Annotated in this window: 57 protein-coding genes (2 of these 57 cut by a window edge); 8 read left to right on the forward strand and 49 right to left on the reverse strand. The window is 34.2% G+C overall.

What is annotated here, in order from left to right; translation table 11 throughout:
- The 6 genes from EKL95_RS11705 to EKL95_RS11730 form a co-directional block, all read right to left on the reverse strand.
- Positions 1–686, reverse strand: the 5' portion of a protein-coding gene (locus tag EKL95_RS11705; protein WP_126564281.1) for an ABC transporter permease. It extends 631 nt beyond the left edge of the window; the window shows 686 of its 1,317 coding nt (coding positions 1–686); the start codon lies at positions 684–686; its stop codon lies off the left edge, out of view.
- Between the two features lie 97 nt (positions 687–783).
- Positions 784–1,704: an ABC transporter ATP-binding protein gene (locus tag EKL95_RS11710; RefSeq protein WP_126564282.1), complete on the reverse strand. Its 921-nt coding sequence runs from the start codon at positions 1,702–1,704 to the stop codon at positions 784–786.
- 231 nt (positions 1,705–1,935) lie between these two features.
- A complete protein-coding gene (gene dnaJ / locus EKL95_RS11715; protein ID WP_126453722.1) occupies positions 1,936–3,051 on the reverse strand; it encodes a molecular chaperone DnaJ in 1,116 nt (371 codons plus the stop codon).
- Between the two features lie 76 nt (positions 3,052–3,127).
- Complete coding sequence (locus EKL95_RS11720) at positions 3,128–3,700, reverse strand: nucleotide exchange factor GrpE (RefSeq protein WP_126461203.1); 573 nt, start codon at positions 3,698–3,700, stop codon at positions 3,128–3,130.
- 294 nt (positions 3,701–3,994) lie between these two features.
- Entirely contained in the window at positions 3,995–5,371 is a 1,377-nt protein-coding gene (hisS, locus tag EKL95_RS11725; RefSeq protein ID WP_126461206.1) for a histidine--tRNA ligase, read from the reverse strand.
- Positions 5,372–5,496: 125 nt separating this feature from the next.
- Complete coding sequence (locus EKL95_RS11730) at positions 5,497–6,585, reverse strand: hypothetical protein (protein WP_126555248.1); 1,089 nt, start codon at positions 6,583–6,585, stop codon at positions 5,497–5,499.
- A gap of 235 nt (positions 6,586–6,820) precedes the next feature.
- On the opposite strand from EKL95_RS11730, the gene EKL95_RS11735 reads away from it, so the two are divergent.
- Positions 6,821–8,065 (forward strand): ABC transporter permease, encoded by a 1,245-nt coding sequence (locus tag EKL95_RS11735; protein ID WP_199736833.1) that lies wholly within the window; start codon positions 6,821–6,823, stop codon positions 8,063–8,065.
- A 59-nt stretch (positions 8,066–8,124) separates the two neighbouring features.
- On the opposite strand, the gene prmC is transcribed toward EKL95_RS11735, so the two are convergent.
- Complete coding sequence (prmC, locus tag EKL95_RS11740) at positions 8,125–9,000, reverse strand: peptide chain release factor N(5)-glutamine methyltransferase (RefSeq protein WP_126564283.1); 876 nt, start codon at positions 8,998–9,000, stop codon at positions 8,125–8,127.
- A gap of 14 nt (positions 9,001–9,014) precedes the next feature.
- Positions 9,015–9,500, reverse strand: coding sequence for a GNAT family N-acetyltransferase (locus EKL95_RS11745; RefSeq protein ID WP_126461216.1), 486 nt, complete (start codon positions 9,498–9,500; stop codon positions 9,015–9,017).
- A gap of 140 nt (positions 9,501–9,640) precedes the next feature.
- Here EKL95_RS11745 and ribD point away from each other — a divergent pair, with 140 nt between their 5' ends.
- Genes ribD through EKL95_RS11760 form a run of 3 tightly spaced genes read left to right on the forward strand, consistent with a single transcriptional unit; the run spans position 9,641 to position 11,959 of the window.
- On the forward strand, positions 9,641–10,684 hold the full coding sequence (gene ribD / locus EKL95_RS11750) for a bifunctional diaminohydroxyphosphoribosylaminopyrimidine deaminase/5-amino-6-(5-phosphoribosylamino)uracil reductase RibD (RefSeq protein ID WP_126564284.1): 1,044 nt from the start codon (positions 9,641–9,643) through the stop codon (positions 10,682–10,684).
- Positions 10,677–11,279, forward strand: a complete 603-nt coding sequence (locus EKL95_RS11755) for an HAD family hydrolase (RefSeq protein ID WP_126461222.1) — start codon at positions 10,677–10,679, stop codon at positions 11,277–11,279. Before ribD ends, EKL95_RS11755 begins: the two co-directional genes overlap by 8 nt.
- A gap of 56 nt (positions 11,280–11,335) precedes the next feature.
- The gene (locus EKL95_RS11760; protein ID WP_126461225.1) at positions 11,336–11,959 is read left to right on the forward strand and encodes an IMPACT family protein; all 624 of its coding nucleotides are present in this window, start codon (positions 11,336–11,338) and stop codon (positions 11,957–11,959) included.
- Positions 11,960–11,988: 29 nt separating this feature from the next.
- Here the strand turns inward: EKL95_RS11760 and EKL95_RS11765 are convergent, their stop codons facing one another.
- Positions 11,989–12,393 (reverse strand): acyl-CoA thioesterase, encoded by a 405-nt coding sequence (locus EKL95_RS11765; RefSeq protein ID WP_126461228.1) that lies wholly within the window; start codon positions 12,391–12,393, stop codon positions 11,989–11,991.
- A 186-nt stretch (positions 12,394–12,579) separates the two neighbouring features.
- Between EKL95_RS11765 and dnaA the strand changes: the two genes are divergently transcribed.
- The 4 genes from dnaA (at position 12,580) to EKL95_RS11785 (ending at position 16,609) form a co-directional block, all read left to right on the forward strand.
- Positions 12,580–14,007 (forward strand): chromosomal replication initiator protein DnaA, encoded by a 1,428-nt coding sequence (gene dnaA, locus EKL95_RS11770; protein WP_126461231.1) that lies wholly within the window; start codon positions 12,580–12,582, stop codon positions 14,005–14,007.
- Positions 14,008–14,014: 7 nt separating this feature from the next.
- Positions 14,015–14,482 (forward strand): low molecular weight protein-tyrosine-phosphatase, encoded by a 468-nt coding sequence (locus tag EKL95_RS11775; protein ID WP_126555257.1) that lies wholly within the window; start codon positions 14,015–14,017, stop codon positions 14,480–14,482.
- An 87-nt stretch (positions 14,483–14,569) separates the two neighbouring features.
- Positions 14,570–15,292 carry an SAM-dependent methyltransferase gene (locus EKL95_RS11780; protein WP_126564285.1) on the forward strand — a complete coding sequence of 241 codons (723 nt, stop codon included), beginning with the start codon at positions 14,570–14,572 and terminating at the stop codon, positions 15,290–15,292.
- A 435-nt stretch (positions 15,293–15,727) separates the two neighbouring features.
- Positions 15,728–16,609, forward strand: a complete 882-nt coding sequence (locus tag EKL95_RS11785; RefSeq protein ID WP_126461240.1) for an SDR family oxidoreductase — start codon at positions 15,728–15,730, stop codon at positions 16,607–16,609.
- Between the two features lie 215 nt (positions 16,610–16,824).
- On the opposite strand, the gene EKL95_RS11790 is transcribed toward EKL95_RS11785, so the two are convergent.
- The 40 genes from EKL95_RS11790 to rhuM form a co-directional block, all read right to left on the reverse strand.
- Complete coding sequence (locus EKL95_RS11790) at positions 16,825–18,756, reverse strand: polysaccharide biosynthesis protein (RefSeq protein WP_126564286.1); 1,932 nt, start codon at positions 18,754–18,756, stop codon at positions 16,825–16,827.
- Between the two features lie 937 nt (positions 18,757–19,693).
- The gene (gene rfbA / locus EKL95_RS11795; protein WP_126461242.1) at positions 19,694–20,563 is read right to left on the reverse strand and encodes a glucose-1-phosphate thymidylyltransferase RfbA; all 870 of its coding nucleotides are present in this window, start codon (positions 20,561–20,563) and stop codon (positions 19,694–19,696) included.
- Positions 20,564–20,711: 148 nt separating this feature from the next.
- Complete coding sequence (rfbB, locus tag EKL95_RS11800) at positions 20,712–21,758, reverse strand: dTDP-glucose 4,6-dehydratase (protein ID WP_126461250.1); 1,047 nt, start codon at positions 21,756–21,758, stop codon at positions 20,712–20,714.
- Between the two features lie 300 nt (positions 21,759–22,058).
- Positions 22,059–22,913: a dTDP-4-dehydrorhamnose reductase gene (rfbD, locus tag EKL95_RS11805; protein ID WP_126561822.1), complete on the reverse strand. Its 855-nt coding sequence runs from the start codon at positions 22,911–22,913 to the stop codon at positions 22,059–22,061.
- 249 nt (positions 22,914–23,162) lie between these two features.
- Positions 23,163–23,483 carry a nucleotidyltransferase domain-containing protein gene (locus EKL95_RS11810; RefSeq protein ID WP_126561821.1) on the reverse strand — a complete coding sequence of 107 codons (321 nt, stop codon included), beginning with the start codon at positions 23,481–23,483 and terminating at the stop codon, positions 23,163–23,165.
- Between the two features lies 1 nt (position 23,484).
- Positions 23,485–23,880 (reverse strand): nucleotidyltransferase substrate binding protein, encoded by a 396-nt coding sequence (locus EKL95_RS11815; protein WP_126561820.1) that lies wholly within the window; start codon positions 23,878–23,880, stop codon positions 23,485–23,487.
- 207 nt (positions 23,881–24,087) lie between these two features.
- Positions 24,088–24,636, reverse strand: a complete 549-nt coding sequence (gene rfbC / locus EKL95_RS11820; protein ID WP_126561819.1) for a dTDP-4-dehydrorhamnose 3,5-epimerase — start codon at positions 24,634–24,636, stop codon at positions 24,088–24,090.
- Between the two features lie 164 nt (positions 24,637–24,800).
- Positions 24,801–25,331 (reverse strand): ATP-binding protein, encoded by a 531-nt coding sequence (locus EKL95_RS11825; protein ID WP_126555276.1) that lies wholly within the window; start codon positions 25,329–25,331, stop codon positions 24,801–24,803.
- A gap of 51 nt (positions 25,332–25,382) precedes the next feature.
- Positions 25,383–26,543: an ATP-binding protein gene (locus EKL95_RS11830; protein WP_126555279.1), complete on the reverse strand. Its 1,161-nt coding sequence runs from the start codon at positions 26,541–26,543 to the stop codon at positions 25,383–25,385.
- 551 nt (positions 26,544–27,094) lie between these two features.
- The gene (locus EKL95_RS11840) at positions 27,095–27,373 is read right to left on the reverse strand and encodes a Txe/YoeB family addiction module toxin (protein ID WP_126561818.1); all 279 of its coding nucleotides are present in this window, start codon (positions 27,371–27,373) and stop codon (positions 27,095–27,097) included.
- A gap of 112 nt (positions 27,374–27,485) precedes the next feature.
- Positions 27,486–27,737 carry a type II toxin-antitoxin system Phd/YefM family antitoxin gene (locus EKL95_RS11845; RefSeq protein ID WP_126461271.1) on the reverse strand — a complete coding sequence of 84 codons (252 nt, stop codon included), beginning with the start codon at positions 27,735–27,737 and terminating at the stop codon, positions 27,486–27,488.
- 192 nt (positions 27,738–27,929) lie between these two features.
- On the reverse strand, positions 27,930–28,421 hold the full coding sequence (locus EKL95_RS11850; protein WP_317125166.1) for a DegT/DnrJ/EryC1/StrS family aminotransferase: 492 nt from the start codon (positions 28,419–28,421) through the stop codon (positions 27,930–27,932).
- A gap of 21 nt (positions 28,422–28,442) precedes the next feature.
- On the reverse strand, positions 28,443–29,309 hold the full coding sequence (locus EKL95_RS11855; protein ID WP_126561817.1) for a Bro-N domain-containing protein: 867 nt from the start codon (positions 29,307–29,309) through the stop codon (positions 28,443–28,445).
- Positions 29,310–29,408: 99 nt separating this feature from the next.
- Complete coding sequence (locus tag EKL95_RS11860) at positions 29,409–30,551, reverse strand: DegT/DnrJ/EryC1/StrS family aminotransferase (protein WP_126561816.1); 1,143 nt, start codon at positions 30,549–30,551, stop codon at positions 29,409–29,411.
- A gap of 49 nt (positions 30,552–30,600) precedes the next feature.
- Positions 30,601–31,248 (reverse strand): HAD family hydrolase, encoded by a 648-nt coding sequence (locus EKL95_RS11865; RefSeq protein WP_126561815.1) that lies wholly within the window; start codon positions 31,246–31,248, stop codon positions 30,601–30,603.
- Complete coding sequence (locus EKL95_RS11870; RefSeq protein WP_126561814.1) at positions 31,238–32,203, reverse strand: ATP-grasp domain-containing protein; 966 nt, start codon at positions 32,201–32,203, stop codon at positions 31,238–31,240. The genes EKL95_RS11865 and EKL95_RS11870 overlap by 11 nt, the downstream gene beginning before the upstream one ends.
- 4 nt (positions 32,204–32,207) lie before the next feature.
- A complete protein-coding gene (locus EKL95_RS11875) occupies positions 32,208–32,810 on the reverse strand; it encodes a sugar transferase (RefSeq protein ID WP_126561813.1) in 603 nt (200 codons plus the stop codon).
- On the reverse strand, positions 32,803–34,011 hold the full coding sequence (locus EKL95_RS11880; RefSeq protein ID WP_126561812.1) for a glycosyltransferase family 4 protein: 1,209 nt from the start codon (positions 34,009–34,011) through the stop codon (positions 32,803–32,805). Before EKL95_RS11880 ends, EKL95_RS11875 begins: the two co-directional genes overlap by 8 nt.
- 9 nt (positions 34,012–34,020) lie before the next feature.
- A complete protein-coding gene (gene wecB, locus EKL95_RS11885) occupies positions 34,021–35,163 on the reverse strand; it encodes a non-hydrolyzing UDP-N-acetylglucosamine 2-epimerase (RefSeq protein ID WP_126561811.1) in 1,143 nt (380 codons plus the stop codon).
- A gap of 56 nt (positions 35,164–35,219) precedes the next feature.
- Positions 35,220–35,597: a GxxExxY protein gene (locus EKL95_RS11890; protein WP_126561885.1), complete on the reverse strand. Its 378-nt coding sequence runs from the start codon at positions 35,595–35,597 to the stop codon at positions 35,220–35,222.
- A gap of 53 nt (positions 35,598–35,650) precedes the next feature.
- A complete protein-coding gene (locus EKL95_RS11895; RefSeq protein WP_126561810.1) occupies positions 35,651–36,769 on the reverse strand; it encodes an NAD-dependent epimerase/dehydratase family protein in 1,119 nt (372 codons plus the stop codon).
- Positions 36,770–36,870: 101 nt separating this feature from the next.
- Positions 36,871–37,284, reverse strand: coding sequence for a WxcM-like domain-containing protein (locus tag EKL95_RS11900; protein ID WP_126561809.1), 414 nt, complete (start codon positions 37,282–37,284; stop codon positions 36,871–36,873).
- Positions 37,285–37,381: 97 nt separating this feature from the next.
- Positions 37,382–38,413 (reverse strand): polysaccharide biosynthesis protein, encoded by a 1,032-nt coding sequence (locus EKL95_RS11905; RefSeq protein ID WP_126561808.1) that lies wholly within the window; start codon positions 38,411–38,413, stop codon positions 37,382–37,384.
- Position 38,414: 1 nt separating this feature from the next.
- Positions 38,415–39,440 (reverse strand): glycosyltransferase, encoded by a 1,026-nt coding sequence (locus tag EKL95_RS11910; RefSeq protein ID WP_126561807.1) that lies wholly within the window; start codon positions 39,438–39,440, stop codon positions 38,415–38,417.
- A gap of 4 nt (positions 39,441–39,444) precedes the next feature.
- On the reverse strand, positions 39,445–40,599 hold the full coding sequence (locus EKL95_RS11915; RefSeq protein WP_126561806.1) for a glycosyltransferase family 4 protein: 1,155 nt from the start codon (positions 40,597–40,599) through the stop codon (positions 39,445–39,447).
- A 10-nt stretch (positions 40,600–40,609) separates the two neighbouring features.
- Complete coding sequence (locus EKL95_RS11920) at positions 40,610–41,806, reverse strand: hypothetical protein (RefSeq protein ID WP_126561805.1); 1,197 nt, start codon at positions 41,804–41,806, stop codon at positions 40,610–40,612.
- A gap of 27 nt (positions 41,807–41,833) precedes the next feature.
- Positions 41,834–42,772, reverse strand: a complete 939-nt coding sequence (locus EKL95_RS11925; RefSeq protein WP_126561804.1) for a glycosyltransferase — start codon at positions 42,770–42,772, stop codon at positions 41,834–41,836.
- Positions 42,765–44,132 (reverse strand): oligosaccharide flippase family protein, encoded by a 1,368-nt coding sequence (locus EKL95_RS11930; protein ID WP_126561803.1) that lies wholly within the window; start codon positions 44,130–44,132, stop codon positions 42,765–42,767. Before EKL95_RS11930 ends, EKL95_RS11925 begins: the two co-directional genes overlap by 8 nt.
- A 1-nt stretch (position 44,133) precedes the next feature.
- Positions 44,134–45,438 (reverse strand): lipopolysaccharide biosynthesis protein RfbH, encoded by a 1,305-nt coding sequence (gene rfbH, locus EKL95_RS11935; protein WP_126561802.1) that lies wholly within the window; start codon positions 45,436–45,438, stop codon positions 44,134–44,136.
- A 215-nt stretch (positions 45,439–45,653) separates the two neighbouring features.
- Positions 45,654–46,574: an NAD-dependent epimerase/dehydratase family protein gene (locus EKL95_RS11940; RefSeq protein WP_126561801.1), complete on the reverse strand. Its 921-nt coding sequence runs from the start codon at positions 46,572–46,574 to the stop codon at positions 45,654–45,656.
- Positions 46,567–47,649 (reverse strand): CDP-glucose 4,6-dehydratase, encoded by a 1,083-nt coding sequence (gene rfbG, locus EKL95_RS11945; RefSeq protein ID WP_199736835.1) that lies wholly within the window; start codon positions 47,647–47,649, stop codon positions 46,567–46,569. The genes EKL95_RS11940 and rfbG overlap by 8 nt, the downstream gene beginning before the upstream one ends.
- A 1-nt stretch (position 47,650) precedes the next feature.
- Positions 47,651–48,421 carry a glucose-1-phosphate cytidylyltransferase gene (gene rfbF / locus EKL95_RS11950; RefSeq protein ID WP_126561800.1) on the reverse strand — a complete coding sequence of 257 codons (771 nt, stop codon included), beginning with the start codon at positions 48,419–48,421 and terminating at the stop codon, positions 47,651–47,653.
- A gap of 19 nt (positions 48,422–48,440) precedes the next feature.
- Positions 48,441–49,478 carry a flavin reductase family protein gene (locus tag EKL95_RS11955; RefSeq protein WP_126561799.1) on the reverse strand — a complete coding sequence of 346 codons (1,038 nt, stop codon included), beginning with the start codon at positions 49,476–49,478 and terminating at the stop codon, positions 48,441–48,443.
- A 17-nt stretch (positions 49,479–49,495) separates the two neighbouring features.
- Positions 49,496–50,557: a Wzz/FepE/Etk N-terminal domain-containing protein gene (locus EKL95_RS11960; protein ID WP_126561798.1), complete on the reverse strand. Its 1,062-nt coding sequence runs from the start codon at positions 50,555–50,557 to the stop codon at positions 49,496–49,498.
- 216 nt (positions 50,558–50,773) lie between these two features.
- Positions 50,774–53,185: an SLBB domain-containing protein gene (locus EKL95_RS11965; RefSeq protein ID WP_126564287.1), complete on the reverse strand. Its 2,412-nt coding sequence runs from the start codon at positions 53,183–53,185 to the stop codon at positions 50,774–50,776.
- Between the two features lie 1,556 nt (positions 53,186–54,741).
- Complete coding sequence (locus tag EKL95_RS11970; protein WP_126564288.1) at positions 54,742–55,275, reverse strand: ORF6N domain-containing protein; 534 nt, start codon at positions 55,273–55,275, stop codon at positions 54,742–54,744.
- Positions 55,276–55,454: 179 nt separating this feature from the next.
- Positions 55,455–56,285, reverse strand: a complete 831-nt coding sequence (locus EKL95_RS11975; RefSeq protein ID WP_126564289.1) for a virulence RhuM family protein — start codon at positions 56,283–56,285, stop codon at positions 55,455–55,457.
- 236 nt (positions 56,286–56,521) lie between these two features.
- Entirely contained in the window at positions 56,522–56,821 is a 300-nt protein-coding gene (locus tag EKL95_RS11980) for a helix-turn-helix domain-containing protein (protein WP_126461339.1), read from the reverse strand.
- A gap of 2 nt (positions 56,822–56,823) precedes the next feature.
- A complete protein-coding gene (locus EKL95_RS11985) occupies positions 56,824–57,162 on the reverse strand; it encodes a type II toxin-antitoxin system RelE/ParE family toxin (RefSeq protein ID WP_126564290.1) in 339 nt (112 codons plus the stop codon).
- Between the two features lie 290 nt (positions 57,163–57,452).
- Positions 57,453–57,671, reverse strand: the end of a protein-coding gene (gene rhuM, locus EKL95_RS11990) for a RhuM family protein (protein ID WP_126564291.1). Its footprint extends 621 nt past the window's final position; the window shows 219 of its 840 coding nt (coding positions 622–840); its start codon lies off the right edge, out of view; its stop codon occupies positions 57,453–57,455.

Consider the following 57,671-nt stretch of genomic DNA (forward strand, 5'->3'; position numbering starts at 1 on the left):
AGTTGAAACGGTTTGACCGAGGATATAATAATCTCTACAATTCGGCTGGTTTTCTCTTCGATCACACTTCGCATCACCATGTTTCCGTAGATGATTATGAACATCATTATGAGGTATCCAAATGCGCCACCAATCCCAATTTTGATTTCGTTAAGTCCTTTGACACTCTCTTCACCCGATGCTTTCGTCAAACTAATATTGACTTGGGCCTGGGCTTTTTTTATGGCAAGCGTATCTAAATGTGCTTTTTCTAAATTGTTTTTAGTCAATTTATTAGCAATCACATCCTGAACTTTTTCTATAAAGGAAATACTGGGACTGTTGTTTGAAATAAACTGTATTTTATTTTCGAAATCCTTTGTGTTTTCTGACTTTGGAATATATAATAGTCCTTCATAGCGCTCGTCAGCGATGCTGTCTTTCAAAAATTTTAAATCTACAAGAGATAAATCGAGGTATTTGTACTGGCTGTTTTTGTTGTTTTTAAGTATAAATTCTTTAACGAACAAACCTGATTCATCATGAATGGCGATGCGTTTGGTATCCGCTTTCATGGAACTTAAATAGCCTATAAATGCTGCTATCCCAACAAATAACAACGGACTTAAAAAAGTCATTACAACAAAAGATTTATTACGCACTTTAGTAATAAATTCTCTTTTTATGATTAATGAAATGATACTCATTTTTTAGACTGCTTAAATTTTTAAATTACTTAGATTTTTTTAGAACAATTAGATTAGGAAACTGTAAAAAGTCTGACAATCTAAGAAGTCTAACCATCTATTGTGTTACTGTTTGAATGAAAATATCATTTACACTTGGAATTTTTTCTACAAAATGTGTTACTTGTCCACATTGCGTGAGGATATTCAATAATTCATTTGGCGTAGCATTTCCGAGTTGGATTTCCAGTTTTAACTCGTTGTTCAGTGATTTAAAATGTGCCGGAGCAACGCTAAATTTCTGTGTAATAGCAGACATCAATCCCGTTGCATTATCCGATAAAATACCCACTTCAAAACTATTGGTTTTAAATTGTCTTTTAACATCGTCCAGTTTTCCTTCAATCAGTTTATCTGATTTGTGAATCAAAGCGATGTGATCACATAATTCTTCTACGCTTTCCATGCGGTGTGTCGAAAAAATTATGGTGGCTCCTTCTTCTCGCAACGCCAGAATTTCTTCTTTGATAATAGTGGCATTCACGGGATCAAAACCAGAAAAAGGTTCATCAAATATCAATAGTTTTGGTTTGTGCAACACACACACGACGAACTGAATTTTCTGAGCCATTCCCTTAGAAAGTTCTTGGATTTTCTTGTTCCACCAGCCTTGTATTTCAAACTTTTCAAACCAATACTCCAGTTGTTTTTTGGCTTCAGCTTTAGAAAGCCCTTTCATCTGGGCTAAATACAAGCATTGTTCTCCTACTTTCATCGTGTTGTACAAGCCTCTTTCTTCCGGCAAATAGCCTATATATTGAACGTGTTTGGGTTGCAGTTTTTCACCATCTAAAATAATTTCACCACGGTCCGGCAATGTAATTTGGTTTATTATTCGGATAAGTGATGTTTTTCCGGCTCCGTTTGGACCTAAAAGTCCGTAGATACTTCCTTTGGGAACCGTTAATGAAACCTGGTTAAGCGCAACATAATCACCGTATTGCTTGACAACTTTATTCACTTCAAGAATATTACTCATGCTTATTTTTTAATTGGTGTAAAAGTAAATAATTAGTACCAAAATACTAAGAATTGTTTCCTATATGTAGCATTTAATTTTTAGCGATCCTCTGTTATTGCCTTAAGTGTATTGGTGTTTGTTTGCAAACAAATTGTTAATGGTGATTTCATAAAAAACCCATCCTTATTATAACAAGGATGGGTAATGTATTTTTATAATCGAATCGATAACTCGAGTCTAACTTTTTTTTTATGAAAACATGTCTTTTACTTTCTCAAAAAAGGATTTGTCTGATTTTTCCGGATTTGGAATAAAATTCTCATCCGTAAGATTTTTTTCGAAAAACTGTTTTTGATCTTTATCCAGCGTTTTTGGCGTCCAAACATTGACATGAACCAGTAAATCGCCGTTTCCATATCCATTGATACTCGGAATTCCTTTTCCTTTTAATCTCAAAATTTTACCGGATTGGATTCCTTCTTCTAGTTTGATTCTCACTTTTCCGTTTATAGCTTCAATGTCTTTGGAAATTCCTAGAACCGCTTCTGCAAAACTAATGTATAAATCGTAGTGTAAATTCTCTCCTTCGCGTTTCAAGAATTCATGCTCTAACTCTTCAATTGCCACAATTAAATCTCCCGGAATACTGTTTCCCGGAGCATCGTTCCCTTTATTAGACACTTTCAATTGCATGCCGTCTACCACACCCGCAGGTATTTTTATAGAAACCGTTTCATCTTCAAGAATCATTCCTTGCGCGTCTGCTTCGGCTGGTTTTTTATCTAGAATTTGTCCGGAACCACCACAGGTAGGACAGGTAGAAGCCGATTGCATTCTGCCCAAAATGGTATTCGTAACCCGCATTACTTGTCCTTGACCGTTACAGGTTGAACACGTTTTATAACTAACTCCAGGGGCCTGAACTTTACGTTTTACTTTTACTTTTTTCTCCACGCCGTTGGCAATTTCTTCCAACGTCAATTTTACTTTGATGCGCAGGTTGCTTCCTTTAGCGCGACGAACACCGCCTCCACCGCTGTTGAAACCACCAAAACCGCCACCAAAAATATCCCCAAACTGACTGAAAATATCATCCATATTCATACCTCCGTGACCACCTCCGCCACTGAAACCACCCGATCCATCAAAAGCTTGATGGCCGTATTGGTCGTATTTGGCTTTTTTCTGAGGGTCGCTCAATACTTCGTAAGCTTCAGCAGCTAGTTTGAATTTATCTTCTGCCGATTTGTCTCCGGGATTTTTGTCAGGATGGTACTGTAAAGCGTTTTTTCTGTATGCTTTTTTAATTTCAGCAGCATCAGCACTTTTGGAAATGCCTAATATTTCGTAAAAATCTTTTTTCATTTTTATTTTTTTATACAGTACAGACGCAATGTATCTCGTCTTTGTCTATTTAATTAAGACGCAATAAATCGCATCTCTACTGACCGATAACCACTTTTGGAAAACGAATGATCTTGTCTCCTAATTTATATCCTTTTTCAAGAACATCAACAATTTTCCCCTTCATCTTTGGAGCTGGAATCTGAGTAATTGCCTCTGCAAAATCCGCATCAAAAACATCTCCAGCTTTAACCTCAACTTGCTCTAATCCTTTAGAAATCAAAGTGCTTTTTAATTTCTCATGAATAAGCTCCACTCCCTTTGTCAACAATTCGTCATCCGATTTGTTTATTTCAACCAAAGCCCTGTCAAAATCATCCAATACAGGCAGCATCGCTAATAACACTTCTTGATTAGCCGTTTTGAATAATTCAATACGCTCTTTGGTTGTTCTGCGTTTGTAATTTTCAAATTCAGCAAATAAGCGTAAATATTTATCTTTCTCTTTAGCTAAGTCTTGCGTTAATTGCTCTTCTACACTTAATTCCTCAACAATGATTTGCTCTTCATTGGCATTATTTTCTAATGTCACCTCCTCTAATTCTTGATCGATTTCTGTATTTTCGGTAGTCATAGTACTCGTATTTTTAAAAATATTCTTAAACTTCATTTTTATTCTTTTTGGGATTGCAAAAGTACTGCCAATTCTTTTAAAATGTCAAATTGTCATCTTTTTATTGATTTCGCTTTTCTTTTCAATATAACACCTGAGTACTCAAAATTTTAAGATTATTTTAAGATTATCTTGCTATTGTTTCTTTAGCTTTGTTAAAATTTTTTATTTAGAACACTTTTAGAAAGTAAAAACTCACGATTTTATTCTAAACAATTATTAATTCACCATTACCTAATAGTAAAAAAAAGCTTCGTGTACTAAAAACGGAGCTTTTTTTATGTGTTTAAATTAAGACCGTAACAAATCTTGTTTTAGACTCTCAAAATCCACTGTACGCTGTTCCCCCGATATTAAATTTTTGAGCACAAACGTATCCGACGCTATTTCCTGTTCTCCTGCAATTACGGCAAAAGGAATTCCTCGTTTGTCGGCATGCTGAAACTGCTTGGCCACTTTAGCATTATCCGGATACAATTCCACTTTAATTCCTGCAGCTCTAAGCTTCTGAATGGCTTGCAATCCATAAAAAGCTTCAGCATCACCATAATTAATAAACAATGCTTTTGAAGTTGCTGTTACGGTTTCCGGAAACAAATTCAATTCTTCAATCACCAGGTAAATGCGGTCCAGTCCAAAAGAAATCCCCACACCACTCATGTTTTTCAATCCAAAAATTCCGGTCAAATCATCGTATCGTCCGCCGCCGCCAATGGAGCCCATTGCAACAGCTTTTGGCGGCGCCACTTCAAAAATGGCACCGGTATAATAATTCAATCCCCTAGCCAGAGTTACATCCAGGTCTAAAGTCGAATTGCTCAAACCTAATTTCATCACATTATCACAAATGAAACGCAATTCTTCCACGCCTTTCATTCCTTCCTCTGACTCAGCAAGCAAGACTGAAAGTTGGCTTATTTTTTCAGAAATGGTTCCTGTAAAATGGAATAACGGCTGGACTTTCAGAATTGCTGCTGCTGAAATTCCTTTCTCCATCATTTCTTTTTTGACCCCGTCTTCGCCAATTTTGTCCAGTTTATCGAGTGCCACTGTGAAATCGATCAGTTTATCCGATGCTCCAATCACGTCTGCAATACCGGATAATATTTTTCGGTTATTGATTTTGATGGTTACCCCTTCTAATCCCAAAGCTGAAAAAACAGTGTCATATAATTGCACTAATTCTACTTCTTGCCACAATGATTTAGACCCTACCACATCCGCATCACATTGAAAAAACTCTCTGAAACGGCCTTTTTGGGGGCGATCCGCTCTCCAAACGGGTTGGATTTGGTATCTTTTGAACGGGAATTCAATCTCGTTTTGGTGCTGTACCACATACCGGGCAAATGGAACGGTTAAGTCATACCGCAACGCTTTCTCCGAAATGCTCGCTGTCAGTTTTGTACTGTCTTTATTTTCGAGATGCGTGGCATTGGCTTTCGCCAAATAGTCTCCGGAATTCAAAATCTTAAAAATCAAACGGTCGCCTTCTTCTCCGTATTTTCCCATTAGGGTTTCGGAATTTTCAAATGAAGGGGTTTCTATGGGTTGAAAACCAAATTTCTCGAAATTGTTTTTTATGATTTGGATGATATAGTGCCGTTTTGCCACCTCGGTTGGTGAGAAATCTCTGGTTCCTTTTGGAATACTAGGTTTTGATGCCATTTTAATTAATTACAAATTACGAAATACGAATTACAAAAAACAAAATCGATTTCTTCAAAATCGTAATGGCTACATTGAAAATCCTAATTCTCTCTGCAAATATCCTGATTTTTAAATAAAAAAAATTAGAAATTTCCAATTATCTCAAATTCCTTCTTTTGGTCTTTGTTATCAGAAACTCGTTTCAAAAAATCTTTAAGCTCATTCGTTAAAGGCAGTTGATTTTGAGTGTTCCAAAAGGTTGCCGAATAAGGAAATTTAGCTTTAAAAACATCTTTGTCAACAGCAAAATTGGATTCTACTTTTTCATTAGTAACAGAATTGGTTGTAAAATAATCCATTGTTAAGTTGTATTTAAATGACCCATCGCTATTTTTATCAGCTAATACTTCTACCTGTGCATTCAGTTTTGCTAAATTGAGATAGTATTTATTTACTGTACTGTTTTTATTGTAGGTGACGAGTTTTTCGTATCGTGTGGTCCTATATTGCGTACTTGAAAGCTTAAATTTCTTAAAAGGTATTACTTCAGGATTATCATAGATTGACACAAAAAATTCGACAATTGCGTAATCATTTCTATTAATAATAAAATACCCTTTACTAATTTGCCCCCAAACATTTTTTTGCTTGGCTTCAAATAAAAATTTTCTAAAATCAAAATCATTATAATCCACCTCGGTAAAAATATTTTGATCCAACGCTGGATAGAATCCACCAAAAAACTCTGTAAAATCTGGAAAGGCAAAATCAATCTGCTTCTTTTTTTCAAAAAAACTAGTTTTCCTCATATTTAAAACTTCGATCTCACTAAAATTTTTGGGAAATGAATTTTTACCTCTTTTGGCGTGAATATCCTGCAACACGACGATGCTGTTGCCTTTTTTGAGTACATTTCTTAAAAAGAAGTTTGAAGTATACTTTGCACTATAATTGTCGACCATTTTATCATATACTTTTTTGATAAACGATTCATTATTAGCCACAACAACCTCCTTTAGTTCAAAGGCTTTGGCTTCCATAAAAATGGTGTCGTGCCTTTCTATTCTTTCAAAAGTAGTTTTCAGAGAATTATAGCCCAGCAAATTAAAATTAATTTCATTACGGCCAGAAATAAATACAAATAATCCTTCTTGATTTGTTGTAGAATTATCTTTATCATTATAAATACTAACGTTTTCTAAAGGTACTTTTGTTGTTTTATCAGCAATCATTTTAGTGATTTTAAAATTCTGGGAGTGACCAATATTGCTACAAAAAAGAATACAGAAAAAGGCGAAAAAAATATTATTCATTTCAAATAATTATAAATTAAAAATTTCAAAAAAATATATTTCCTAAAAATGGAAATTTAAATTTTTCTCACACCAAATATATTGATTCAAAATAAATATTCTGTCTTCGAAAGCTTAATTTGTAACAAAAATTGTAATTTCGTGTCAAACGTATATGATGTTAAAATTATTCAAAGAAAATATTCGGATTGCATTTGGTTCCATCCGAACGCAATTGTTGCGAACGGTGCTTACGGTGATGATTATCGCTATTGGGATCACGGCTTTAGTCAGTATTCTTACGGTTGTTTCGGCACTTGAAAACACTATTTCCTCAGATTTTGCCTCCATGGGAGCCAATACCTTCAACATTAAACAGTACGAAAACACCACTCGAAATCGTGGCGGGGACGAGCGAGAAATCATTAATCCCATCATTTCTTATCCGGAGGCTGTGGCTTTCAAGAAAAAATACAACTACCCATTTACAGAAACGTCGCTTTCCTTTACCGCGACATCTGCCGCCGAAGTAAAATATGAGGCAACAAAAACGGATCCCGAAAATGCGATCCTCGGAGTTGACGAATTTTTCATAACGAATTCCGGATTAGCAACCAGTTCCGGTCGCAATTTTACAGGATTTGACATTGACAACAATGCGTATGTATGTGTTGTAGGGTCTGATTTTGAAAAAGGATTGCTGAAAGACGTAAATCCCATTGATAAAATAATATCCATCCGAGGAGCTAAATTTAAGGTCATCGGAGTTTTGAAAGAGAAAGGATCCACGTTTGGGAACAGTCAGGATTTACGGGTTTTGATTCCAATTCAACTAGCGCGCTCCTTGTTTACGGCACCCAACATCAATTATACAGTGAGTGTCATGGTGGGCAAAAAAGAATTACTGGAACAAGCTCTGGACAACGCCACAAGTACGATGCGCCGGATTCGTAAATTGAGTCCCGTAGAAGACAGTAATTTTGGCGTCGTGCGCAGCGATGACTTGATCAACCGAATTTTAGGAATCACAAAATACCTGGGACTGGCATCCTGGCTTATAGGCATCATCACCGTGCTGGGATCTTCGATAGCCCTGATGAATATCATGATCGTCTCCGTTACGGAACGCACCCGGGAAATTGGAGTCCGTAAAGCCTTGGGAGCCAAGAAAACGACAATCGCCATTCAGTTTTTTATAGAAACATTACTGATAGGCCAAATGGGCGGATTAGTAGGCATTATTTTTGGAATCCTAATCGGATTTGGTATTGCCACAGCCATGGACTTTGCCTTTGTAATTCCGTGGGGCGCTATCTTGGCGGCTTTTATTACCAGTTTCATTGTAGCGATTGCTTCCGGTTTATATCCCGCAATCAAAGCGGCGGTCCTGGATCCCATTGAAGCCTTGCGTTATGAGTAGATTACAGTGGTCAGTCTCTAAAACTTTTGAAAAACTGATCCGTTTTCAACTTATAAATACTAATTACTTATTTCTCCTTTAATCATCCGGTCATTCCCGTAAATATCTTTTCGTAATTCGATGTTTTTGAAATTCATTTTTTCGAGTAAATCGACCATTTCTTTGCCTAAATACTGATTAATTTCAAAATACAACTTTCCGTTTGGCAGCAGATTTTTTTGAGCCAGTTTGGCTATTTTTTTATAAAAAATCAATGCGTCATTATCTTCTACAAAAAGTGCCAGATGCGGTTCATAGTCCAATACATTTTTCTTAATTTCCTCTTTTTCTAAATTGCGAACATACGGCGGGTTAGAAACAATAACATCAAATTCCTGAAGTAAATCTTCAGTTTCAAGAATGTTCTGCTTGATAAAAGTAATATTTACAGCATTATTGTGGGCGTTATTGTGGGCTGTAGCCAACGCTTTTTCAGACACATCAATTGCAAAAACCTGCGCATTCGGAATGTGTTTTGCCAATGAAACAGCAATACAACCACTTCCCGTGCCTATGTCAAGAATCTTTAAATCTTTGAATTTTTCAATCTTTAAATTATTTCTAATAATCCATGCGACTAGTTCTTCGGTTTCGGGTCTTGGAATCAATACATTTTCATTGACTTCAAAATCCAATCCGTAAAAACTCGTTTTGCCTAAAAGATATTGTATCGGGATTTCCTGTTTTAATTGTGCCAAAATCGAATTCCAAACTACCCTTTCCGTTTCCGAAAAAACCAAATCAGGATGCAAGGCCAGATCTATTCTTTTCAGTTGATGCTTTTCTTCTGCTATTAAATAGAAAAAACTCTCTGCTTCTCCGGCATCATAAATTGGAGTCAGTTCTTGAATAAATTGGGTTCTGTAATCTCTAATTTTAACGGAACTGTTTTTCATTTAAAATTCATGATTTATAATTTTTTGAGCATCCATATCGGACAACTGGTATGACCAGTGCTTCCCATGGGCGACTCAAGGTATTCAAAACCTACTTTCTTATACAGTTTCTGGGCATCAAGCATAAATGGCATGGTTTCAAGATAACAATTTTCAAAACCAAAATCCTTGGCACTTTCTAAACACTGAGCCATCATCTGACTTCCAAGTCCAAGACCTCTGGTTTCCGGCAGGAAATACATTTTTTGAAGTTCACAAATGGTTTCTGCTTCATTTTCAAGTGGGGCAACCCCGGCAGAACCTATAATTTTCCCATCCTTTTCCACCACATAATAAACTGATTTTGGCTTATTATACTCCTCATACATTAAATCCAAATACGGATCTTCATACGCCGTTCCTACTTTTGGAATCTTTAATTCGTCAAAAACTGCTCGTATCAATGCTGCAACTGCGAGATTGTCTTCTTTTTTTATTTTTCTAATGCGGTACTTTTCCATTTTTTTTCAGAAACTAATTTTAGCCACAAAAGTATCAATTGTTTGTTGTTATTCTCTAAAGTTTTTAAAACTAATCCTGCCTCAATCCCAAGTTTGGGTACCTGATTGGGGCTACACGCAAAAATCACTACTTTTGTAGAGTGAAAATACATGAAAAATACATCAAACGGTGCGTCGAGCTGGCCAAAAATGGTCTGGGAACCACCTATCCAAATCCGTTAGTAGGCAGTGTAATTGTTTGTGACGGCAACATCATTGGCGAAGGCTGGCATCAAAAAGCAGGAGAACCGCACGCAGAAGTCCTTGCAATAAATTCCGTAAAAGACAAATCGCTGCTGAATAAAGCAACTATTTACGTGAGTTTAGAGCCCTGCAGTCATTTTGGCAAAACACCGCCCTGTTGTGATTTGATTATCAAAAATAAAATTCCAAATGTAGTTATAGGCACTGTTGACCCCAATATAAAAGTGGCAGGAAACGGAATCAAAAAGCTCATGGAAGCCGGAGTACACGTAACCCTAGGCGTTCTGGAAGACGAATGCCAGGAGCTCAACAAAAGGTTTTTTACCTTTCACAAAAAGAAAAGACCGTATATTATCTTGAAATGGGCACAAAGTCAAGATAGTTTTATTGCGCCAAAAGAAAAATCAGAAAAAAAACCGGTCTGGATCACCACTATTTATTCCAGACAACTGGTTCATAAATGGCGCACCGAGGAGCAAGCCATACTGGTGGGAACACAAACTGTTATTGATGATAACCCAAAACTCAATGCGCGCGATTGGTATGGAAACAATCCCATTCGGGTGGTTTTAGATCAAAAGAACCGCATCCCAAAAGACAGTCACATCTTTGACAATCACGTTAAAACTATCCTTTTTTCCGGATTTAAAACGGGTGTTGAAAAAGAAAATACTATCTTTGAGTGCATCGATTTTGAAAAAAACACAGCTGAACACTTGGTTCAATCCCTGTACAAACATCAAATTCAATCCGTTATCATTGAAGGCGGAAGGCAAACGCTGCAAACTTTTATCGATGCTAATCTTTGGGACGAAGCTCGAATATTTGTTGGAAATATCCAATTTAAAACTGGAATCAAGGCGCCTATTCTTGTTCAAAAACAGTTCACAAAACAATGCATAGGTTCAGACGAACTTCTAATTCACAGAAACCATGATTAACACTATCATTTTTGATTTTGGAGATGTTTTTATCAACTTAGACAAACAAGCCACCGTTACTGCGTTCCAGAAATTAGGCCTGAAGGAATGGAATGCTGATTTAGACCATTTGAACATCCAGTTTGAAACCGGAAAAATTTCCCGTGAAAATTTCCTTTTGGGCATTCAAAAACATCTTCCAAATGCCACCACCAAAGAAATTCTAGCCGCTTGGAATGCCATACTCCTCGATTTCCCGTTGTATCGATTGGAATTCCTGCAAATGCTTTCGCAAAAATACCGCTTGTTTTTATTATCCAATACGGATGCTATTCATATAGAAACGTTCGAACGCAAAAACGGGATTTCTTTTTACAGGGATTTTTACCAATGCTTTGAGAAAGTCTATTTTTCATTTGAGCTAGGCTTAAGAAAACCAAATCCTGACGCTTTTCATCATTTGATAAGCAACCATGAATTAGCGCCCAAGCGAACGTTATTTGTCGATGATAAAAAAGAAAATACAGATGTCGCACTCGCATTGGGATTTGAAGTTTGGAATTTACAAGTAGGCACAGAAGATGTCATCCATTTACTGGACAAAAAAATAATTTGAAAGAACCGCTTCAAGTCATATCAAATTTCAAATTTCACTCCTTTTTTTAATTTCAATTGAAAGACACATACAACACCATTGCATTTTCTTCAGAGGAACTGCTATTCAAAGAAAAAAACAGCAAATTTTTTGGCTATGCCTATCCCATTCAATCGGAGGACGAAGTAAAGCCGCTCATCGATATTTTGCGGAAGCAACATCCTCATGCAGGACATTTTTGCTATGCCTATCAAATTGGCACCAGCACAATGGCCTATAGAGCAAACGATGACGGAGAACCAAGCCATAGTGCCGGTATGCCTATTTACGGACAAATTCAGTCGTTTTCAGTCACTAATATCCTGCTAGTCGTAGTTCGGGTTTTTGGCGGCGTGAAGTTAGGCGTTGGCGGCTTGATTACTGCCTATAAAACCACGGCACAACTGATTCTGGAAAGCTGTGCCATTATAGAGAAAACAATCGATTGTCATTTTAGCCTCGCCTTTGAGTACCAAAATATGAATAAAGTAATGCGGGTCATCAAGGAACAAAAATTGGAAATTGTATCTCAGGAAATGGAAATAAGTGCGATCACTACCCTTCCGATAGGTAAAATCGAGCTAAAAACCCGAAAAAAAAATGCCGAAAAACTATTCGACACTTTCAATTCGATGTTTGAAATCGGTATAAAACGACTCTAATTCCCATTCAATATTGCTTCTTTTGTACTTTATTCGATTGTTTTTAACAATTCTAAAATATACGCTGGAGGAGCCATTGGACGACCTGTTTTTAAGGAGACAAAAACCAAAATAAATTGAGCCGTTGTTAATAACTCATCAGATTCATTATAAATAGCACAATCAAATTCTATCTTCACCGAAGTCTGGCTTTTGAAAATCGTATGAACCGTTAACAACTCATCATAGCGCGCTGATTTTTTATAATTAATATTCATAGAAACAATAGGCAGCGCAATTCCGCTTTGCTCCATATTTTTATAGGAGATCCCTTTGTTTCTAAGCCATTCCACCCTTCCTATCTCAAAATAAGGAATGTAATTCCCATGGTATACAACTCCCATTTGATCCGTTTCCGAGTATCGCACCCGAACTTCTATTTGATGATCTTTCATTACTTATGTATTAAAAAAATTTAAATTTAAAAAAGCGCCTTACAACAATAATTCGGGAAATTAGTGCCCTATATATTTTTTTTTACAGAAATTTGTTCACATATTTGTTACCCCAATAAATAATCACACAACCTCTTTTTTTTAGTAAGATAAAAATTACCAATTAAAAATAATTTAATAGAATATATGAACAAAACTGCTCAATCAGTATGGGAAAACTGTTTGTCTTTCATAAAAGACAACATCCAAGACCAAGCGTACAAAACTTGGTTCGAACCAATCAAATCAGTTGAACTTACCGATAACGCATTATATATTCAGGTACCTAGTAAATTTTTCTACGAATGGCTCGAGGAGCACTATGTAAAATTGTTAAAAGTGGCCCTTACTAAAGAACTTGGAAAAAATGCTAAGTTACTTTATAAAATCAGAATGGAAAACACTTACGGCAATAAACAACCGTTTACGGAACAGTTGCCAAGCGCCAATAGAGTTCCTATGAAGCCGCAAGAAGTAGATGCACCTTTTAAAAACTTAAACCCCGAATTAAGAAATCCATTTGTAATTCCAGGCATCCGAAATTTAAAAATCGAATCACAGCTGAATGCAAATTATAGTTTTGACAACTTTTTAGAAGGGGATTCAAATCGATTGGCTCGTTCTGCAGGTATGGCTGTTGCCAATAAACCGGGTGGAACTTCGTTCAATCCGTTATTAATTTTTGGTGGTGTTGGTCTTGGAAAAACGCATTTGGCGCATGCCATTGGGGTAGAAATAAAAGACAAATACCCTGAAAAAACCGTTTTATACATTTCGGCTGAAATTTTTACCCAACAATACATCGACTCGGTTAAGAAAAATAACCGAAATGATTTCATCCATTTCTATCAATTAATTGATGTTTTAATTATTGATGACGTGCAATTTCTTTCCGGAAAGTCAGGAACTCAGGATGTGTTTTTTCACATATTCAACTATTTACATCAAAACGGCAAACAGGTCATCCTAACTTCGGACAAGGCGCCTGTTGACATGCAAGATATTGAACAACGGTTACTTTCGCGTTTCAAATGGGGATTGAGTGCTGAATTGCACCAACCGGATTATGAAACCAGAATTTCCATCCTAAAAAACATATTGTACAGAGACGGCGTTGAAATTCCGGACGAAATCATCGAATACGTAGCGCGTAATATCAAATCGAATGTAAGGGAATTAGAAGGAGCCATTATATCATTGATTGCACAATCGTCTTTTAATAAAAAAGAAGTAACGCTGGAACTGGCTAAAAGTGTCGTTGAAAAATTTGTAAAAAATGTAAAACGAGAAATTTCTATTGATTACATTCAAAAAATTGTTTCGGAGTATTTCCAGCTGGATTTAGAAACACTGCAATCCAAAACCAGAAAAAGACACGTGGTGCAAGCCCGACAACTGGCGATGTTTTTTGCAAAAAAATTCACAAAAGCCTCTTTGGCAAATATTGGTTCCCAAATTGGAGATCGCGATCATGCTACAGTATTACACGCTTGCAAAACCGTTGATAATTTAGTGGCTACGGACAAACAATTCAAAAAATTTGTGGAAGACATCAATAAAAAATTAACGCTATAGACACCTTATGTCCATAAAAATTTTAATGGTTTGTTTGGGAAACATTTGTCGTTCCCCATTGGCTGAAGGCCTATTAGCTTCTAAGCTTCCAAAGAACAAATTCTCAGTGGATTCGGCAGGAACTGGATCCTGGCACATTGGCCATTCGCCAGACGAACGCTCTATTGCTGTTGCAAAAATAAACAAAATCAACATTTCAAATCAAAAAGGAAGGCAATTCAGCAGTGCTGATTTCGACACATTTGATTATATCTATGTCATGGATAATTCCAATTATGAGGATGTAGTGCAGCTTGCGGAGCACCCGAAACAAATAGAAAAAGTACAACTAATTTTGAATGAATTATTTCCAAACGAAAAAGTAGATGTTCCTGATCCATATTTTGGTTTGCCTAATGGATTTGAAATTGTGTACAACATGCTGGATGAAGCGTGTACGGTTCTTGCACAAAAGCTAATCGCCAAACACACCTAGTTTTTTCGGATAAAATTATTTTGGAGATCCTAACAATATACTGATCATACTATAAACACACTATTTTAAGGAACATAAATCACACCTATGAAACCAAACGCTGTTTTAGGAAAACTCTATCTAATCCCTACCACAATGGGCGATTGCGATCCTATGGATGTTTTGCCGCAAACCATAAAAAGAAGTATTGACCTCCTTGATTATTATATTGTAGAAAACGACAAAACAGCCCGCAAATCGATCAAAGGTGTTAGTCCTGAGAAGAAACAATCTGAGTTAAAACTTTTTGTTTTAAACAAACACACTGAAACCAAAGAACATTTAGACTTTATACAACCATTGCTGGAAGGACAAAATATGGGCTTAATGAGCGAAGCAGGCTGTCCCGGAGTGGCTGATCCTGGCGCTGTGATTGTCAAATTAGCCCATGAAAAAGGCATTCAGGTTGTTCCTTTGGTTGGCCCTTCTTCCATCCTTTTGGCCATGATGGCTTCCGGAATGAACGGACAAAGCTTTACGTTTCATGGCTATTTGCCTATTGAAAAAGACGAAAAAAAAGCCAGTTTCAAAACCTTGGAAAGAGTTTCTTTTGAAAAAAATCAATCTCAGATTTTCATAGAAACGCCGTATCGCAACAACAAATTATTGGAAGATTTAGTACAAACACTGCATCCCGAAACACACTTGTGCATTGCTGCGGATATCACTTTACCGACCGAATATATCAAGACTAAGAAAATTGCGGCCTGGAAAAAAGAAGCCATCGACTTGCACAAACGACCGACTATTTTTATCATCCACAAAATGTAAATTCAAACTTCTTTTTCTTTTACTAAAAAGGTAAACCAGATCCGTTAACAAAGTTACAATTCAATAAAACAACAGAATACGCTGAATTGTTGGACTTAATAAAACAACACCTCTAATCATTAATTCTAATTATAAAACCCTATTTTTATGATTAGAATTAATGATTTTTTTTAGGAGTAAACTTCCAAATAGCAGCACGAGTATATTTATTGTTATGAAGTTCCCATAGTACGCGATCATTACACCCCAAATTGGGCGATTATAGAAAAAGCATGCACTCCAAAAACAAAAATGATTACAACACACACGCGGGAGAAACTGTTGAATCGTCGTGTAATGGAGTCATCCTTTAGCAAATCGTTTCAATATATTATTATTTTATTATGCATGCATACTATTTAATTTTGCTATATTTACCATTAAAACATAAAAAACATGAGTTATACAGATAAAATGTTACGGGACGATGCTCTTAAAGGCAAAGTGATTGTAGTCACCGGAGGCGGAAGTGGTTTAGGAAAAGCGATGACTCACTATTTCTTGGAATTAGGTGCGCAAGTCGCCATCACCTCCAGGGATTTAGAAAAACTAAAAAAAACCGCTGCGGAGCTGGAAACGCTAACTGGCGGAACCTGCCTTCCTATTCAATGTGACGTACGTCATTATAGTGAAGTCGAAAACATGCTGCAAGAGGTTTTGAACACTTTTGGCAAAGTGGATGTCCTGCTTAATAACGCCGCCGGAAATTTCATTTCCCCCACAGAAAGACTCTCTGCCAATGCTTTTGACACCGTGATTGATATTGTTTTGAAAGGGACAAAAAACTGCACCCTTGCTTTTGGGAAACATTGGATTGACACCAAACAAAAATCAGCAACCATTTTAAACATCGTAACAACGTATGCCTGGACCGGTTCTGCTTATGTGGTGCCTAGTGCGACAGCAAAAGCAGGTGTCCTGGCAATGACGCGCAGTCTTGCTGTAGAATGGGCAAAATACGGAATCCGTTCTAATGCAATTGCACCGGGACCTTTTCCGACTAAAGGCGCATGGGACCGTTTACTACCCGGTGACTTAGCCGAGAAATTTGATATGGCAAAAAAAGTGCCATTGAAACGCGTGGGAGACCATCAGGAACTGGCTAATTTAGCGGCTTATCTGGTCTCTGATTTTTCAGCGTATGTCAATGGTGAAGTGGTGGTGATTGATGGTGGTGAGTGGCTGAAAGGCGCCGGACAATTCAATCTGTTAGAAGCGATACCGGAAGCACTTTGGGATCAACTGGAGCTGTTGATTAAAGCAAAGAAAAATAAATAATCCATACCCTACTCGGAACCAATTAAGTCCAAAGTTTAAACATCATAAAGTCAAATATGAAACTCGCTGGATGAAGATTGTTTTAATTGCAATTTTCATCCGTACGAGTGATCTTGATTTTGGGCGATCGTATGGGAAGTAATAAATTTGGAATTAAAAACGGCTCTCGAAACACGTCGCTCCGAGTGCGAAGCGTATTGAGAAGTTCACAATAATTATTGTTCTGTTAAATAAGGAACCGCAGCAACTTCCTCGTGTTTATCTAATATTTCATACGCTGAATTCATACTTTTAAATTCAGGCACAATCTTTTTCATTTGCGTCACAATAGCCTTATTTCCGAACCTGCTGGCAATACAAATTAATTCATCAATATCTGCATGTAATCCTTCAAACTCCTCTTGAATTTCCTGCGCAATCATAATTTTAGCATGGTGTGTGGGTATCGACTTAGACGTGTCATTGAGCAATTCCTCGTATAATTTTTCCCCGGGACGCAACCCTACAATTTGTATTTTAATGTCTTTATCCGGAATAAATCCCGCTAACTTAATCATCTTTCGAGCCAAATCAATAATTTTAACCGGTTTCCCCATGTCAAAAATATAAATCTCCCCTCCGTTCCCCATCGCACCCGCTTCCAGCACTAGTTGACACGCCTCTGGTATGGTCATAAAATAACGGATGATGTCCTTGTGGGTGATGGTCAGCGGCCCTCCTTCGGCAATTTGTTTTGTAAACAAAGGCACTACAGATCCATTGGATCCCAAAACATTACCAAAACGCGTCGTAATGAACTTTGTAGCTTCCTCCCCGTTCTCAATCTGATCCCTGAGTTGCAAGGACTGCACGTATTTTTCGGCGATCCGTTTGCTGGCTCCCATGACATTACTGGGGTTTACCGCTTTATCGGTAGAGACCATCACAAACTTTTTGACTTTGTACAAACAAGACAAATCAGCCAGAATTTTAGTTCCTTCAATATTGGTGAATATAGCCTGACAGGGATTTTCTTCCATCAGCGGCACATGTTTATAAGCTGCAGCATGATAAACAACCTGCGGACGGTAGGCTTTAAAGATTTCATCCATAGCCTGTCTGTTTCTGACATCTCCAATTACCGTGCATATTTTTACTGTGGTACTGATGTTTTCGGTTTCCAGTTTTAAATGATGCAATGGGGTCTCCGCCTGATCCAGAATAATAATTTTCTTAGGATTAAACACCAATATTTGTCGGACGATTTCGCTTCCTATAGAACCTGCTGCACCAGTAATCAAAACTACCTTATCCTTTAATTGTTTCGATATGGCTTTATTGTCCAGCACTATTGGTTTTCGCTCCAACAAATCTTCAATTTGTATGGTTTTTACTTTTTGGGAAATTTCCTTTTGATTTTCCCAATCGGAGATCAGCGGAACGGTAAATACCTTATAATTATACTCCAGACACTGGTCTACGATCACAATCTGTTCTTCTTTAGACAAACTTTTATCCGCTATAATGACACTTTCGGCACCTATAGAACGCATTAGTGTAGGCAACTTTTTCTTTTGGATTAAAATAGGCAAATCCAGCATGCGCTTAGATGCGTTTTGATTGTTCTTATCTACAAACCCGACTATTTTAAAGCGGGATGGTGTTTCAAATTTCAGCGCATTCGCTACCGAAATCGCATTGGCATCGGTTCCATAAATTATGGTTCGTATCAATTTACTGTCGTTCTTTTCTGAAAAATATAACTCAAACGTTTGCTTCACGACCACTCGGTATAAAAACAGGCCACAAAAAGAAAGTACAATATTGATAAAAAGGGCTGTATTTAAGAATGCTTTTTGTTTAAAAAAAATTTGGAAAAGAAAATTAAAAATAAAAAAAACAATCAGTACGGACATTTGTGAAAATAACAACTTGACCGCATCAATATTAGAAGAGTGCCTAATGATCCCGGAATAGGTTCTGAAAAGCCAAAAGAAAAACAAATTAGTCGCAAAAAAACCAGCAATTAAAATTGTGCTGTGGTCGGTAATAATATAATCCATTCCTGTTCCTTTAAAGATCAGAAAAGTAAACACAAAGGAGGTGGTAAGCACCATAAGATCAATTAATACGATGATCCATCGGGGCAAATAACCTAAATTATGCATGTTCAGCCTTCGGTTTATTCTTGAAAAAAATTTAGAATTAAATCGGGTTGCATTTCTGTTGGTTTCCGGGTTCAAAATTGATTGGTTTTAGGTTATGCGCTTTAAACGATATTCACGTCAAATATATGAAATAAAACATTTTCTTACACGCACTATTTTTTTTAAGCCGAACAAAAAGACTATTCCTTGTGTGTCATCAATAAAAATAGAGGTGTTTTGTCTGGATAGATGTTAGAGGAAGGAGACCAAAGAACTGTGTTCAAACGGCTTAAGTAAATCACATAACAAATCTTTTTTAACACTGATTACACTGATTGCCACAGATTATTTTTTGAATGGGAAGAGGAAACTCAGTAACAACTATTATATACTGTCGTGTATTAAAAATATAGGTGTTTTGTCTGGATAAATGTTAGAGGAAGGAGACCAAAGAACTGTGTTCAAACGGCTTAAGTAAATCACATAACAAATCTTTTTTAACACAGATTACACTGATTGCCACAGATTATTTTTTGAATGGGAAGAGGAAACTCAGTAACAACTATTATATACTGTCGTATATTAAAAATAGAGGTGTTTTGTCTGAATAGATGTTAGAGGAAGGAGACCAAAGAGCTGTGTTCAAATAGACGAAGCAAATCAAATAACGAGTCTTTTTTAACACAAATTACACCAATTTTCACAGATTATTTTTTGAATGGGAAGAGGAAACTCAGTAACAACTATTATATACTGTCGTGTATTAAAAATAAACAAAATGACGCAACAGATTGATATTAAATTACTTTTTACAATAATGTTCCTTTTGACTTTATGACCTTAAAACTTTCGACTTCCTTATTTCATCTATTTTCGCTGTGCCAAAATTATTCGGAAATTTTGTTTTTGGACAACTACCCGTACTGCATCATTTATCTAAATACTGCGTCCGAAATGCTTACAACTTATGCTTCAGCAATCCCAAAAGGTATTCTCCGTAACCTGATTTTCTCAAAGGCTCGGCTAGATCTTTCAATTGTTGCTCACTAATGAAACCCTGTCTCCACGCAATTTCTTCAATACAGCCCACTTTCAATCCTTGACGCTCTTCAATAACCTGAACAAATTGTCCCGCCTGCATTAAGCTATTAAAAGTACCGGTATCTAGCCAGGCCGTACCTCTGCTTAAAATTCCTACTTTCAAAGCCCCTTTTTCCAAGTACACTTTATTTACATCAGTAATTTCATATTCCCCTCTAGCACTTGGCTTAATATTCTTGGCAATTTCCACTACTGAATTATCATAAAAATACAAACCGGGTACCGCATAATTTGATTTGGGTTCTAACGGTTTCTCTTCAATAGAAAGCGCTTTAAAATCAGCATCAAATTCGACTACACCGTATCGTTCCGGGTCTGAAACATGATACGCAAATACGACCCCACCTTTAGGATTGGTATTGGATTGCAACAATTCATCCATATTGGATCCAAAGAAAATATTATCCCCTAAAACCAAAGCTACGCTGTCTTTCCCTATAAATTCTTCTCCAATAACAAAAGCTTGCGCTAATCCATTAGGAATGGCCTGCTCCGCATAACTAAATTGACAACCAATTGAAGACCCATCGCCTAATAATTTTTTGAAATTAGGCAAATCATGAGGAGTTGAAATAATTAATATTTCATTGATTCCCGCCATCATCAAAGTAGACAATGGATAATAAATCATGGGTTTGTCATAAACCGGCATCATTTGTTTGCTCATGGCCAGTGTTAACGGATGTAAACGGGTCCCGGAACCTCCGGCTAATATAATTCCTTTCATATATTTTTTATTTTTTTGCCACAAAGGCACTAAATTTCACAGGTATAATTTTTAATCTAAAATAATTTATTTTTTTAACTAATACCTTACAAAGGAAGTTTTTTCTATAGTTAAATCTACATCAGTTAAAAAAACGGACAACTGATCACTAATTATACTGCTTCTCGTAATAATTTGCATACTCCCCCGAAGTAATATTATTCAGCCAGGTTGGATTTTCCAAATACCAATTTACGGTCCTTTCCAATCCTTGTTCAAAAGTAACCGATGGTTTCCATCCCAATTCTCTGTTTATCTTACTGGCATCAATAGCATAACGCAAATCATGTCCGGGACGGTCTTTTACGTACGAAATTAATTGTTCCGAAGTTCCGGACGCCCTTCCTAATTTCTCATCCATTATTTTGCAAAGCAATTTAACCAAATCAATATTTTGCCATTCGTTAAATCCACCAATATTATACGTATCATGGTTAACTCCTTCATGAAAAACCAAATCAATGGCTACCGCATGATCTTCTACAAAAAGCCAATCGCGGGTATATTTCCCGTCACCATAAACGGGTAAGGGTTTGTTTTGAATGATATTATTGATGAATAATGGAATCAATTTTTCAGGAAAATGAAACGGCCCGTAATTATTGGAACAATTGGTCAACACATAAGGCAAGCCATACGTTTCTCCATACGCTCTGACAAAATGATCCGAACTGGCTTTTGAAGCCGAGTACGGAGAATTAGGATCATACGCAGTAGTCTCCGTAAACAATCCTTCGGCACCTAAACTGCCATAAACCTCATCGGTACTGATGTGGTAAAAACGTTTTCCTTCGTAATTGCCTTGCCAAGTAGCCTTAGCCGCATTCAATAAATTCATCGTTCCGATAACATTTGTTTTCACAAAAGACAACGGATCGGTTATAGAACGATCCACGTGAGATTCGGCAGCTAAATGCAAAACACCATCAAATTGATGCTCCGCAAACAATTGATCAATGAATGGCGCATCAACGATATCTCCTTTTATAAAAGTATAGTTAGGCGCTTTTTCAATATCAACAATATTTTCGAGATTCCCAGCATACGTGAGTGCATCCAAATTAACAATTTGATATTGCGGATACTTCTTTACAAAAAGCCGTACGACATGGGACCCAATAAAACCGGCCCCACCGGTGATTAGTATTTTTTTCATTTTTAGATTTTATTTTTAATTCGTTTTAACAAAACTTCCCTAAATTTATTTTTTGTTTCCCCCTGGCCCAGAGCGTGCGAAAAATAAAATTTAGTCAGTTTCTTTTTTGTTTCCCCTGGCCTAGAGCGTGCGAAAAATAAAATTTAGTTAGTTTCTTTTTTGTTTCCCCCTGTCCCTAAAGGGAGCAAAAAAGAAACACAAAATCCGATTTAAAATTAACAGGCTTTATTTAAATTACGTTTTGGATTTTCGGCTTCCTTTAAGGGTGGGACAAAACGGAAATTTTACACAACCCCTAACTCATAACCCACCTTTCATACAAACAGCTAAACTCTCTTTGTAATCCGGAACAACAATACCATAAACTCGTTTAATCTTGCTTTTATCCAATAAAGAAAAAGCTGGACGTTTGGCAGGTGTAGGATAAGCCGCTGAGGGAATTCCTTTCACTTCACAAGTATACCCACCAATTTCCTGGATTGCCAGGACAAAGTCATACCAGCTGATTTCTCCTTCATTCGAATAATTATAGATTCCGGCAATCCAGTCTGGTGCTGTTACAATAGTCATCATAGCCTGAGCTAAATCGGCAGCATAAGTAGGCGAACCAATCTGATCGTTAACCACACTGATCGTATCTCGTTCTTGTAATAATCGTTGCATGGTTTTTACAAAATTGTTCCCAAATCTGCTATACACCCATGAAGTTCTAATGATAATTGCATCGGGATTTGCTTTCAAACAAGCTAACTCTCCCGCTCTTTTGGTCGCTCCATACACATTAACAGGTTGCGTTAGGGCCTCCTCGCTCAATGCGACAGCTGATGTCCCATCAAAAACATAATCAGTAGAAATATGAATTAGTTTTACAGAATGATCTTTCGTATATTGAGCAATAATGGCGACCGCTAAATGATTAACAATATCCGCTAATTCGTGTTCTGTTTCCGCTTTATCAACGGCTGTATAGGCACCACAATTTAATATAAAATCTGGAGTAATTTCTTCTAATTGATTTTGTAAAATCGACAAATTATCCAAGGAAACTTGCGTTCTGTCTGCAAAAATCCATTCGAATTGGGAGTAATTATTAGACAATACCTTTAATTCCGAACCCAATTGCCCTTTGGCACCAGTAACTAGTATTTTTTTCATTTTTATTTTTTCAACGCCAAAAACATTTGGCATAAAAGATTCCGGTTACCCTTTTATATTTAATAAACCGACTGATCTACAAACTAACTTTATTTTTTAGCTAAAGCATCAGAAATTTACCTTGCTAATCTGGCTTTCAAACGTAATGATTAAAATTAACTCCTAATCTAATTGACAACTTTTAACGGTAAATTTTTAAACAATGAAACATTTTTTAAGACTTTAGGCAGTCTTAAATGGAATCGATCGTCACTCTGGGCTATTTCCTCTTTTGTAAAACAATTTCCCAATTTTGTTAATATGCGAAAGCAAATCAACATTTGATATTTTTCGTTTTAGAGACAAATCTATTTTATAAGGGAGTAATAAATCATCTAATGCATTCTCTATTTCTAAAAACTCTGGAAAAGTTAATGAATTCTCGATGATCGTCAAATCAATATCAGAACCTACTTTAAAATTCCCTTTAGCTCTAGAACCATAAATAACAACGCTATCAATTCCTTCATAGCTTGCAAAAACCTGATTTATTTTGTCTATATCTTTCTGTTTTAAGCCAAATTGTATCATTCTAAAATTCTTTCATTTTTTCTTTAAAAGAGACAAACAAATCGTAATACTGATTTAATATTCTGTCTCTAATATCGTTTGCTGTACTTACGTTATAAGTAAGCGTAGATTGGTTTCTACTTTTTATCATTTCCATCCATTGTGCCCCATCCTGAATCAATCCTTTTTGAAAGGCTTCTCTTGTAGCATCTCTAGACCCCGTGATAGTCGTATTTCCCTGGTATTCAAAATAATCTTTCATTACATTCCAAGCCAACTCATGTGTAAATTCAAAAGCTTGAATAAGCCCTAGTTCTTCCAATTCATTCAAATTACCTTTCGCTATGAATTTCTGCAACTGTCCCAGTGCTTTCAGATAATTTCCAAAACGTTGTTTACATCGAATATCTTCTTCCATATTTTAGTTCCATTTAAATTTTTTTTACTTTAATCGCCAAAAATATTTTAACTCTGTAACAAAAACTTTTCCGGAGCACTGCCACTGGTTAAACCAACAATCGTAATGCCCTTAACGTCTCCTTTGCAAACTTTACATGTAAAACCAAATTTTGATATAACCACAACTTTAAACCTAAAACCTAGCGCCCAAAACCTAACACCAATTTCAAAACTCCCAATCAATATCCTCAAAACTCGGCAAAACCAAATCCTTTTGAGAAACAATAACTTCATCAGGACTCACTTGCCAATCAATGGCCAAAGTAGGATCATCATACCGAATCCCCCTTTCGCTCTCCTTATGATACAATTGATCTACTTTGTATAGCACCGAAGCAGTTTCACTCAAAACCGAAAAACCATGGGCAAAACCGTGGGGAACCATCAATTGTTTTTTATTGGCTGCACTTAAAATCACACTAAAATGCTGTCCATAAGTAGATGAGTTTTTGCGTAAATCGACCGCCACATCAAGGATTTCTCCTTCAAGCACCCGCACCAATTTAGCTTGTGCAAAAGGATTAATCTGCAAATGCAATCCCCGAATCACCCCGCGTTTGGAGAAAGACTGATTGTCTTGTATAAATTGATAGGACATCCCATGTTCATGAAATTGAGCCTGATTGTAGGCCTCAAAAAAATAACCCCTCGAGTCTTCAAAAACTGTTGGGGTAATAAGTACTAAATCTTTTATATTTGTTTTTTCAATGGTCATATTGTAATTGTAATTTTATTTATTCTATCATTTAATTGTAAGTAAGTCGAAAGTTTAAAAGTCGTAAAGTCAAAAGAATTAACTTTAAGTAAAACAGCTTTAAATCAGATTTTTACATGATTTTATCCTGATTTTAAAATACAACATTATACCAGGGTTATTACTTAATACAGAAAACCAAACAACCATAAGGGTATTTTGTTCTGAAAACCATACTCAATATCGTCTGCGGCGATATAGGAATTTTCGATACCTTCAATTTGTTTCATCGACTTATCCTTTCCTCCAATTTCAAAAGAATATAAATCATTTACAAAAAAATCAGTTTTTTCGTGATGGCTCAACTTATTTTTATACCCCAATTGATTTGCAAAAAAGGTCTCTCTAGCCTTACCAATAGTAGCTTTTGAAGGAGAAAGTGTAAACATTAAATTTGTGTTTTCTAAATAAATCTTAGCTGGTTTTTGCAATTTCACACTTCCTTTAGCTTCTTTTTGCAAGTTAATGGTCAAACCTACTTCTTCCAAATAATGTAGATAAGTCATTAAAGTAGTTCTATTTATACCAATTTTATCACTTAAATTACTCACATTAGGTATAAAAGGAACCGATTCAGAGATTATAGCCAACAATTGTTTGATTTTTGGAACAAAGCCCAAATCAACACCTCGCAATAAAGGTAACTCAATTTTCATTGTGGGATATTCTTTTATATCATTACGAATCCTACTAAAACCAATAAAAGATTACAGTAGTTTATTTTCAATCGAATTTATTGCACTAAATGGAATTGCCGTAATAGAATTGCTCCTTTTTTGAACCAAGTCACCCCCATAAATCACATATCCCCCTTCTTTCTGAGCTAGTTTATTCCAATAAACAACTCCTTTAAAATAATCAATGGTTATTGTTTGCCCTGATTTTATCTCAATAGGAATTATATCCATCCCATTATCAATAATCAAGTCTATTTCTTTCCCTAAATTATCTCTCCAAAAATAAAGGTTATTGGTCTTGGCTTTATTAAATCTACTTTTAAGAAAATCAACAATAATCAAATTTTCAAAAAGCGCACCTCTAAATGGATGAACGTCAATTTGCTCACTATTTTGAATTCCCAATAAGGCAGACGCTAATCCCGTATCATAGAAATATAATTTAGGCATTTTTACAACTCTTTTGTTAAAATTAGAGTGATACGGTTGTAAACGGAACACTACAAAACTAGCTTCCAAAACACTAATCCAAGAACTAATCGTCTTTGTATCAACACCTATTTCTACCGCCAAACTATTCATATTCAACAACTGACCAATTCTACCAGCACATAATCGCAAGAATTTTTCAAAAACCACCAAATTGGTTATATTCTTAATCAGCCTAACGTCTCGCTCAATATATGTTCTAATATAATTTGAATACCACTGCGTAGTATCAACAGTGTCATTATATAACGAAGGATAGCAACCTTTAAAAATAGTCTGGCTAATAGTACGCTCCTTATCACCTATTTCGTGCAAAGTCAGTGGTAACAGATTAAGATAACCCACTCTTCCTGCTAAGCTCTGAGATATGCTTTCCTGCAACAAAAAATTATTTGAACCCGTTATAATAAATAAACCTTTTACAACTGATTCATCAAGGATTTGTTGCAAATAGGAAAAAATATCTGGAACTCTTTGCGCCTCATCAAATATTGCTCCATTGGGATAGTTTGACAAAAAGCCTCTTGGGTCTTCAATAGCAAACAAACGAATGTCGGGATTTTCAAAACTCACATACTCCTTGTCTTTAAAAATCCACCGTACCAAGGTAGTCTTACCAGACTGTCTCGGTCCAACCACGGCAACTGCTTTAAACTGCTTTGCCAAAGCTATAATTTCTTTTTCTGCTTCTCTACGTATCATTCTACAAATCTATACAATTACGGAATCAAATTCCATAATTGTATAGATTTTTTTAATCTGCGCCAATCTGCGTGAAATTTTTTTAACGCATCGGCGTGAAACTTTTCTATTTAAAACAATCAATATCAAATCGATATTCATCTTGAATTTCTCCTAACAAATAATCTCCCATGACCAATAATTTTGCTCCTTCCTTGAGTGCTTGAATACTACTTACGTACCCTTGAGGAATATGGAGAATATCAAGTGTTTCAGCATTTATTTATAATAAAAGAGAGTGATTTTAACTTTTTGGAAGGATTCTCCCAATTATCAATGGCAATCAATTCAATTTTAAAACTACCTTGTACAACAGAAAACCACCGTTGCTCTGTGCGGTGTCCTTACCACCCACGAACAAATGTGGTTTTGCTATTTTCTATGAGATAAATTCTTTTTATAGCCGTTGCATCAAAAGAATTATTAAATCGAAGGGTACCTCTAGTATCAGAATGATTTCCTCCTATAATTATTTTTGAAATTATTTTATTGGCAGTTGCAAATAGAACGTATTATTTGTCATCATAATGAAATCTACATTGAATAATAATACATTTTTGATCAATCCCTTTTGTTCCTTTTATGGAATAAACTAATCTATGTTCACCCGTAATTCTTCTTGACCAAAATCCTTTTAACCCAAACTTTAAAGGTTCTGGTTTTCCAATCCCTTTAAAACAATTTTGCTTAATTGATTTTATTAACCCTTTAATTTTATCAAGTACATCAGCATCATTTTCTATCCAGTAAGTAAAATCTTCCCAACCATGACTTGTAAATTCGATATTCATATGAAGATAATATTTGTTTTTGTCGTTCTCGATAGCTGTCGGGAGGAATCGCCATTCTTCATTCCAGTTTGTGATTTAGAATCATTGCGATTTTATGATTTTGTAAATTCTATTAATCTAATGAATAGGGAATTGTTTCTCCTTCCTTTAGTTGACCAATAGATTCTTGAAGTCTATTCCTATTACTCTTGGTGGATAACAGATGCTCTGTTTCCAAAAGTGAATTATATTCTTGAATTGACATAATGACAACCGCTTCATTCTCTTTATTTCTAGGAACTACAATTACTTCCATCGATTGAGAAACATAATCAAAGTATTCTTTCATCCCTTTTCTTAATGCTGAAATTGTTATCGCTTTCATAATTTATTTATTTTTTACAAATGTACAAAAAAATGTACTTAATATTGTACCACTTAACAATGTTTTATTTACGGGGATATCTGGATATTTTTACACGCCGATTTTCGCAGATTCTTTAAAATCTTTAAAAAATAGGCGCTAATCTGCACTTTTTTAATCTGCGCCAATCTGCGTGAAATTTTTATTTAGAAATTAGTTACGTTGTTTAAAAAAAGCATGGACAACTGCCGAAATCCGCTCCCTGTCTACATTCGTCAAATTAGAACCGGAAGGCAGACACAACCCCTTTTCAAATAAAGTTTCAGCAACTGTACTTCCATAGTATGGGTACTTCTCAAAAATAGGCTGTAAATGCATTGGTTTCCACAGAGGACGACATTCAATATTAGCTTGCTCGAAAGCCAACCGTAAAGCTTCTCTATTAATTCCTTTCGCTGCATTAGGTTCCACCACAATGGAACTCAGCCAGTAATTAGCAAAACAATCATCTTTTGGAGGTTCAAAAACGGTTACTGTTGCAATATCCTTGAATAAATCAACATAAAAAGCATGCATTTTTCTTCTCAAAGCCACATGGTCGTCTAAAACTTCCATTTGACCGCGGCCGATACCAGCACAAATAGTACTCATTCTATAATTATACCCTATTTCACTGTGTTGGTAATGTGGTGGATCATCCTTCAATCGTTCTTTTTTGCAAATCGATTACTGTTTTTTATTTTTCTCTTGCAAAACCTGTTTTGCATTCAATCCTGTTACAACTTTTTTACCTGTTCTAGCTTCCAATTCTTGAAGAGCTACTTTAGCAACGTTTCCCCCCTGTTGAGCCACTTTTTGACTCTCTTCAAAACTTTTAGGATTTACGGCTTGCGAAATATCTTTGGTAGAAGCCTCCGCTAGCATATTCAAAATCAATTCTGTATTAGTCATATTGTCCCGCAGATTTTCCTTTTTCAATCCCTTCAAAATTTTATACTCTTTAGTAGTTTTATCCGACCAAGCTTTGGTAATAATATCGGTTAATGTTGCAAACTGAATTCCTTCTTTCAGCCCTTTGTTTTTCCATTTACCCTGTGGGATAGTAAACATCCAACAGGGTGAATCGGTCAGTTCTTTTCGGATTTCAATACTTTTCAGTCGTTGATTGATCCAACTTTCCGAATAACCCAATTGCAAATACTGTTCTAAGGCGCGATCGATCGTCAGTTCAGGATCTTGCATCTCATCCAAACGTTCTGATGCTATTTGTGCCAACCAAAGTTTAAAAGGTTCCGCTGTTGGTGAAGGTATCGATTGTATCAGTCTGAAAAGCTGCTCGGTATCTGCCACATCAGTTTTATAAAACTTTCCATCGGCAGATTGCATTTTCAGTTGTACGATATCCTCGTACAACTGGCTCCCTTCCTTGGACAACTTCTTTTTTAAATCCGTCCAATACCTTCTAGGGATTGTACTATCGGTTAGTACAAGAATAACATCCACTATAGAAAAATACCATTTCTCTTGTTCAGAATCCCAAAGGGTGCGCACTTTTTTTTCTTCAAATAACTGTAAAGCTTGGCGTTGTGTCATACTCTATATTTTTAAAAGTTTACTTTTACAAAGATCGTATATCCGTTATTTGCATACTTATCAACTTTCAGTTTCGAACTGACAATAGCTAACAGATAACTACAAACCGAAAACCCTTCTCACTACCCCGGCAATCCGCTCCCTCTCCTCATTCGTCAAATTAGAACCGGAAGGCAAACACAATCCGTTTTCAAATAAAGTTTCAGCAACTGTACTTCCATAGTATGGGTACTTCTCAAAAATAGGCTGTAAATGCATTGGTTTCCACAAAGGACGACATTCAATATTGGCTTGCTCGAAAGCCAAACGCAAAGCTTCTCTATTAATTCCTTTCACTGCATCAGGTTCCACCACAATGGAACTCAGCCAGTAATTAGCAAAATAATCATCATTTGGAGCTTCAAAAACGGTTACTGTTGCAATATCCTTGAATAAATCAACATAAAAAGCATGCATTTTTCTTCTCAAAGCCACATGATCGTCTAAAACTTCCATTTGACCGCGGCCGATACCAGCACAAATATTACTCATTCTATAATTATACCCTATTTCACTGTGCTGGTAATGCGGCGCATCATCTCGCGACTGGGTCGCAAAAAACACAGCTCTGTCTTTCAACTCCTTTGTTCGAGTAACAATAGCACCACCTCCGGAAGTGGTAATGATTTTATTTCCATTAAAAGATAGAACTCCAATATCTCCGAAAGTACCGCATTTTTGTCCCTTATAACTGCTCCCTAATGCTTCCGCACTGTCTTCCAGAATTGGAATACCATATTTATCCGCTATTGTTCTAATTTCATCAATTTGATACGGCACGCCATACAAATGCACTGCAATAATCGCTTTAGGCGTTTTTCCTGTAGCAATTCGGTCTACAATAGCTTCTTCTAAGGCAATCGGGCATAGATTCCAGGTGTCCGTTTCACTGTCAATAAAAACAGGAATTGCTCCTTGATACAATATAGGATTAGCCGAAGCCGAAAAAGTCATACTCTGACAAAGCACTTCATCACCTGCTTGAACTCCTAATAAAATCAGACCTAAATGTATCGCTGCCGTACCCGAACTTAAAGCTCCGACTTGAGATTGATTCCCTAGACAGGATTCTAAATCGTGTTCCAAACCGTTTACATTAGGCCCTAGTGGCGCAACCCAGTTGGTATCAAAAGCCTCATTTACAAATTTTTGTTCGTTACCTCCCATGTGTGGGGACGAAAGCCATATTTTTGGATTATTCATATTTTATTGTTTTTACCCTAGCCCATATAAATATTAGTGGTATACATATTCATTCTATTATTCCGATTAATTCTTTTAAACTATTTATTATTTTTATTGGCAAATACTCAGGTGGCAAATCAAAATTTTGTTGATGAATATTTAATCCTTTATCCTTTAAACACACAGTACTCCATCCTAATCTATTAGGAGAAATAAAATCTTTTTTTGGATTATCAGCTATATAAAAATATTCTTCTGCCTCAATTTCAAAAAAATTTTTATAATTTTCTAAAGTGGGTTTTTCACTTCCAAACTCTTCCGAAATAATAATTTTATCAAAAAAACTTATTATACCAATTGCTGCGAGTTTATTCCTTTGAGTAATAGATCTTCCATCAGATATTAAACCTAAAAAAAAGCTTTTTTCTTTACAATAATTTAAAACTTCAATTACACCCTCATTTAGTTCTATTGACGGAAAATGATTTCGATAAATAGTTAACAATTCATCTTTAAGTATTAAGGGATATATAAGTAGTAATTCTTCAAAAACATTTTTACCTTCTTTATAACAAAGAACCATATAATTATAAATAGAAGTAGCATTATCCGGGTCAATAAATTTCGAAATTTCTCTAAATGCAGAATTTAAGAAATTGATTTCATATATAAGAGTATCATCCAAATCAAAAACAATAGCTTTTTTATACTTCATAATTATGGACTAAAATCTCATCATCGTAACGAAGCATTAACAAATTATTCTCCCATCCTTTGAAGTAAGGTATGTCTTCGTGCAATAAATATTCTTTTATTAACCATTGCGGAAAGTTAGCCCCAGCTAAATAGCTTAATGGATATCCTCCTCCGAAACGTGGGTTAATTTCAATCCCGATGATTCTTTTGGTTATTGGATTAAAGAAAAACTGCATAGTCAAACATCCTATTGCTCCTTCAATTTTAGAAAGTTTAGATTTTACAAACGTTTTTATTTCATTTTTCTGGGTAACCCCTTTGTTTATCTCACCACTTCTCACAAAAATGCGCTTACGTGGAACAACACATTTCAATTCATTATTTTTATCATAATAAGCATCTACTGTGTATTCGTCATTCTCCAAATTATCGATATACTCCATAAACATCAATTTACTATTAGACAAATGATATTCTGTTAACTCAGAATCATTTTTTACCACAAAGATATCCCTGCTTAAACTCCCATCATAAGGCTTTATAAACAACGGAAACGACGGTCTGTTTTTATCAATAGCTTTTGGAATATCTATCCCGTTTTCCAGAAAAAACTCATTACTAATTCGTTTGTCCCTACATTTTTGAATAAATTTAAAGTCCGAAACTATTGGAATTATCCCATTCTGAATAAATAAATCCTTATTTTCAGATAAGATCAACAACTCTGTATCAATAGTAGGAATTATCAACTTAATCCTTCTCTTTAAACAAATTTCCAACAAATCCTGTATATAATTCTCATCCGTTACCTTTGTTATGGAATCATATCCGTCAGAAACGTGACAAGCCGGGGCTAAAATTGGATTTAAATCAACAGTGTAAACTTTTGCAGTCTCACTTATTTTTTTTATTTCTTTTTGAAACGCTCTAACCAACGAAACACGTTGTCCTGCTGAAGTTAATAAAATATTCATATCCTTAATTTCCTTTAAAATTTTCCATTGTTGCTTGACCTACTTGACTAATCCCATCAGACTTAAAAACTTTTTTTAAGGTTAAAAAAAATATTTTTAAATCCAACATGAAAAACAAATGATCCACATACCATACATCATGCTCAAATTTTTCATCCCATGATATGGAGTTTCGTCCATTGACCTGAGCCCAACCCGTAATTCCAGGTTTTACATCGTGACGTCTTTTTTGTACTTCATTGTACAAAGATAAATATTCAGGAAGTAAAGGACGTGGTCCTACAAGGCTCATTTCTCCTTTAATTACATTAAGCAATTGTGGGATTTCATCCAAGGAAGTTTTTCGGACAAATTTACCAATTTTTGTTAAACGATGTTCATCAGATAATAAATTCCCTTCACTATCTTTTTTATCATTCATGGTTTTGAATTTGATGATTTTAAAAATCACCCTGTCTTTTCCGGGACGCATTTGAAAAAAAAAGGGTTTCCCCTCATTGGCGAAATATAACCCTACTGTGACCAAAAGGAACAACGGACTTAAAAAAAGCAGTCCAGTTAACGCTCCAATGAAGTCAATGATTCTTTTAAAAAAGAATTTATACATTTTCTATTTTGTTTTTAATCAGCTGATACGAATGAGTAACAGTGTATTCTCGTTGTAATAAATTCCATGCATTTTCCTGCATTTTATAAAAGGCTTCATCATTGGAGACTATTTTATTTATTGCGCTTTGCATGCTCTCACTATCTCCAGATAAAACTGAATACCCACAATTATTTTTTTTAATAATACTCCCAATATCTGTATTAGAATCAGTAGCAGTAATTACAGGCATTTTCATTTCTAAATACGACAACAATCGAGAAGGAAAATTAGGGATTTTAAAGTCTTGATGCAAAAAAATCATTCCAACATCACAAACCTTTAAAAGCTTGTCATAATCTTGCTTTGGTAATCCTGATACTAACATTGCATTTTTAGGTCGCTTATTTTGAAACCATTTATAAATTCGGTTAAACTCGGTACCAGATCCTACTATTAAAAAAAATACGTTTGGATTAATCGTTGAAATTATTGTTTCTAACAAAAAATCGAGCCCTTGGGGTTTTCCTAGATTTCCGCCATACACTATTATTTTTCGAGAAAAAGGCAAGCCATATTTCTTCCTGATTTTTCGCTTCTCTTCTGCTGTTTGTACCGTCTCTATTGGAGCTATCGAATTAGGATTAACCTCCACTTTTTCCTGAATTATTGTTGGATTATGGTCTATTATATACTTCTTGTTCGCCTCGGACATACAGCCTATTGTATCTGAAAGTTCATATAGTCTGCGTTCTTTTTTTAGAAAAAACTTGTGTAACGCACCTCCTTCTTTTAACATTTTCATATCCACCGCATTCTGAGGAAAGATATCTTTTAATAACAAATAGGAGTAAGCATTATCTCTTTTTTTAACAAAATCAATTACTTTCGAAAAAGTAATCGGTGGTGTGGAATACAAAATCAAATCAAATTTTATGGTCGAAAAATATTTTTTAATAGCATTTAAATACTGATATTCAATCGCTAATGTACCAATCCCTTTTTCTACAATATTCGTTTTTTGAAGATTAAAAGTACGGACATTCAAGATACTCACTCCATCCTTGGTTGAAAGGTGAGTCTTTTTTTTATCTCTGCGTTCGGAAGGGCTCACGACAAAAACATTATGTCCTTCTTCTTTGAATTTACGAAGCAAGTCCGTGTAAATCCCTCGCTCCTCCAAGGATTTAATTTTAACTAATGTCAAAAAAAGGATATTCATATTACTGTCTTAAATGGATTCACTCCAAACTACTCTCTTCACATAATCCGTATAACTCAAAATAATCCGTACCATTTTTTCCGAAACATTGGGCATTGAATAATCAGATACAGGTCTAAAATTACGTTCAGCACCTCTTTTTTGGGTTTGTAATTGCGTTAATCCCTGCATGATTCTTTCCGGGTTCAACCCCACCATCATTACAGAAGCTTCTTCCATGGCTTCAGGACGTTCGTGGGCATCGCGGATATTCAAGGCTGGAAAATTTAATGTAGAAGACTCTTCTGATATGGTTCCGCTATCTGATAAAACGGCATACGACTTCATTTGCAATGCATTGTAATCATTAAAGCCCATTGGTTTCAGGAATTGGACTTCCGGACGCATGACAATTTGTTTGGAATCAATCATCTTTTGAGTCCTCGGATGGGTACTCACAATAATTGGATAGCCATATTTTTCAGCAATCAGATTTAAACTATCCATTAATCCCTTGAAATTTTTTTCGTTATTGATGTTTTCTTCTCTATGAGCCGAAACCACAAAATATTTGTTTTCTTCTAAATGCAACGTATTTAAAATCCCCGAAGCATTAATATCCGACAAATAATGATTCAAAACCTCATACATCGGAGAACCGGTTTTGATGATTCTATCCGCAGGTAATCCTTCTCTCAATAAATACTCTCGTGCAATATCACTGTATGTCAAATTTATATCAGACACATGATCTACAATTTTACGGTTCGTTTCCTCCGGTACTCTTTGGTCAAAACAACGGTTACCAGCCTCCATGTGGAATATAGGAATATGACGTTTCTTTGCAGGAATAGCACATAAACAACTATTTGTATCTCCTAAAACTAAAAAAGCATCCGGTTTTTCAGTCTCTAATAATGGATCAATTTTTATTAAAATCTGTCCGATGGTTTCAGTTGCGGTTGCCCCCGCTGCGTTCAGAAAAAAATCGGGCTTACGTATACCTAAATCATCAAAGAAAATTTGGTTGAGTTCATAATCATAATTTTGTCCGGTGTGAACTATAATATGCTCAATAGCCTCCGAAGCGTCTAAGGCTGCCATTACTCTGGATAATCGTATAATCTCAGGACGGGTTCCTACTACCGTCATTACTTTTAATTGTTCTTTCATTTCTTATTAGTTCTCGCAGATCTCATAGATTTCCGCCGATGTTTACTTTGATTTAATTAAAAATCATTTACTATTCTTTTTATATTTTCTGTTATATTTTCACAATTAAAATTAACTAATATACCGACTTTCTTTCGTGACAATTTTAGATAAGTTAAGAGTTGCTTAAAATGTAATTTACATAAATCTTTCACAGATTTGATTTCAATAATAACTTTTTCCTCCACCAATATATCTAGTCTAAATCCAATTTCTAAATTGATACCGTCATACAATACTGGAAGTACAACTTGACTTTTAACTTCAAGGTTATGCTTTTTAAGTTCATAAAGCAAAGCAGCTTCGTAAACAGACTCTAACAATCCTGGACCTAGATTTTTGTATACTAAAAATATACATCCTCTAATTTTATAGGTAATATCATTTTCTTCTATAAAACTAAAATTTAATATTCTGCGAAGATCTGCGGAATCAGCGTACAAACAAATTACACATTCTCAAAATACGTATCTGGATCATTCGGGTCATAAAATTCATTAATCCAAAAATTGGTATAAAGAATCTCTTCCCCAATATTTTTTATATTATGAGCGTACCAAATAGGCATGTCTACATACGCAGGTTCATCTCCATCTAAATAGAAATCCAATACTTCATCAGTACCTATACGACGCAATTGAATTAAGGCTCTCCCTTTAATTACTGCAAAACGTTCGATTTTGCGGGTATGATAATGATTTCCTCTCGTAATTCCGGGAACGGTAGTAGAAAATGATACCTGCCCACCAACTCCTAATCGAATGATTTCTACAAAAGATCCTCTAGGATCTGTATGCTCGACAAATTTTACTGGAAAATGAGTTGCAATATCCATATAACAACGAAATGTATTGAACAAATTCAGTTCAAATGCAGTATTGATAGTAGGAATTACCCCGTTGTCTTGGTATTGCTCTTTATAGGTTTCCAGCAACGATAACAGTTGAGAAACTTTAGATTCCGAAGTATGAGGAATAACAATTTCTGATTTACTTTCTCCTCTCTTAATTTCTGAAAGAATCGCATCAACCAATTCTCCCACATAAATTAACTTCATATCCCCATCCACTTCAATAGTAGGAGTATCATTATGGGATAATTTATGGCAAAATGTAGCTACCACCGAATTGTAATTGGGATGACCAAAAGGTCCAAAAACATTAGGAATAATCATTCCAGTGAATTTTCCTCCTGCCTTTTCAGCCCAATACATCATTAACTCCCGTCCTTCTTTTTTAGATTTTCCATACAGGTTATCTCTTTCTTCTTGGGTAGAAGAGGAAAATAAAACATGTGCTTTAGAACTTGTAACTTCAAGAGCCTTTATTAATTTCTGAACTAAACCAATATTCGTATCATAAATAACTTGAGGGTCATTATGGCGGTTCATTGCAGCTAAATGGACAATAACATCACATTGAGCAACAAATTCATTTAGCTTATTTTCATCAGCAAAATACTCTTTTTGAAAATCAATTCGCTGGAATTCTACTGGGAATAACCCTAAAGTATTGTATAAATGCGTCCCGACAAAACCTGCCTGTCCTGTTATTCCTATTTTAATCATAATTATATTTTCTAATTGATTTCACACTGATAATAGCTGATCTAGCTACATACAGATTCTTACTAATTTCAAAAAATTAAAAAAATCTGTGTAAAACTTTTCTATTTAAAATAATCAATATCAAATCGATATTCATCTTGGATTTCTCCTAACATATAATCTGCCATGACCAACAATTTAGCTCCTTCCTTGAGTGCTTGAATACTACTTACGTATCCTTGAGGAACATGGAGAACATCAAGTGTTTCAGCATTTACAATAAAAGAGAGTGATTTTAACCCTTTGGAAGGATTTTCCCAATTATCAATGGCAATCAATTCAATTTTAAAACTACCTTGTAAAACAGAAAACCACCGTTGCTCTGTGCGGTGTCCTTGCCACCCACGAACAAATGTGGTCTCCTTATTTTCTATAAGATAAATCTTTTTTATAGCCGTAGCATCAAAAGAATTGTTAAATCGAACTGTACCTCTAGTATCAGAATGATTTCCTCCATTTATTATTTTCGGAACCATATTGTTTTTCGATTGATAATTATTAATGTCAATATCTGCTGTCTGGAATTTGTTGTCAGATTACTGAACACTAAAAACTGACTACTGAACACTAATTTTACTCGGGCATTTGAGCTACATCTTCTCCAAAAATTTCTTTTCTGATTAACGGTAATGTTGCCAGTAATTTTTTCATTCCCTCTACGCCTTGTTGTTCGGTATTATGAGAATGATAATCTTCTATTATAGAAACGTCTTGTTCTCCTTCCGAAAAATATTGTGCATAATTCAAATCCCGGTTATCGGCTGGAATTCGGTAGAAATCCCCCATATCCTCAGCTTTAACCATCTCTTCACGCGTACACAAGGTTTCATACAATTTTTCCCCATGACGAGTCCCTATAATCTTGATTTCAGTATCAGCATTACAAAGTTCTTTCAGGGCTTGTGCCAAATCACCTATTGTTCCCGCAGGGGCTTTGTTCACAAATAAATCGCCTGGATTACCATGCTCGAAAGCGAACAATACTAATTCTACAGCTTCATCCAATGACATTAAAAAACGAGTCATATTCGGATCCGTAATCGTGATTATTTTGCCTTCCTGAATTTGTTTTAAAAATAACGGAATCACGGAACCTCTGGAAGCCATAACATTCCCATAACGAGTTAAACAAACTGTTGTTTCAGATAAATTTCTGGACGCTGCCACAGCCACTTTTTCCATTAATGCTTTAGATATTCCCATCGCATTAATAGGATAAGCTGCTTTATCTGTACTTAAACAAATTACTTTTTTAACTTTATTGGCACCTGCAGCATCAATTACATTTTGAGTCCCAAAAACATTTGTTTTAGTCGCTTCCAAAGGAAAAAACTCACAGGAAGGTACTTGTTTTAAAGCGGCAGCATGAAAAACATAATCTACCCCTCGCATCGCACGCTCTACACTATTATAATCACGAACATCTCCGATGTAAAACTTAAGCTTGTCATTCTTCAACTGATTACGCATATCGTCTTGTTTCTTCTCATCACGAGAAAAAATACGAATTTCTTTAAAATGATCTGTGTGAAGGAAACGGTTTAAAACCGCATTACCAAAAGAGCCTGTGCCACCAGTAATTAATAAGGTTTTATTTTTCAACATATTAATCTAAAATTATATTTTTAAAATATTTTGCCCTAGAACTTCTAGAAAAATTATCTATTACAAATTGTTTGTTCTTTTCTAATTGCTTTGCATCAATAAATTGTTCATTTTCCAACTCATCAAAAAACATAACTGCATCATAATATTCATTAAAATCCTTTATTAGGTATCCACCATCACCAATCGTATCTTGTAAGCCTCCATTACCTGTATGAAAAACAAAATTATTCAACATCATTGCTTCTATAACCGCTATTCCAAAGCCCTCATATATAGATAATTGCATATAATACTTACTTCTACTTAATAAATTTATTTTATAGTTTTCATCAATATTACCCGTAAATATGACAGAATCTTCTAAGCCTTCTTTTTTAATTATTCCTTTTAGATAGTCACTTCCTTCACCAAAACTACCAATTAGGTATAACTTATAATCTTTATGATTGGCTTTAATTTTTTTAAATAGATGGATCGTTTTATCAACACCTTTCCTTTTAACATTTGAAATTGTTGACATCCAACATATTGTAGTAATTATATTCTCTTTTTCAAAGGAATTTGCAAAATTATAATCTACAACATTAATAGAGTGTGGCGAATACGACAGTTTCGAAGAAGACATTTTTGGAAACTTTTCCAATACTTTAATTACATTAATGAAGTCCCCCTTTGAAACAATATTACAACTATCTGAAAACAAATAATTTATCTTAAAAAAAAATCGAAAAACAGCACGTCGCTTTTTATTTAAAACAATGTTTTTACTTAATTCATCTATACCACCTGTATATATTACCTTTTTAAAAAACAAACGAGCAAATAAAGCAGGTATTAATGATTTCTTGTAAAAATATAAAAAAGCAACATCATATTTCCAAAATTTTAAAAAAGGAATATATCTATTAGTACATATTACAGAAAACCCAGCTTCTTCAAGAACTTTTACATCCTCTACATAAAACCCTGTCAATTTAAATAACTTATAATCTTTTACAGAAGAATAAAAAAGAACTCTTTTCATGATATTAATCTTTCTTTATTATTTCCAACATACTTTCAACCCAATTAAAACTTAATTCCTCTCTTCTAGTTTTACATTTTTGTTTTACAGTTTCATAATTACTTTTATTAAGTAATTTTTCAATTTTAATTCTCAAATCATCTACATTTAATTCAAACAACAATTCTTCAAATAACAAAACTTCTGGAATCCCACCTTTCTTTGAACCTAAAACCGGAATTTCATAATAGAGAGCTTCTAAAATTGTATTTGGAAAGGAATCTGCCACAGAGGGTACCACAAGTAAGTCAGAATTGCATAACATAGGAAGCGGAAAATTTTGGTAACCTAAAAATTCTATATTTGAATGCTCTTTATAATCTTTCTCATAAATTAACAACTTATCTCCTCCACCAATAATTCTTAGAATACATTTTTCCTTTAAAATCGTACTTTTCGTAAAAGCTTCTAATAAAAAAAATAATCCCTTTCGACTATCACTTATATTCCCAATAAAAGAAATAATAAACTTACCATCACGATCCTTATTTCTATCTTCATAATCCGAAATGGCTTTTATCCACGAAGGATTAATATTATTAGGTATAATATCCGTTTTAGCATCTAAATCACCTGATAAATTTCGATGTCTTAATTTTAAAACATCAATATCGTAATTGCACTGTACAATAATTTTTTTTGCATATTTCAATACAATAGACTCGGAAATTCTGTAAAATTTAATGAATAAAGAGTTTACTAATCTATTTTTATTATTATCCTCAAATGCGATATTTCTGTAATTAATAAAATCCTGCCAAACTATAAAACACATGTTCTTAAAACCATAAAATTTCATCTGAATTCCATAAGGCACATCTATTCCTACAGATCTATCATACTTAATTCCCCTAAGTCTTTCCGTCACAAATCTATAATTAATTATAAAATTGATTAGTCCTAAAGGTAAAATTGATTTTTTTATTTGTTTTATCTCAAAATGTTGAATATTTGTCTTTTTAGAAATAAAGTCAGATTTTGGTGAAAACAAAACGACTTTTATTCCCTCATTAACAAAACCTTCTATTAATTCTAATAGTCGTCGCGTCCCACCTGTAATTTCATGACTTTCAAAGTCGTGATGTGAGAAAAAAATTATTGTAAACTCAGAATTATTCATATTAAGGTGATTATATGATAATATATAAAATAAGATTTAAAAGAATTATTGAAACTAACGCTAGACCCAGTAAATTAAATGTTTCTTTTAGTATGAATCTAACTGTAAAACCAAAATTTGCGATCTTAAAATTTATAATATGTAATACTAAGATAGATAATGGAGCGATTAAATCTATTCTATGTCGATAATTAAACAAAGTTCCCCCTAAAACAATATGTCCGACTATACAAATTATAAAAACTAAAATTGAATTCCCTTTAATATATTTTATATTTTTTAATATGTACCCCCATAAAAACAAGTAAGAAACACCCGCTATAGAAATAAAAATTTCATACGGGAATATCATTTCTTGCATAAATATAGTATACGTTGGAAAAGGAAGGAAAAAATATAAAATTGAATACACTATTATTCTGACAGGAAGAGGCATTGCTAAAATCTTTCCTCCAATCCCTCCTTTAGAACTATTATCGAGTTGTAATTCCATGAAGTCTATGTAGAGAGTACCATAATTAATATATAAATAAAAAAATAGTAATGAAATAAAAAGTATTCCAAATATAAGTAAGGAATATTTTTTTAATATAGTTCTTTGATTAATGAAGATTTTCCTAGCATTGAAAATAAATACAGATAAAAAAACAATAAATAAAATTTCAATTCTTAAGTTGAACAACATAAAAAAGGAAAAAAGCAAAAATATATACTTATAAACACCTTCTAACTTTAAATAACTAAAACATATTAATCCTAAAAAGAAAGTCAAAAATAATTCTCTTTCAAGAGTAAGTGCGAACCCAAAAAAAGATGGCTCGAATAAAGCAAATAATATAAAAATACAAGCTAATGGTTTTTTATCTAATGTCAACATTTTAGAATATAAAAGAACCAATAATGCAACAATAATTAAATTACTACAAAGTAAAATTTGATAATTCACATCTATATTCAAAAAATTTAAGACTTTAACATAACTTATCAAGTAAATAGGGTACCCTTTATAGGCTAATAGATCAAATCCAGAATTCAAATCATTTATAGATAATTTACTTGCTATATCATAAAACATCACAGAATCAAAAGCAGTAAACTGAAATCCTGAACGCATATTCTGTAAATTCGGAAAAAACAAAACAACAATCAAAAAAGACATTAAGAAAAAACCGAAAAAAAGTGATGACAATAAAAATTTATATGACATACATATTGAATGAAAAATTAGTTTTTATTATTTTATTTTTAAAAATTTATTAATAATAACTGAAACTAAAAATAAAAAAGATTTATGCATTAATAAAATATTATGTTTTCCCATCATAGATATGATCTCTATTTTTATTTTAAATGGTGAACGGAAAATCATTATTAAATAATTTTTTTCATGTAAATAGTAATTTTTAACCATACAAATTACATTTGATTTTTTATAGTTTGAGATTTTTAGTAATTCCAAAATTGTATACGGAACCATCCATGTAAAAACAGACAAAGATTCCTTTTTCCAAGTTGTATCCGACAATTTATCTAATACGTATACTTTATCTTCTATATAAACATTATCAATTGATGATAAAAAAAAAAACAATAAAGGATCAGTAATCCTTGATTTTCTATTAATATTTAATAAGGGTTTAAGCAACTCAGTTCTATATATTCCAGCTGACATAAACATACATGATGTTTTATTCTTATTAAAGAAATCTACTGCAAAAGTATTATTATTCTGAACAAAACCTGATAATCCCATCAAATTAATAGTTGAAAAGGAGTTAGAAATGTTATCATAGAATGATTTATAGTTCATAAAAACATAATTAACGTTTTTTAATTTAATATTTTTTATTACAACATCTAATACACCATCAATTAAAACATCATCATCCCCTAAAAACCATACATATTCGGAATTAACCTTTTGCAACAGACTATAAAAATTACCAATTAACCCAAGATTTTTTTTATTTAAAAATAATTCAAATTGAGGATTATTCTTATGAAAATAAATAAGTTTTTCTCTATGTTTCATGTCAGAAAAATTATCCGAAACTTTAACATCAATTAAATTATTAATTGATTTTAATTCTTTTAACACAAAAGACAATTGATTAATAACATATTCACTTCTATTATATGTAGGAATACAAATTGTAAGTAATTTTTTATTCATTGTGCCAAACCTTTTTCTTATTTATAAATGTATATCGAGACCAGATAAAAGCTAAAATTGTCAACAGCATATAACCTGAAGTAATACCTATAACACCGAAATAACGCCCTAAAACGATTGTAGATAAGGAGCAAAATATACCCATAACTATACTTTGCAAAAGCATAGGTTCTTTTTTATGACAACGGAGATATGTTGCCCAAGAAGTTACAAAGTGATTAAGCATAATTGGAACAATCATAAATAGCATAGGTAAAAATGGCAGGAAGCGATCACTAAAGTTTTTATCTCCAATTTTTATATTTAAATGGTTCAAAAAAAATAAAAAAAATAAAAAAACTGTTAAGATAAATACGTTTAGTAATGTTGACTGGATAAGTGTTTTATTAAATAAATGATCCAATTGTTTATAATCTTTTTTAGCAATTAAATCAGAAAAAATAGGCACTTTTGTAGAAATCCAACTAAACCCTAATGAAAAAACAGCATTTAAAACAGTCAATGTCATTCCCATTTGTCCGGCAACAATAGCACCTTCTGTAGCAAATAGCACAGGGTTAAAAAGTTGAAAAATAAAATAACCACTAATCCAGCTCAATGCTATTTTCCATTGAAATGGAAAAATTTCTAAGCGATAATTGACTTCCCATTCTCCAACTTTGTTCCAAATAAACTTAAGTAATCTTATTTTAGAACCTAATAAAATCCATATTGGCACTATAAAAAATGCTATGATAGCGGCTATCGGAGTAGAAAAAAGTTTATACCCTAACAAAAAAAACAACAAAACTAATAAAAGTTGAACTACTTGTTGTATCATTCTAATTTTCGCAACTTCTTTTATTTGTCCCAATCCTTCAAAAAAAGCTAGTATTGGTGAAATCATCAACGATAAGGAAGTTGTAATAGATAAAATAACCCAAGGGATTTGCCAATTTACACCTATATTAGCGCTACCAAATTTGGCAAAAAAAACATAGCCTGCTAACAACAAACCACTTAATAACAAAATCGCAATCACACCAAACCATTTTATGGTAAACCTTAATAAAGAAGCTAATCGTGAACATGATTCAGCTAAACCTGTAAAACTAGTTTTGTCTTTCCAGATCAAATTAGAATTTTCATGGGCTACGAACTGGGTAATTATATTTGACAATCCAAGTTCGAAGAAAATCTGGATGGCTAATATACTTCCAAAAGTATAATAATATCCTTGTTCTACTTTAGTTAGACATTTGGCTATAAAAACAAGTGTAATCACGCCTCCTCCAGCCTGAATCATCCTTGATAAAATTGTAAAAGCAATAGCCCCATCCAAGCCTATTTTCCTAGAAATACTTTTTAATAAATCTATCACATTAAGAGTTTAAATATTCCCTTATTACATCAGCTATATAATCATAATGTGTTTCGTTTAAACCCGGCCAAACCCCTAGCCAAAACGATTGATTCATGATCGTATCCGTATTAGTCAAATCGCCTACGACACGGTGTTCTATATTAGCATAAGCCGGTTGGCGCAATAAGTTCCCTCCAAACAACAAGCGAGTACCAATTTTTTTCTCTTCAAGATGTTGTACTAGCATGTGACGGTCAGCCGCATCACCTTCTCTAAGCGTCAATAAGAAACCAAACCAAGAAGGATCGGAATTTGGTGTTGGTTCTGGAAGGATAAAGACCTCTTCGAATTCTTTCATACGTTCGTACAAAGCAGCATAATTTTCCTTACGTCTTTGCACAAACCCATCTATCTTTTTGATTTGCGATACCCCAAATGCCGCTTGCATATCGGTCACTTTAAGATTAAATCCAATATGAGAATAGGTATATTTATGGTCATAACCATAAGGTAAAGTTCCTAGCTCTTGCCCGAAACGACACCCACAAGTATTGTCTTTACCTGGTTCACAATAACAATCTCTTCCCCAATCACGGAAACTTTCGGCTAACTTAGATAATACTGGATTGTTAATCAATACCGCTCCTCCTTCTCCCATAGTGATATGGTGTGCAGGATAAAAAGAGAAAGTGGAAATATCTCCAAAAGTTCCTGTTTTTTGTCCTTTGAAAGTCGCTCCAAGAGAATCACAATCATCCTCTATTACCCATAGATTGTATTTTTTAGCAACACGCATTACTTCATCCAAATCGAAAGGATTCCCTAATGAATGGGCAATCATAATCGCTTTTGTCTTTGGGCTTACTGCTACTTCCAGCATATCCGCTTTCACATTGTGCGTAGCAATATCTATATCTATAAAAACAGGAATTGCCCCAAACTGAATGATTGGGTTTATGGTAGTAGGGAAACCAGCGGCTACCGTTATCACTTCATCACCTGGCTTGATGGCACGTTCTCCTAATTTTGGAGAAGTCAAAGCGTAAAAAGCCACCAAATTGGCTGATGAACCCGAGTTTACCAATAAAGCTCTATGTGCACCGAAATATTTTGCAAAATCTTCTTCGAATTTATTGGCAAAGCGACCTGCAGTCAACCAACCATCTAAAGCGGCATCGACTCCCATTAAAATATCTTCTTCATCTAACACTTTACCAGTAACCGGGATGTAATTTTCTCCGGCAATGATCACCTGTGTCGATTTCTTTTTGGCTATTTCTCTTAAACTGTTTAAGAGAGTGACGTCTTTTAAATTTTGTAACATATAAAATTATTTTAAATAGTCTTATTATAATATTTAGTAATCTGATTTTTAATGATATCGATTTTGCGAAAATTTTCTTTTAAGTAATAGTATTTATACTCTTCAAAAAAACGTACTACCTGCTTTAAATCAGTAACAATAAAAACATCTAATAATTGAAGTTTAATAGAATTTCATTATTCCTAAGACATTCAGTACGTATTTTTAAAAAAAAATTAATCGGGATTTTTATTAGAAATACTTCGTTTTTCTACTTCAAATTCAACCATTCGTTGAATTGCTTGTTTAATATCGTATTTAAATTCCCAACCTATTTCTTTTAATTTAGATAGCTTAGCTACAGAATCTTGAATTTCTCCTTCTCTTGTTCCTATAGCTCCAAATTTCAATTCGGATTTTGAATGAATAATTTCAGATAATGTTTGGACGAAATACCTAACCTTTATCGACTCTCCTCTTCCTACTTCAAATTCAGTAAAATTTTCGAGATGTTCATTGCTCTCTAGTACCTTTAAATAAGCATTTACAACATCATCTATATAAATAAAATCTCTTTTTTGTAATCCATCTGTCAATAAAACCTCCTGCTTATTTTGGATCAACTGAATTAAAATACTGGTTACAAATTTGTTATCAGAATCATTTTCACCAAAAATATGTTCCAAACGCATATTCACAATTTTTAGATTTCTTTTAGGATCAGATAAATAATCTAAAAAATATTTCTTTGAAATAGTATATTCATTTAAATAGGATGATTCTTTATACACTGGTTTCCCAAAAAAAGTATCTGTATTAATAAATAATTTCAAATCCTTTTTAATTCCCTCTTCAATTAATTTAATAGGAAAAATTAAATTAGTTTCTAATATTGAAGATAATGAACAACCTCTACCATATTCAGTCGCTGTATGAATGATCGTATCTATTAAATTATTTAAAAACAAATCCCCTAAATTTTTATGATTTTCATTTAAGTAGAATAACTGGATTTTTTGTCTTAAATTTTCAATTCGATATAAATCAGAACTATTACGAACTAAAACAATGACATTATAATTTAAATTTAACAAGCTTTTTAAGATATGACTTCCTAAAAACCCTGTTCCACCAGTCAATAAAATATTTTTAATCATTTAAAAAATCATTTATTTGTTGACTAGTATATTTAGAAATATTCTCTTTATCCTTCGCAAATTTACTATACCAATCCATTGTCATGCCTACTGCTTGCTGTGCATTTTTTTTAGGTTGCCATTTCAATTCTGAAATCGTTTTACTAATATCTAATTTCAGCAAACCAGCTTCATGAGGTTGTCCTACTTCCATCTCAACTATATACGCTCCTTTCCCCCAGCTTGAAGTAGCTAGTTTTAACATTTCCTCTACCGAAAGTGCATCTGAAATATTTGGACCGAAATTATACGCTTGACTAAATTTTACTCCCTCAGCTGCTAAATTTGCACCCAATAATAAATACCCTACAACCGGTTCTAAAACATGTTGCCAAGGCCTTACTGAATTGGGGTTTCGTATCACAACCGGTTTTTCTGTTGCAAAAGCTTTGGCAATATCTGGAATTAGACGATCCATAGACCAATCTCCACCTCCAATTACATTTCCAGCTCTTGCTACCGCAATTGCTTTTTGATGAATCTCGTAAGTCTTTATATTAAAAAATGAATTTCTATAGGAATCAATCACCAATTCGGCACAGGCTTTACTAGCACTATACGGATCATAACCTCCTAATCTATCATTTTCTCTGTAAGGATAAATCCATTCCTTATTGTGATAGACTTTATCTGTAGTTATTAAAACTACTACACACCGTTTTTCTAATAAACGAACCCCATCTAACACATTCGCAGTACCAATCACATTAACTTCAAAAGTTTCTGCAGGAATTTCATAAGACAAACGCACCAAAGGTTGTGCGGCCAAATGAAAAACAAAATCTGGTTGAAAGTTCACAATCTCTTCTTCCAAACGTTTTTTATCTCTTAAATCGGCAATAACGGAAGTACAAATAGTATCACCTTCAATTAAATGAAACAAATCATCTTTGGTTTGTGGCGCTAAGGCATAACCTTTTACATCAGCTCCTAAAAGAGATAAAGTCTTCAACATCCACGCGCCTTTAAAACCGGTATGACCCGTTAAAAAAACTTTTTTACCTTTATATATTTCTTGTAATTTTTCAAACATCATATTACCAAGTTTTCCAAGGTGCCGTATTAGACTCCCAGCTTTCCTCTAATTCTACCTTATCCCTAAGAGTGTCCATGGGTTTCCAGTAGCCTTCATGTAAATGTGCTCCCATTTGTCCATCGCCAGCCAAACGTTCCATTGGTGCTTTTTCAAAAACGGTACTATCCCCTTCTATGTAATCAAAAACTTCCGGCTGGCAAACAAAAAAGCCGCCATTAATCCAAGCTCCATCTCCTTTCGGCTTTTCTAGAAAAGAATCTACTTGATTTTCAGATCCCAAATTTAAAGCCCCAAAACGTCCGGAAGGTTGAACTGAAGTTACAGTACAAAGCTTTCCGTTTTTTTGATGTGTCGTTACTAAATCTTTAATATTTACATTCGAAACACCATCTCCATAAGTAAGTAAAAAAGGTTCGTTGCCTATGTGTTTTTGAATACGTTTGATACGTCCTCCTGTCATAGAATTTATTCCTGTATCTACCAAAGTAATGGTCCAAGGTTCCGCTTCCGATTCATGCACTTTAACCGAGTTGTTTTTTAAATCAATAGTTACATCCGATTTGTGCATGAAATAATTAGCAAAATATTCTTTAATCACGTAGCCTTTATACCCCAAACAGATCACAAAATCATTGTAACCATACGAAGAATAAATTTTCATAATATGCCAAAGTATAGGCATTCCTCCTATTTCTACCATCGGTTTTGGTCTCAAAACCGTTTCTTCTGATAGCCTTGTTCCTAAACCACCAGCTAGTATAACTACCTTCATTTTTATTTTTTTATAATTTTTAAATTTCTACACATACATCATCCGTCAATGGATGACTGCAACACAATAAGTAATCTTCTTTTTTTAAATCTTTCCGCTCTTTTGTCAATCCAATCATGCGCATATTACCTTCTTTTAATTTCCCTTTGCAGGTATTGCAACTCCCGGTTTGACAGGAATAAGGCAATTCAATTCCAGCATCTAAAGCCGATTCTAAAATACTTTTCCCTTTCAGTACTTCCACTAAAGTATCGTTTCCTTGAAAACGAATATTAACGTGCTGCGTAAGTATATCCTCAAAATCTTTTGGATTTTTGACCAATTCGAAATCTTCTGAAAAAATAGTTGCCTTAGGACATTCTAAAACAGCCAACGCTTCTTTAATCGTGTTTTTTAAATCAACTGGACCGCATATATAATGCGCTGTTTTTTCAATAACTACATCTTTAAGTAAATGAAGTATGAACTCTTGGTTAATTCGACCACATTTTACAAAATGATTTTTTTTATCATGAGTGTATTGAGTATGAAAATGCCACACCTTAAGCTGACTTTCATACTGCACAAGTAATTGATTAATTGTATCTAAAAATATAGTCGATTCAAAATTCTTATTCCCATAGATGAGATTCACTTGAACCAATGGATTTGAAATTAAAACTTCCTTTAGTATCGATAACAAAGGTGTGATACCGCTGCCGACACCCCAAAAATAAATTCGGTTAATCGTTTCGTTAGTAACATGAACAAAATCTCCCATTGGCTCCATCACCTCGACCATATCTCCTACCTGAATAGTATCATGGATGTGATTGGAAAAAATCCCATCCGGAATCCGTTTTATGGTCGTCTCTAATAATGAATCTACCAAAGGAGATGAAGAAAAAGAATAAGGTCTTGTATATTTTCTTCCATTAATTTGTAAAGATAAAGTAAGATATTGCCCAGCTTGATATTTAATTTTACGCAAGCCCGGCTGTTTGAAACAAAGTGTTATCGTGTCTTTTGTTTCTTTTCTAATCTCTTGAATTTTTAACGTATAATTTTTCATTGCCATAAAACAAATAGGACTTGTTATATCATCTTTAATATCCTCCTCACAATCAAACCCAATACCACTAAAAAACCCGCCAGAAACCCACCTAATACCAAACCTTTTACTTTCCCAAATTTTTCTTTCTTCAAAGGCAAAATAGGTCGATCAATGACTTGGATTAATGGCGTTTCCTTCCGTAAAGTCACTTTCGCCAATTCACTTTGTTTGACTAATTCCGTTAGTATAGCGGTATTAGCCTGTACATCCACCTGTCTTCTAGCAGAAGGAGCGCGCCGTACATTCATAGCAGGATTCAATCCAAAAGTATTGTCATTGGCAACAGCCACACCCGTAATAGCTCCGTTAAGTTCGCCACGAATGGAATCCGTTTGTCGTTCCAGAACATCCATATTCATGCGGGCCTTTTTACTTTTGGTCGTGACATAAAAATCAGAAACTTCTTTGACAAGGGCTTCCGTAAAATACTTGGAGAACAATTCATTAGTAGAAGAGACATCTATGTTAATAATAGCAATCTTTTTATCTTTTTGTCCTACGGATAATCCCGTTTTAGACAAATCTTGATATACCACACCCAAGATACTGTCATGTACTCGGGTAAAATGGGTACGCTTGGTATCGGGTAAAAACTGGATGGTTGCAAATTTTGGTTTGTCATTCCACTTTTCCCTCCAGCCCTGATTTTGTATGTACATCTCCGCCAAAGAAATGGTTTTTCCATCCACTACAACGGGACTCAACAAAGTTTGCTCCACCATAGCGCGGGACTTGAACAACTCGGTCAAATTAGATCCGGTAAAAATACTTCCTCCTCCGCCGCCAAGATCTATACCAAATGAACTCGCCAAACCTAAGGCTCCTCCCAAGCCACCACCTGTCTTCTCATCTTCTAGTGCGAAGGATAGTGTTGCGGTATATACCGGTTTTTTTATAAAAGAATAGGCCAAGCCTAAAGCTGCCCCTATAACTCCTGCTAAAACAATAATTTTCCATTGCCCAAGCAAATAGGAAAACCATTCGCTTCCTTTTTCAATAAGTTCTTTTAACGATATTTCATCGTTTGGTATTTGTTCGTTCATTTTTCGGTTTTCTGTTATCCGTTGTCTGTTAATCAGCCTGCCCCGAGTTTTTATCGAGGGGTCACTTCGAGTGATTTTATAAAATAGCGACAGCAGTTGCATAAAATTGTATCGAGAAGTAGATTATTGATTTTTCATTTCCTTTGGATCTGGTTCAAAAATATAAAGTGCTGAATTTTCGATTCCCTTTAGGACTAGAGCAAAAACTAAAGATACCTACTTAAAAGCGGTCAAAATAAGTAACGCTAAACTTGACATTACACTTCCTATTCCTACCCATTCCCCGGCACTCATTTTTTTAACTTCCGGTTTTTCTGGCACTATAATTTGAGAACCTGCAGTCACTTTAGGATACGTTTTTATGAATAAGAAAGAACTTACTACATCTGCTTTACCATTTGGATAAATAATATAGGCTTTTTTCTTCCAGCCCTTGGCATCGATACCACCAACAGCATCTAAGTAATAATTAAATCCTTTTCCTTTTGTATAAGGAATCTCCGAAGTTAACAATACATTACCTGCCACTTTAACCCCTTCATTGTAAGTAGCCACTTCAATCTCATCTCCGGGAAACAAAGTTACATTGGTGTTGCTTTTTGGATTTTCAACAATGGCTTTCCAATCCACTGGTATGGTGGCAAATTTTAAATCTTCTTTTAGTTTTTTAGTGAGCTTGTTTTGGATACTGTCTTTTTTACCCAAATTCATATTTACATTTTCCAATGCTTCTATTTGTTCGGCTTGAATGGGTCTCTTGATCTTAACGCCCTCTATATTGGCAACTGATGTCAAGCCACCTGCTCGTGCAACAATATCATAGACTTTGTCTTTTTTAGTTGCCAAAACATATTTCCCGGAATAATGGACCGCTCCGCTAATAGTGACCATTTTTGGTTTATCATACACCGCCATTTTACGGATATTCACCACATCAAAAGGCTTCAAATCAAAGTTCTTTAACTGTTCATTGTTATCAGCCGTAATTTCGATATTAAATAGTTCCGCTTTATTCGGATTGGCATCGTCTATTTCTTCCGATTGAATCATTCTTGCTACCTCAACTCTCTTAGAAGCCGATCCTGTTAATCCACCAGCTTGAACCAATAGATCATTTAAGGTTAAGTTTTCATGATACTGATAAACACCTGGTTTTTTAATCTCACCATCAATGGTTATTTTAAAGTCTTCAACAAAATCTAAAATTGAATACACCGTTACGATGTCTTCTTTAAATAATGCAACATCCGCTTCTAGATCCCCTGCTAAGGCTTTGGCTAAATTTACATTGACTATTTCCGTGGTCAAATCCGATTGTAGTCGAATGATTCTCGCTCTGTTGCTATACGCATCTTCTTTTAGACCTTCCGCCTTTGCAATCAAATCGGAAACACGCATTCCTTCATAAAAAGAATAGGTATCCGGTCTAAAAACAGCACCGTCAATTTTGATACGGTTTTCAAAACGATTCAGAATTTTAGTCACTCTAAACACATCCCCGGACAACGGTTTATAAGTATTAAATTCTGCGAATTTTACATCTCGAACTTTAAATTCTTTAGCTGTTTTTTGCAATACATTCACCGAAGCAGTATACGCCAATTCATTGAATCCTGACGCAAAAGACAGTAAATCTGCAAATGTCTCCCCTTTTTTCATTTCAAAAATACCAGGACGTTTTACCTGTCCCTCGACGGTGACCCTTTGATTGTAGGCCGGAATTCGAATGACATCATTATCCTTTAATCCCACATTATCCGATTGATTTCCATTGACAAGGAAGCGGTAAATATCAATGTTTTTGTATACTTTATTATCCCTTAACAATTCAATATTTCTGTAACTGCCGTTTTTTCCCGGGCCACCTCCTAAAAATAACGCATTATAAACGGTTGCCAAAGAAGATATCGAATAATTACCCGGTTGCTTACTGCCAATTATAGTAACTCTAATCGTTCTGATGCGACTTAAAGTCACTGCGACTTGAGATTGTCCTGATCCCACTGTGCTATACACTCTTGCGATTGCACCTTTTATTTTTTGGGTAGCAGCCTCAATCGTCATTCCGGAAACGGAAATCTGACCTACATATTGAATGGTTATTTTACCCTCTGTAGATACCGGAATACTAGCATTAAATTCTTGTACTCCATACACACTAACCTGCACTTCATCACCGGGTCCCAACACGTAATTTACAGGCGTAGCCAATTTTAAATTAGGTTCAAAATTTAAGGTAGGATTATCGAAAAGCTCCGAACCAAAAATTAAAGCATTTAGGGTATCTTTTACTTTCGTATTGACGATTTTTTCTTGTTTTCTATCTTCCGTATCACTGGAATTACTAGTGTTTGAAACGCCTGTTTGCAAGGACAGACCAGCAATTCGAGTTCTTAATTTAGCAAACTCCGAAGCGGGCATTCCTTTGGCTAGAGCCATAGGTTCTGCTTGTTCAATCGTCATATTGTTTGTTTGCAGCTGAGTTTTTATTTTTGCGATGTCGCTATCGATCAAATTATCCACTTTTAAAGTACTCAAATCAGTACTTTTTAACAAGTCCTGTGCAAGTACGTGGGAAGATTGGAAAAAAGCAAACAACAATAAAAGAGCAACAATTATTTTTCTCATAAGTAATGTGTAAAAATGTGTATTTTTTTAATTCGAAATATTTTAAGTACTATTTTTTTAAATAAGTAATAACTAAAATTTAATGTCGTGTTTTACTAAAATTCTATATTTCTTTGCCATAAATTTCAAAGATCGGCACAGATTAATTCGCCACGCAGCTTTAAAAATCGTTTTAATTCATCCAATCTGTGGCAGAAAACTCTTTTTAATAATTGCGACAATATATTTTTCGTGCTACTTATACTATTTTTTAAATAACAAGAAACCCGTTGGGCGTAATGAATAAATTCCCATTAATCTTAAAGAAAAAATTGATGCACAGCACGTAATTTTAAAATAGAAGTAATAACCATGGTATAATGTCGTATTTTAAAATCAAGATAAAATTATGTAACAATATAATTTAAAGCTGTTTTACTTAAAGTTAATTCTTTTGACTTTACGACTTTTAAACTTTCGACTTACTTATGTTTCTATGTGGTCAAAAAATTAAACAAATTGAATTACACCCAAGGGGTTAACTAGAATAAAACAAACAACTCTTTATCGTTTTTATTGTAGGAAGTTCTATTTTCTCTATCTTAATTTTATTCTGTACCACAAATCTGTGTCAAAAGTTTTAATTATTAGTTTATTAAATCCTAAAATTATCTCGATTTGTATTTTTTTAATCCAATAAATCGGAATTCTCTCTCCAATTGACTATAAAATTCTTAACATCCTGAGACCTTTCTTTTTGCAAAATCAAATTAGTGGTATCCGTTGTTAAGGGAGCTTTTTCCGATTTTTTTTGAAAGCGGTACGATTAAGCAAACGCGTAATTTAGTAAATTCTGAAGCGGGCATTCCTGTCGATAAAGCTAGAGGTTCGGCCTGATGAATAGTCATATTGTTGCTTTGCAACTAAGCTCTGCTCTTTTCGAGAGCAGCATCTGATAAATTGTCTACTGGCGGAGTACTCCAATCGGCAGTTTTTAATATATCCTGAGCGCTTATCTGGACAGAATGAAAGAGGATTAAAAGGACACTACGGCAGTACCTATTATTTCCATAATTGTTTTTCAAGTATTTTAAATTCTAAAGGAGAACACTATTACCTAATAACGAAACGAACCGCTACACCCAATTCTTTATTTTTATAAAAGCTTCGCTGCTCAAAATCCCATTTTACAGTTATTTTGTGCGGCTTGCGCAAAAGTAGCAATTTTTATAGCATTAGAAATAAAAAGGTTTACAATTAATCTTTTCTTAACCGATTAAATCTTTTCCTTTAAATGGTTAATTGGTTAATCGTTTAACTGGTTAATCGTTTACTATTTCGTTAACCGATTAAACCTTTTTCTCATCGATTAAACGATTAACCTTTTCTTAACCGATTAAACCTTTCCTAACCGATTAAACTTTTCTCATCGATTAACCGATTAAACCTTTCCTAACCGATTAAACTTTTCTCATCGATTAACCGATTAACCCTTTCCTAACCGATTAAACCTTTTTCTCATCGATTAAACCTTTCCTAACCGATTAAACTTTTCTCATCGATTAAACCTTTTTCCTTTAACGTTTATTTATATCCCAGTTTTTTCGATTTTCCCATTTCTTTTGCTCTATTTTTTCTTCAATAAATTGATCCATTACAGTATAAATTTCCATCAATTGTACATCGTGTTCTCCAAGGCGTTGTTCCAAATCATTTTTCAATTCCATGATTTGTTCAGAAAGATGACTTTGCAAACTAATTGTTTTTCTGATTTCTACAAAGGCACGCATAATGGCGATATTAGTTTCAACTGCTTTTTTAGATTTTAAAACCGTACTAAGCATTGCAACTCCTTGTTCACTGAAAGCAAATGGGGTTTGAGGGCTAAACTTTATTGATTCTGGTAGGTTATCACAATTTGTGATAAGCTCCTGCCATTCTATTTTATTGAGTTGAAACATAAAATCATCAGGAAATCGATAATCGTTTCTACGCACTGATTGTTTTAAACTTCTTGTTTCCACTTCATATAGTGATGCTAAATCAAAGTCAAGCATAACTTTTACTCCACGAAGTTCATAAATTTTTGATTGAAATAAACTTAAATCCATATCTAGTTCTTTTCATTGGTTAATTGGTTAATCGTTTAACTGGTTAATCGTTTACTATTTCGTTAACCGATTAAACGATTAACCCTTTCCTAACCGATTAAACTTTTCTCATCGATTAAACGATTAATCTTTTCTTAACCGATTAAACTTTTCTTAAAACGATTAACCCTTTCCTACTACTAGTATAATTTTCCAAGCAATGTTGCAGGGTCAATATTCAATTTTGAGAAAGCAAACCATTTTTTGCCTAAGTCTTTAAGTGATGCTCCTATATGATATACTTCCGTTTCATCGATTATCAAAAAACGATCATGTGATTTAGCGAATTCCTTAATTTCGATAAGTTCGTATTGGGTATTGAACCGCTCTAAATCGAGTTTTAACTGTTTAGTAATGTCTTTTGTGTAAATAATAACGCCAACTCCTTTTTCTCTCTTTGACAACTGTATTAAAACAGTTTCGTCTACGAAATTATCAATAAGAAGGATCGATTTTTTTGCAGATTTTATCAGTCTGGAAACAAAGGAATGTGCATCGAAAATTTGTCCATCATAGAAAATCCCTTGATTTAGGGGAAGAGAGGTATTTAACAAAATTTCAATTTTCTGGTCATGCTCGAAAATCTTTTTCTCGATATTTTCAATTCTATTCTGAATCGCATAGCCTTTTAACAAATAGGATTTCAAAGTATTAGTTGCCCATATCCTGAATTGTGTCCCCGTTTTTGACTTCACTCTATAACCGACGGAAATAATCACATCGAGATTGTATAGCTTTGTTTTGTATTTTTTGCCATCAGAAGCAGTTAGTAAGAAATCCTTACTAACTGAACCTGCTTCTAACTCTTGCTCTTTAAATAGGTTTCCAATGTGCAACGTGATGTTGTTTCGAGTCGTTTGAAATAAGGCTGACATTTGCAACTGCGTTAACCATACGGTCTCATCTTCAATTCGAACCTCAATATGGCTTGATAGAATTTCAGACTGATAGATAACTATTTCGTTGTTCATTATTTTCTGCTTGCTTGGTTGTTGTTTTTAAATGGTTAATCGTTTAACTGCTTAATCGTTTACCGATTAAACCTTTCTTAAACGATTAAACCTTTCCTAACCGATTACACTTTTCTTAACCGATTAAACCTTTTTTCTTTAAATGGTTAATCCATAAGGCAAACTACCTGGATTCCAAATTTAAAGCCGGTCTTTTAAAAGCATGACCTGAACAAATTGTAGTGAGATGTACTGATTTATAAAAATGTCAATCCTATTCGTTTGTTTAATCCTAATTCAAAAAGTCGAATCAGTGTTGAAATTTGAATATTTCCTTTTCCATTTTCAATTTTAGAAATATAACTTTTTTTAGTCCCTGTCTTTTCGGCAAGCTGTTCCTGTGTCATTTTTGCTTCTTTTCTTGCTTGCTTCAGCATTTCGCTGATAATAAACATTTGAGTGTGTTCCTCATATTTATTTCTGCTTTCTGTTCCAATTTTTCCGTGTTCAACTTCAATAAGTTGATCAAAATTAGTTATGTGGCTATATTTGTCCATGTCTAATTTGTTTTAGTTGAAAAATATTTTTTTCTCAATCGTATTGCTTTTTCTAATTCGCTATTGGGAGTTTTCTGAGTTTTCTTTTGAAAGGCATTGAATAACACAACTACGTTTCCTTTGTCGAAACAACAAAATATTCTGTAAATATTGGATTGATATTCAACTCTTATTTCATAAACTCCATCGCTTCCGGACAAATGTTTTAAAAATTTTTCAGGAACTCTGTCAACTTGCATTACCAGTTCAAGAATATTTTTAATCTTAGCTTTTACTTTATCTTCTTGAATTTTATAAAAGTCAAGAAAGTGATTCTCGTAAAAGATTATCTGTCTACTCATCTTGCAAAGTTAATTTAAAAGATAACTTATTTCAACTTATTTAACGTCTATTTTTCTTTCTACACAAATTTTTATCACACTATAGTTACCCTAAAAGGCTGTTTTTTTTTTAGCAGGAACGACTGATAGTTTAATTGGTTAATAGTTTACTATTTCGTTAACCGATTAAACTTTTTCCTCATCGATTAACCGATTAAACCTTTCTTAAACGATTAAACTTTTCTCATCGATTAAACGATTAATCTTTTCTTAACCGATTAAACCTTTCTTAAACGATTAACCCTTTCCTACTACTCGTATAATTTTCCAAGCAATGTTGCAGGGTCAATATTCAATTTTGAGAAAGCAAACCATTTTTTGCCTAAGTCTTTAAGTGATGCTCCTATATGATACACTTCCGTTTCATCGATTATCAAAAAACGATCATGTGATTTGGAAAATTGCTTAATTTCGACAAGTTCGTATTGGGAATTGAACCGCTCTAAATCGAGTTTTAACTGTTTAGTAAT

Origin of the sequence: Flavobacterium sp. LB2P53, assembly GCF_003970305.1 — a bacterium.
GTDB lineage: Bacteria > Bacteroidota > Bacteroidia > Flavobacteriales > Flavobacteriaceae > Flavobacterium.

Excerpts from the sequence above, each read along its gene's own strand:
- rfbH (WP_126561802.1), bottom strand. The coding sequence starts at position 45,438 with ATGTTACAAAATTTAAAAGACGTCACTCTCTTAAACAGTTTAAGAGAA.
- rfbB (WP_126461250.1), bottom strand. The coding sequence starts at position 21,758 with ATGAAAAAAATACTAATCACCGGTGGGGCCGGTTTTATTGGGTCCCAT.
- EKL95_RS11710 (WP_126564282.1), bottom strand. The coding sequence starts at position 1,704 with ATGAGTAATATTCTTGAAGTGAATAAAGTTGTCAAGCAATACGGTGAT.
- EKL95_RS11920 (WP_126561805.1), bottom strand. The coding sequence starts at position 41,806 with ATGTCATATAAATTTTTATTGTCATCACTTTTTTTCGGTTTTTTCTTA.
- dnaJ (WP_126453722.1), bottom strand. The coding sequence starts at position 3,051 with ATGAAAAAAGATTTTTACGAAATATTAGGCATTTCCAAAAGTGCTGAT.
- rfbC (WP_126561819.1), bottom strand. The coding sequence starts at position 24,636 with ATGACCATTGAAAAAACAAATATAAAAGATTTAGTACTTATTACCCCA.
- EKL95_RS11780 (WP_126564285.1), top strand. The coding sequence starts at position 14,570 with ATGAAACCAAACGCTGTTTTAGGAAAACTCTATCTAATCCCTACCACA.
- EKL95_RS11980 (WP_126461339.1), bottom strand. The coding sequence starts at position 56,821 with ATGGACAAATATAGCCACATAACTAATTTTGATCAACTTATTGAAGTT.
- EKL95_RS11790 (WP_126564286.1), bottom strand. The coding sequence starts at position 18,756 with ATGCATAATTTAGGTTATTTGCCCCGATGGATCATCGTATTAATTGAT.
- EKL95_RS11845 (WP_126461271.1), bottom strand. The coding sequence starts at position 27,737 with ATGAAAGCGATAACAATTTCAGCATTAAGAAAAGGGATGAAAGAATAC.
- EKL95_RS11925 (WP_126561804.1), bottom strand. The coding sequence starts at position 42,772 with ATGAATAAAAAATTACTTACAATTTGTATTCCTACATATAATAGAAGT.
- EKL95_RS11825 (WP_126555276.1), bottom strand. The coding sequence starts at position 25,331 with ATGAAAATTGAGTTACCTTTATTGCGAGGTGTTGATTTGGGCTTTGTT.
- rfbD (WP_126561822.1), bottom strand. The coding sequence starts at position 22,913 with ATGAAAAAAATACTAGTTACTGGTGCCAAAGGGCAATTGGGTTCGGAA.
- EKL95_RS11875 (WP_126561813.1), bottom strand. The coding sequence starts at position 32,810 with ATGTATAAATTCTTTTTTAAAAGAATCATTGACTTCATTGGAGCGTTA.
- EKL95_RS11900 (WP_126561809.1), bottom strand. The coding sequence starts at position 37,284 with ATGGTTCCGAAAATAATAAATGGAGGAAATCATTCTGATACTAGAGGT.
- EKL95_RS11735 (WP_199736833.1), top strand. The coding sequence starts at position 6,821 with ATGATGTTAAAATTATTCAAAGAAAATATTCGGATTGCATTTGGTTCC.
- EKL95_RS11765 (WP_126461228.1), bottom strand. The coding sequence starts at position 12,393 with ATGAAAGATCATCAAATAGAAGTTCGGGTGCGATACTCGGAAACGGAT.
- EKL95_RS11905 (WP_126561808.1), bottom strand. The coding sequence starts at position 38,413 with ATGTTGAAAAATAAAACCTTATTAATTACTGGTGGCACAGGCTCTTTT.
- wecB (WP_126561811.1), bottom strand. The coding sequence starts at position 35,163 with ATGAAAGAACAATTAAAAGTAATGACGGTAGTAGGAACCCGTCCTGAG.
- EKL95_RS11830 (WP_126555279.1), bottom strand. The coding sequence starts at position 26,543 with ATGATACGTAGAGAAGCAGAAAAAGAAATTATAGCTTTGGCAAAGCAG.
- EKL95_RS11960 (WP_126561798.1), bottom strand. The coding sequence starts at position 50,557 with ATGAACGAACAAATACCAAACGATGAAATATCGTTAAAAGAACTTATT.
- EKL95_RS11865 (WP_126561815.1), bottom strand. The coding sequence starts at position 31,248 with ATGAAGTATAAAAAAGCTATTGTTTTTGATTTGGATGATACTCTTATA.
- EKL95_RS11720 (WP_126461203.1), bottom strand. The coding sequence starts at position 3,700 with ATGAAGTTTAAGAATATTTTTAAAAATACGAGTACTATGACTACCGAA.
- rfbA (WP_126461242.1), bottom strand. The coding sequence starts at position 20,563 with ATGAAAGGAATTATATTAGCCGGAGGTTCCGGGACCCGTTTACATCCG.
- EKL95_RS11955 (WP_126561799.1), bottom strand. The coding sequence starts at position 49,478 with ATGGCAATGAAAAATTATACGTTAAAAATTCAAGAGATTAGAAAAGAA.
- EKL95_RS11785 (WP_126461240.1), top strand. The coding sequence starts at position 15,728 with ATGAGTTATACAGATAAAATGTTACGGGACGATGCTCTTAAAGGCAAA.
- EKL95_RS11880 (WP_126561812.1), bottom strand. The coding sequence starts at position 34,011 with ATGAATATCCTTTTTTTGACATTAGTTAAAATTAAATCCTTGGAGGAG.
- EKL95_RS11840 (WP_126561818.1), bottom strand. The coding sequence starts at position 27,373 with ATGAATATCGAATTTACAAGTCATGGTTGGGAAGATTTTACTTACTGG.
- rfbG (WP_199736835.1), bottom strand. The coding sequence starts at position 47,649 with ATGATGTTTGAAAAATTACAAGAAATATATAAAGGTAAAAAAGTTTTT.
- rfbF (WP_126561800.1), bottom strand. The coding sequence starts at position 48,421 with ATGAAGGTAGTTATACTAGCTGGTGGTTTAGGAACAAGGCTATCAGAA.
- EKL95_RS11895 (WP_126561810.1), bottom strand. The coding sequence starts at position 36,769 with ATGATTAAAATAGGAATAACAGGACAGGCAGGTTTTGTCGGGACGCAT.
- EKL95_RS11745 (WP_126461216.1), bottom strand. The coding sequence starts at position 9,500 with ATGGAAAAGTACCGCATTAGAAAAATAAAAAAAGAAGACAATCTCGCA.
- EKL95_RS11970 (WP_126564288.1), bottom strand. The coding sequence starts at position 55,275 with ATGGATTTAAGTTTATTTCAATCAAAAATTTATGAACTTCGTGGAGTA.
- EKL95_RS11730 (WP_126555248.1), bottom strand. The coding sequence starts at position 6,585 with ATGATTGCTGATAAAACAACAAAAGTACCTTTAGAAAACGTTAGTATT.
- EKL95_RS11965 (WP_126564287.1), bottom strand. The coding sequence starts at position 53,185 with ATGAGAAAAATAATTGTTGCTCTTTTATTGTTGTTTGCTTTTTTCCAA.
- EKL95_RS11815 (WP_126561820.1), bottom strand. The coding sequence starts at position 23,880 with ATGGAAGAAGATATTCGATGTAAACAACGTTTTGGAAATTATCTGAAA.
- EKL95_RS11940 (WP_126561801.1), bottom strand. The coding sequence starts at position 46,574 with ATGATTAAAAATATTTTATTGACTGGTGGAACAGGGTTTTTAGGAAGT.
- EKL95_RS11915 (WP_126561806.1), bottom strand. The coding sequence starts at position 40,599 with ATGAATAATTCTGAGTTTACAATAATTTTTTTCTCACATCACGACTTT.
- EKL95_RS11775 (WP_126555257.1), top strand. The coding sequence starts at position 14,015 with ATGTCCATAAAAATTTTAATGGTTTGTTTGGGAAACATTTGTCGTTCC.
- EKL95_RS11855 (WP_126561817.1), bottom strand. The coding sequence starts at position 29,309 with ATGACACAACGCCAAGCTTTACAGTTATTTGAAGAAAAAAAAGTGCGC.
- EKL95_RS11860 (WP_126561816.1), bottom strand. The coding sequence starts at position 30,551 with ATGAATAATCCAAAAATATGGCTTTCGTCCCCACACATGGGAGGTAAC.
- EKL95_RS11985 (WP_126564290.1), bottom strand. The coding sequence starts at position 57,162 with ATGAGTAGACAGATAATCTTTTACGAGAATCACTTTCTTGACTTTTAT.
- prmC (WP_126564283.1), bottom strand. The coding sequence starts at position 9,000 with ATGAAAAACAGTTCCGTTAAAATTAGAGATTACAGAACCCAATTTATT.
- EKL95_RS11810 (WP_126561821.1), bottom strand. The coding sequence starts at position 23,483 with ATGATACAATTTGGCTTAAAACAGAAAGATATAGACAAAATAAATCAG.
- hisS (WP_126461206.1), bottom strand. The coding sequence starts at position 5,371 with ATGGCATCAAAACCTAGTATTCCAAAAGGAACCAGAGATTTCTCACCA.
- EKL95_RS11870 (WP_126561814.1), bottom strand. The coding sequence starts at position 32,203 with ATGAATATTTTATTAACTTCAGCAGGACAACGTGTTTCGTTGGTTAGA.
- EKL95_RS11910 (WP_126561807.1), bottom strand. The coding sequence starts at position 39,440 with ATGAAAAGAGTTCTTTTTTATTCTTCTGTAAAAGATTATAAGTTATTT.
- EKL95_RS11975 (WP_126564289.1), bottom strand. The coding sequence starts at position 56,285 with ATGAACAACGAAATAGTTATCTATCAGTCTGAAATTCTATCAAGCCAT.
- EKL95_RS11755 (WP_126461222.1), top strand. The coding sequence starts at position 10,677 with ATGATTAACACTATCATTTTTGATTTTGGAGATGTTTTTATCAACTTA.
- dnaA (WP_126461231.1), top strand. The coding sequence starts at position 12,580 with ATGAACAAAACTGCTCAATCAGTATGGGAAAACTGTTTGTCTTTCATA.